Genomic DNA, 55,497 nt, shown 5'->3' on the forward strand with positions numbered 1-55,497 from the left:
CCCAAGCCCCCTCGAACGGAGTATGCGGAGCTGAGGAAAACTCTTGAAACGAGCTGGCCTGCTGGGCGCCTGCGAAGGCCGAGGACGAGCTAGGCTGCGCAAGGTCTTTTTGAATGAGGTCTCGCAGCTGGTTCCAAGACGGGTCGGCTGGAGGCAGGGGGAAAGGCGACAAGGAAGCGGTTTGCGCCGCCGCTTTGTGTGCGCGGCCTTCATCCTGGCGCCAACCCGCCTGCCCGTTGGCGGCCAAGTGCAGGACCTCGTTTGCTGCGGACATCTGTCGAAATCTCTGAAAGAAGCTCCACGCGCTGCGGAACCCACGTGATTCGTTCTTCTTGTACTCTTCAACCGCACGGTTCAGCACCGCAGGTTCAATCCGGGCAACACCCTTACCAAAGTTCTCAGTGAGCCAATCATTGAAACGCAGCAAAACAGGTCGATAATTCCTAATCGTTCTCCCGTAATATCCTTTACTGGCGGCTTCGTTACAGGCAGCCTCAATCACTCTGGTGTCTTCGGTGACAGGACGATGGTCTTTGGTGACAGGACGATGGTCTTTAACTGTCACCCGCTGTTCGGCCTTGGTCTGCCGGAGCCTTCTCAACGCTGGTGTTATACGCCAGGCCTCGCGGCCCGCATAGGCTTTCGCCAGCGCGTCCAACTCCGGACTTTCAAGCCGGTCGGCGATTTGCGTCCGGTGGTTCTGCGCAAGCCATTTGCTGAACTTACGCAGCGCCACGATGTCGGTCTTCACCGTGTGTGAGTTTATTTTGTCGGCGGTAGCTTTTGCCTCGTAGGTGGCAAAGAGTTCCTCATCGTCCCTGCTACTAGGTTTCCGAGCGACGGTCATCCGCTCTCCGGCAGATGCTTGCCGGATTCTAATCAACGCAAGGTTGATGTGACGGAGTAGTATGGGATCGCTGCCCGCGAAGTCCCTAGCCAGGCTGTCCAATTGCCGATCCTGAATCCTGCCACTGATTTGGCTCTGGTGGTTCTTTGCAAGCCATGCGCTGAACTTACGCAGCGCCGCTAAGTCGGTCTTCACCGCGGTTACGTTGCCGGCTGTGGCCTTTGTGTGGTAGTCGGCGAAGACCTCGTCATCCTGCGTGACCGGTCGAGCGCCCCGAGCAACGGTCACCCGCTTTCCGGCAGATGCTTGCCGGAGTCTGGTCAACGCAAAGTTGATTTGACGCAGTAGTAGGGGATCGCTGCCCGCGTAGTCCCTAGCCAGGCTGTCCAATTGCTGATCCTGAATCCTGCCGCGGATTTGGCTCTGGTGGTTCTTTGCAAGCCATGCGCTGAACTTACGCAGCGTCGCCAAGTCGGTCTTCACCGTGGTTTCGCTCACTTTGTCGGTTGTGGCTTTTGTGTGGTAGTCAGCGAAGACCTCGTCATCCTCCGTGCTAGGTCGATTCCGGCCAACTATCACCTGCCCTTCGGCCTGGGCCTGTCGGAGCCTGCCCAATGCTGAGTTGATTTGACCAAGTAATTTGGTATCGCCGGCCGCGCAGAGCTTCACTAGGCTGTCCAGTTGCCGATCGTGAATCCGGCCGGCGATTTGGCTCTGGTGGTCCTTGGCAAGGCGCACACTGAACTTCCGCAACGCCGCTATGTCTTTCGAAATCCTGTTCTGGCTGATTCGATTTCCCTTGGCCGTAGCCAGCCTGCGGTACGTGTTAAAAAGCAGCTCGTCTGGGTGGCGGCGTTCTCGCTTACGCAGCAGTGCAGTTCGCTGCAGCAGGACAGCTTGGTAGCGCGCCTCGGTCGGCTCTGTGGGAGGTGCGCTGATTGGACCGCCCGGTTGATTGGCCGGAGGCTGCCCTAAACCTGCCCGGGGAGCGCGAGGTAGGGGGCTGTGGGGAGCGCTTCTCAAAGGGACGCCTGGGAGGTTGACCTGCGGTGGCAGGGAAGCCAAATCTTGCAGGCAAACGCCTCCAATCGCTGGGTCGCTTGCAGACAACACAGCATGGCCGCCGAACTGCGGAAGCTCCTCCTGATCGACGTTTGGGGTAGGCGAGTTGGTCACGCCGTCAATTCCCTGCCAAAACTTCGCCGAAGCGAAACTTTCAGCCGGTAAGCGGGCACCGCGATCGGCGGCTGCAAGAATCTCGTCGTGGTAGACACTTGGCGCAGGCGAGTGGGGCGGTGGACCCGGGGTTGGATTGACCGGCCGAGGCACGCTTCCTTGTAGCTCGTTCAGTCGCTGCTCAAAACTCCTCTGCTCGACCTGGCGCTGTTGCAACCCTGGTTCATCTCTTCGGGCGGGATCTGAGGCGGGGGACGCACCGATATTGTCGAAGAGATCCATCCTACTTCCTTTGCAAGTTCCGGGCACTTCAAGCGGTTCTATCTCTACGGTGCTTGGCTTTCGACAATCTGACGGAGGCTGCAATGCAGTGGAAGCCATCGTCATTCGGGCGCACGAGTTTTGAGATGGACCGTGGTGGGATTTTTCATGAAACGAGAGGAGTCAATTTCTCATTTCGCCCGACACCTCCGGTTCGATCGGAGACATTTGCGCATGTTGGTTTTGGAGACAATTGCAAGATGCGCCGGCTGTCGCTGGCCCACGGAGGTCGATCGGTCGATCATGGCGACCTGCCGACGGCAGCTACGCCAGGAACCAGCGCTGTGCAATTTGTACCGCAACTGTCTCGGCCTCTGCCCAGAGTACCGCGTTCCGTAACGGCTCGCCATCTCTGCATAGGTTCTGTTGAGACCGGGGTCGCAGTGCCCTGAGAGGCATAATATAACCAGGGACCAGGAACTTCGGCACGCCACCCAGAAGAGGTTCGTGTGCACGCCGATCCGGTCGGGCAGGCTCTCGCTCGGGCAACGGTTCGGAAGACAGTGTAGTTTGAGGCGTCCATCGCTGCCACGAGCAGCGAGAGGCGGTGGCGCGGTGGATCTTGAGGTGACCGAGCATGCGCTCGATCCGGTTACACTGTTTGGCCGGATCGATTTTTCCGCAGGTAGACAGGTGATCAGAAAGCAGCGAATGGCGCCTATCAACACACACGCAAGGCATTGCGATAATTCTCCAAAACATGCGAGGTCGTCCGGACACATAGACGATTGGATTGCCCATGGTCCATAGCGGCACAGTAGCCTGCGCAATAACAGAAAACCGATTTTGTATACTCGTCTAGACTAACCCAGCGGCATGGAGTGCTCTAGCAACCGGCTCGAAATACTGCATAGGAACAGGTTTTCCTAACTTGGTTGTTTGGATGAGCTGACGCGCCAGGCCATCATCGTCGACAATACTTAGACGTAGCGCCTGCGCCGCTCCGAAGATAGGTGAAACGGCCTCGCCCTCGCCGCGGCAAACCAAGACCGGCACCCCAGTCTCGCCCCTCACGTAACGCAGACCGACCAATATCGCCCGCCCTCTCAAGATCAATGTGGCGTGATGCACGCCAAGCGGAGGTTCGCTAGCCATCTCTTGACGTAGGCGACGTTGTTCATGCTTCAACTCTGGCGTACCTTCTTGTTCCTTCCTTTCGCGCTTGACCTCGGTCTCAGTCATTCGCATGTCGCGCAAAAACAACCAGCGTTGGAGCAGGAGATCGATCAAGCCGCCGACCAGAAGTGCACCGGCACCAATCCCGACCAGCAGTTTCACCTCCGTAAAGACGAAGCCGAGGCACGAAATGCCGCAGACCGGCAGATAGACCATCGTTTTCCACATGCCCAGAATAGAAAAAAGAAAGATAGCGCCGAGGACTAATAGCTTCACCAGCGCCTTGCCAAGGTCGGTTAAGGAGCGCACCGTCACGATGCGCTTCAGTCCCTGAAAAGGATTGATTTTTTCAAACTTGGGCGCCATCGGCTCGAACGAGAAGAGTAGTCCACCGTTAGAGATGAATGCGGCCGAGACCGCCGCGGCGGCTACAGTTCCAAGCAGCGGGCCGACTGTCGTCACGGTGAGTTCGGTCAAGAGAATTAGCGCTTGCCCGACAGCGATATTGAAAGGCAGATCCTGCAGCTTGTCGGTCAATAATACCGCTTCGATGCATTTGTCTTCGATCGCGCTAGCTCTTAACCACAGATAGCCGAGACCGGCGCAGGTGCCGACGGCGCGGACGAAATCGGTGTTGCGCGCAATCTGCCCCTTCTTGCGTGCTTCGCTTAGCTTCTTGTGAGTGCCCGGGTGTTTCTTCTCTTCGCTCGTGCTCATTTCAGCATCTTTTCGAACGCCTCGAGCCCGCCTTTGGCCTGTGCGATATCTGACGCCATGGCGTCGATGAGATACGCAGTGTACGTGACCATAATGATCGGAAAGCCGATATTTTTGATTGTCGGGGAGAGACGGTTCGACTTGAGTTGCGGGGCAAAGCGGGTAAGGATCATTATCGAAATGTCAACTAGCAACAGAAAGGCCACGACAGGCCCGGAGACTAGTAAACTCGTCACCATAATCCGGTCGAGGAGGGCGATTAATTCCATTGCCCCTTGTGAGGTCAGCGTGGGGTAAAATTGATATACGGGCCAGATCGAGTAGCTGCCATAAAGGCCGCCGATCATGATCTCCAGACCTTCCGATGCGACGAAGATCGTGATCGCTGTGATTCCGAGAAAAAGTCCCATCGCGGATGCCTGAGTGTTCGTCGCGGGGTCTACCGGACCGACTTGGCTGGTGATGCCGCGCTGGGTGTCGACAAGCTCACCGGCCGCCTGGAGGCTCCATATCGGGATTCCGAGCGGAATCCCAAGTAGCAGCCCGACAAAAATCTCCTTCAAACCGAGCAGTGTCACTTGGACGAAACGGGTATCAGTATCGAGCAGCTGTAACCCGTCTCTGATGGGTGCCAAGCACGGTAGCCCGAACGCGACAGCAAGGCATGTTCTGATCAGCCCGCCAATTTGAGACCGCGTAAATACTGGCAGGACCAGCATAATGCCGACAGCGCGAGCCGCAGCAAGACCGGCGGCGATGATGAGTTCGATGGCCGCATGGATGAGCATCTGGGCGTCGGTGGGTGACCAACCAGACATCATGAAGGCTAGTAACTCGGTATAATCGCGGGAAACTGGGAGAACACGTAATCGGCTTGCTCGATGAGCGGAGCGCTTAGCACAGGAGCAAACAGAACAATGATCGCAACAACGACCAATAGTTTCACTGTCAGGTGCAAGGTTTCGTCCTGAATCTGTGTTGCCGCCTGGATAATGCCGATGCCCAGGCCGACAACCACAGCGGCAATGAGTGGCGGCAGAACCCAAATCATGAAAACGATTAAGGTTTGGCTCATTTGGGCTACAATGCTGGCCTCATCCATGCTCAACCTCCCGGTGTTGTATAACTCAACACAAGCCCGTGCATTAGTCGGGACCAACCATCAATAGTAACAAATAGAAATAGTTTGAAAGGGACAGCTATCATTGTGGGTGATACCATTGACATGCCCATCGCCATCAAAATCGTGGTTACGATGAGATCGATGCAGATAAACGGAAGATAAAGAAGAAAGCCAATTTCGAAGGCACGCTTGAGTTCTGAAATTAGAAAGGATGGTACGAGAATGGCGAAATCATCAGGTGTCGTCCTGGCGCGCATTTCCTCTGGCCAGACTTGTTTGGTCGACGATAGGAAAAATCGACGCTGCTCTTCGCTTGTGAACTTCTTGAGATAGCCACGCAAAGGCTCTCGTCCCTCTTCAGCAGCGGTAACCCAATCGTCGAAGGTCTGATAGTGGAGTTTCGGGTCCGTGACGCGCGCATAGGTCTGCTCGATAACAGGCGCGCTAACGAAAACGGTGAGAATTAATGCCGTCGCGTAAAGAACTATATTGGGGGGTATCGTCTGCGTCCCGAGCGCGTTGCGGACGAGGAAGAGAACCACAGATATCTTTATAAAGGCCGTGGTTGTGACGACTGTGAGCAGCAGCAGACCCAGCCCAGCCGTAACCGCAAGAAGCGCCAGAATCCCGGGTTGGATCTCACTCATTGCATGCCAACCCGCCACGTAGCCTGATGCCAAGCTCGTCGCCGATGCGCACGATGTCGCCACGGCCGATACGCCGGCCATTGGCAACTATATCGATCGGACCGTCGACCGGCCGACCAAGTTCGAAGATATGCCCTTCGCCGGCACTCCTCAGTTCCCCTAGCGGCATCAGCCAGCGGCCGCATTCAAAAACCAGAGTGATTTCGATATCGTCGAGCTCGGCATCCGATGGCCCTTGCTGCAATTCCGGTTCTGTCATGATGTGCGCACTCTCCAAGGGGCATGGTTGCGGGCGGAAAGGCCCCCGCTGGATCAGGCGGTCGTCCGCAACATCTGCCACGGCCCAGAGCCGGCCCGCAGAGAGGATGATCTGATCGCGGTGGAACGGTAATACGTCTGGTATCAAAGCATCACCGGCAGATGTTTTGCGAATAAGCGCCGCCGGAACGCAAAGCGAGCCGATCTTTCCTGCAACCAGGACCGGGAGCTCTGCGGGTAATTCGCACGGTTGTCGCGGCAACTGTCGAAGCAGATCTCCCAGGGCGTGGAACGCGAACGGCACCGGGCCATCGAGAGGCGAGAATAGGCACAGACGAGCTTTGCCGTTGATCGGGCCGCAGGCGACGTCATATTCGAGATAGGGAGGTGGCATGGTGGTTTCGCGCAGCTGAGCCAGTTGCACGTCCTGCCGTGTCTGAGCCTCGAGTCGAGCGAGAAGCGGCTCAAGTGCGAGTTCGAGAACCATTGAACCGGTTGGCTCGGAAGGCAAGCCAATGCCGCTCTGCACGGTCGAGATGAGCCTCTCTATCAGTGCACGGGAGATCGACAAGACGATCGTCTCATCTCCGAGCCGCCAAATGCACTCGAGCATCGGAATGGGAAGCGATTCCGGCTGCCAGACAAGCCGTCCTATTCGCACCGATAGCGGCTCGTCGCCAAGTCGGCACTGAAAAGGCGTGCGGGGGTGTGCGCACTCGTTGAGCCACGAGACGACGTCGTGGGACAGACTTAGCTTTGGCTTCAGTGAATCGTGTGTGCTCAAAGTGTTTTCGGCTCTACAAGACGGCACCATTGCGACACGACAAGAATGCTAGCGGTCATCAGATTGACTTGCCCGCCACATCGGTGAGCGAGACACTCGCGTACCGAAGCAGGATCTCATCCTCGGCCTCCGTCTCGGCTGCGGTCTGAGAGTGGATATCGACGCCGCGCCGGACGTCGTCCTCAATTTGTTGCCACTTGTGCCTTGCCGCCGAACAGCTGATCCAGTGCGACCTTGCCTCAGACGCCGCTGTCTCGGTCTGTTCCTGAGCGATGCAGGCGTTATCAAGCGTCTTGCGCCTCGAGGCGACCTCAGCCTCAAGGCGCTCTATGTGGAGATGGCCTTGGTCGAGCGTCTGGATGGACAAGGCATCAAGCGATGCAAACCGTTGGTAAAGCTCCATTTCCGCCCTTGCGCAGTGTTGTTGTGCGATTGCAAGCTCGCGGGAAGCATGCTGTGCGGCCTCGGCCGCTAGGTGGGCCTTAGCTTCCTTTTTGGACAGCTCACGAAGGGCGCTACGCTCTCGCATATCCTTCAAAAGCCGCAAGCTCGTAGCGTGGAGACAATTCATGCGGTCAGCTGCAACATCCATGCGAAGGTTTCCTCAAAGTCGCTCGCCTCGTCTTCTCCCTGACGCAAAAATTCCTGCAGGTCGCCGATCGAGTCGATAGCCCTGTCAGTAAGCGGATCGTTGCCTTGCTTGTATTCGCCGACCTTGACCAAAAACTCGGACTCGGCATAGCGCGAGAGGAGATCACGGAACGTCGATGCCGCCTTGCGATGTGCCATAGACACGACCGCATCCATTACGCGGCTGCGACTTTGCAGCACATCGATCGCGGGGAAATGGGATCGCGCAGCGATCGTGCGTGAGAGGACGACATGGCCATCGAGAATGCCGCGCGATTCTTCTGCGATGGGATCCCCCACGCCGTCACCTTCGACAAGCACTGTATAGAAGGCCGTAATTGAGCCACGCTCGCCCATGCCCGCGCGCTCCAGCAGGCCTGGCAGCATGGCAAACACGGAAGGCGGAAAGCCTCGCCGGGTTGGCGGCTCGCCCGCAGCAAGTCCGATTTCGCGCATGGCCCGGCAAAAGCGCGTCAAGGAATCCATCATCAGAACGACGCGTTGTCCTTGTTCGCGAAAATGTTCGGCAAGTGCGCTTGCCATGTGAGCACATTGCGCCCGCTCCATTGCCGAGCGGTCGGATGTTTCGACCACAACGATCGTACGACGAAGAGCCGCTTCCCCAAGGTGTCGCTCAACGAATTCGCGCACTTCCCGCCCGCGCTCGCCAATGAGGGCAACTATGTTAACGTCCGCGGCCGCGCCCTTTATGATCTGCGATAGTAACGTTGACTTGCCGCAACCAGGCTCTCCATAGATCCCGATCCGCTGGCCTTCGCCGCATGTCAGGAGACCATCCAAGGCGCGGATGCCAAGTGGGAATGGTCGCTCGATCATGCGCCTTGTCATGGGGTTGGGCGCCTTGCCCCGAAGCGGGCGCGTTTGGCCGGCTTTGAGAGCGCCTTTGCCGTCGAGGGGACGGCCAAAGCTGTCGATCACGCGGCCAAGCAAATCGGGGCCGACTGGCACTTCATGCATTCGACCGCTAGCAACCACTTCTGCGCGACTGGACAGGCCCACCATGTCACCGATCGGGGTGAGCAGCACGCCATTTTGAAGGAAACCGATCACCTCGGCTTCGAGAGAGCGTCCGGTGCGCGGATCCTGCAACAGACAAAGTTCCCCAATTCGAGCATCCGGCAACACGGCATGGAGCACCGTACCGACGGCCCTAGTTAGGCGTCCGCGCACGACACGCGTGTCGATATGCTTTGCGGTCGATCTCAGAGACGAGAGCGCCGCATCCATTGTCCTGTCTACAGCCGGACTGCCGCGTTGTGGTAGCAGTTCGGTCATAGCTCGCCTTGTTCAGCATGCAATCCAAAGCCGAGGCGCAGCGCCCGCAATTGCGCATCAAGTCCAAGATCGACATTGCCATAGTCGCTCCACAGCACGCATTGCTGCGGCGACAGCGCCGGATCCGGATCAACTCGAACTTTCGGCCGGCCTTCCCGTCCATCGTACGCAGCGAACTCGCCTGCGACGGCATCGGCTTGCGTGGGACACACTTTAAGGCGGACTTCCGCGCCGCCTTTCCGTTCGATCGCGTGGCGAACGGCGCTCACCAACAGCTCACCGGGGTCAAAAGCGCCCAGCAGGTCGCTTACGATCTGCATGACGAGTTGTGGCAATTGCTGCTCCAGGGCTGCCCTTTGGCGTGCCGCTTCAGAGACGGACTGCGCAATTAGCCGTGCCATTTCCTCAGCGCCACGATTCATCCCCTCACTACGTCCGCGCTCCCGTTCCCGCTGATAAGCTATGCGGGCCCAGCGGCGAACCCGCAGCAGATACCGTTCCGCCGCCGCGCGCGCCTCAAAGGCATTGTGCCAGATTTCGAGCTCACTGGCCGGGACCAGCGGCCCGACGGGGCGCATCCGCGGAGCGACCGGCGCTACGATATCGTCGAGCGTCATATCGCCGGGACCTCCGTCCTCAGATACGACAGCACAAGCGAAAACAATTGGTCTGCGGCATCGCGGTGTTCGGTCGCAGGATTCTCGGCCGCGGTCCCGACGGGCAAGCGTAGGAACACCCGGTGGCGGTCGAGCAAAGAATGCTCATCGAGCCAAACCCCAAGACAGGCTAATCCATCGTGTTCAATCCGTTGGGCGAGTTTTTCCGGATCCGCGATCAAGCTGGTTGAGATCGCCTGCGCCTGGTGTCGGATGCCAAACGTATGCGCTTCAGCGCCGATACGTTCGATCAGAACGGCAAGTTCAGACTTGGAAACCAGCTTCAGCAGCGAACGGGCATGCCAGATACTACCGGCAAACACAGCAGCTTGGCGCGGATCATGCCCATGCAGAAGGTCCGGCCCCCAGCCGCTTCCATTCAGGTCCATTCCATCGTCGAGGAGTAATTTTGCCAGTCTTGGCTGCAGTCTTTGGTTGTTCTGCAACCGCACCAACGTCGCAGCCGACAAAGCCGGGTCAAGGCGTGCAGCAAGGCGGGTCGGATGAGTTGAAGCGGCAAGCTCGCCCAGGACCGTAAAAGGCAATTTGAAGGAGTCATCGTGTTTGAAGGTTTGCATCCGTATTTGCACTGGGAATACCTCCTATGTGGCATCGCCGATGGTGTTTTTACGAGCGGCCCCGATTGCTGAAACACCCGAGCGCCCCTCGATCCTGGCTCGTTGCGATGGCTGCCTCCGCCCATAGACAAGAGAACTGGCCAAGTAGGACAGCACCGCGAATACTGCCACGGCGAGACCCACAATGACCGCCAGAAGTGGCACCGGAATTGATTTAGCTGCCTGGGTCAAGGCAGGCCGTTGCTCAACTGCCGGCCGTTCCGCCGGCACGAATACGACCTCTACCTTGTCGTAGGATAAGCCTTGGATGCTGTTTGCAACGAGCATCTTTATCTGCGGCAGCAGAGCCGAGACATTTATGTTGGCATCGTGGCGGACGAATACCGAGGCCGAGGATGGTGTGGCGCGCTCCCGCAACAGGTCGTTGTCAGGCAAAACAACATGGACACGTGCTGAGAAAACGCCATCGATTTCGCTAATGGTATGCGACAATTCTTCGTTTAACGCATAGACGTAACGGGCGCGCTCCTCGGTCGGCGAGGCAATCAGGCCCGATCCTTGGAATATTTCGCCGAGATTCTTGAAAACCTGACGCGGCAGCCCCTTCGCATTCAACAGGTTGATTGAGAAGGCAACCTGCTCATTTTCGACCTGGATCGTGCTGGTCCCATCCTTGGCGGCGACGCGGACCGCATCCACGCCGTTGTCAAGCAAAAGCGCGAGCATCTCATTGGCATCGCGTTCCTGCAATTTTGTGTAGAGATCGTCCTTGCAACCGCTCAGAACCAAGAGCAGCGGCAAAACATAATGACACGATCGCCGACCAGCCGGGCGGCGATCAATGCCTTCGCCGTGCGGTGACGCGATCATGCGCCTCGTTCATCCTTGTTTTATTAGCGTATTCACGGATGACGTAGCGCCGCTGATACTCTTGGTGACAAGGGAAACCTCAGTGACGGCGCTGTATACTTCCCGCAGACCGGCAATCATCGCTTCGAAATTCTCCCTTCCTGGCGGAGCGCCTGACATGCGCATTCCCGACCCTGCTTGGGAAGGAGACTGCTCCACCGGCCCGAGTAGGACGTCCTTCACAAGGGGTACCTCTTGGTCGGGCGTGGCAGGTGCCACGGCGTTGTCCCTATACAGCGATGAAAGGGTCTGGAGCACGCGGTCGCCCAATGGGCTCGTCTCGCTTGTCGCGCGCGGAACCTCCAGGACTGGAGCAACAGGCCCCGCCCCCGCCGTCGCCGACGGGCCATCGTTTTTAATCGAGGCGACCGCCTCTACAAGTGCGCACTCAAACTGGGCCTGCTCGCCGCATGCTGACGTTGGCCCTACCCTAGACAGGTTGTCCGCAAAATTGGCAGAGATGGACGTAACACCAATTGTCATGCAAAGACTCAGTTGTTCTGTTTGAAGTGTGATGAGTTGATCGCTCATCACCCGCTATCGAGCTTCTCTCCTAGGGAGGCGAACTGACGACAAGCTGACGAACTGGCCACGAAGCGTCATTTAAAGGCCACGTTCGGCGTCCAGGTCAGCACGAATTTCAGCCTTCGATTGGGGACAAGATGCCGGGAAAGTTAATCCAGTCTACCATTCTCCACATTGGGATGAGAGTTCTCTTTCTCGGTGTTCTTCTCTCCACCGGCATTCATGCGACGCTGGCGGCCCCGCTGTCGCTGCCGTCAACGCCTTATAGGTATACAGTTCTGGATCAGGACCTGTCTGCCGCTTTGCGAGAATTCGGCAACAACCTCAATGTCGACGTCGACGTCAGCTCCGAGGTAAAGGGGCGCATCCGCGGGCGTATGCCCAGTATGTCGCCGCGCGCGTTTCTGGACCGCTTGACCGATCTCTACGATCTCCAATGGTATTATGATGGGCTTGTGCTCCACGTAACTGCTGCGAAAGAAGCGCAGACTCGTATGCTGGTTTTGACTTCGGTCCGCTTCGAGGTGTTCAAGGCGGCCCTTGATGAGCTTGGAATTTCCGACGAGCGCTACGTTGTGAGACCGGCACCGGGAAAGGGCCTGGTCATGGTTTCCGGCCCACCCCGCTTCATTGTGCTTGTGGAGCAGACATACAACGGTCTCGTAGCCGAGGCACAGGCTCGACCTCACGACACCGGGACGCCTCCAAAGGAGACGGAACTGATGTTGTTTCGTGGCTCCTCGACCGTGGTCGTTCGCGATGGGCGACCGGAAGGCCCGTTCTCTTCCGAAGTGCCGCATCAGGACAGCGTCGTCCGTGAGCCTGCACAGAGCCAGAGATGACAATTGAGGATACACCGCAGCTTCCCGCACGAAGCAACACGGCCGCCATACCCTAGCAATCGCGCTTCCTTCCGCACTCGTCAGCTGTTCGACAGCTGAACCTTGTAACCGGTGTTGTCGCTGACGAGGAACTAAGAATCGGCAGCATTGATAGCCGCGCGTTAGTCATGCGGCCGTCGTTCGTCGGGAACGACAGTGGCACCAGGTGACGCAATTGTGGCGGCTTTTAATCTCAACTGTGAGGATGCACGATGTCGCTTAACCTTTTGACAGCAAATAGCTCCACCCCCGCCCCCTCCCCCCAGGCCTGGTCGGGCCCGGAACCTTCTCCACAAATTGTCGCCCAGACCGGGCAAGGCGCGTTTCTGCCCTTCCAGGCGATGCTGTCCAGTTGCTCGCCGCAGGAAAACGCTCCCGATTCCTTCGCGCAACTGGGCCTGCCGCCAGCGAATTTGAAGTCGGCCATGGACGAACTCCAGCAGCACCCGCTTGACGAACTGTCGCCAGATGTGAAGTCATCGCTGCAAGCCTTGCGACAGCACCCGCTCGAGCTCATGCCACCCGCTCTGAGGGAGGCATTGAAATCAATGGATCAAGCCCTCCCTGCAGTCGCTTCGCCTCCCATCGCGCCACCTCCCATCGCGCCGGCGCCGATAGCGGGCACGCGGATCACGTGGTGTGGCGGCAAGCTGACTGAGCCAGAGCTGCAGATTGTAGCGGTGCTGAACCGCCATAAGGACAAATGCCCGCTCAGTTGGGATTCGCTGAGCGAGCTAGCCAATGATCCGTCCACGCCGCCGGATCTTAAGGCTGCAATCGAAAGCTTGCAGCAGGACCCGGAGCTCTTTTATGCCATCGGCTCGCAGGGTGATGGCCGCTGCGGCGGCAAGATCAAGGCAAAGGATTTGTCCGGGTTCTCAGACCTTCACCCACAAGTCGCCGCCTTCCAGGACCAGCAGGCACGAAGCTACGAGCAGAACTACATCCCATCCGACGGATCTGGAAATGGTCAGCCGACGGTCATGACCTTGAACGATGCAGTGCGCGAGCTTTACCGGTACTCCGACAACCTACCCGAGAACCTGAGCTTGGCTGATTTCCGGCAGATCGTTGACGGCACAGCAAAAACCGGCAAATGCCCGCCCCAAGTCACTGCGGCCGCCCAATACTTCCTCACCCACCCGGATTCCTGGAAGCAGTTATACGGTGGCTCGATCGATAAGGTCCACAAATACGACTTCCTGCAAGTCGCTTCATCGTCGATGAGCCTCACGCAACCCGAGCTGAACACGCTCGATATGATTAACCGCAATCAGCAAGCCTTTTTTGGTAGCGGTGTCCTGACCCGGGACAAACTGGCGAAGATGGCGGACGACAAGAGTCTCAGTCCAAAGGTACGACAAGCGGCGTCGCAGCTACTGTCAGATCCCTTATTGTTCGGTTTGCTGAACAATTCAATTACGGGCTATAAGACCCATCATCGGTTCTTCGATTTTGGCGGCGGACATACTGTCGATTCTGGCAACATCAGCAACCGGGACTTCGCCAAATTTTATAACGATATGACCGTTGCGAACCGCACGGTTCAGCAGGCGAAGGCCCATGTTCCCAAGACCGCGGCAGATCAGGACGCGGTCGCGGATATGAAGATGGGTGTGGCGGACCAGCCCGACACCAAGTCTGCCAAGAAGAATGGCGGGGCTTTTATGCACACCATCGACGGCGTGCTCAAGGTGGGTTCCAAAGTTTTTGATTGGGCCGCGACGGCTGTAGGCCTCCTCAGCTTCGTTCCGGGCCTGGGCCAAATCGCCGATGCCGTTTCAATGGCGCTCGAGGGGGCGTCGCAAGCAGGGAAACTCATTCATACCGCTATTAGTGGAGGCAACATTAAGAAGGCATTGGCCGAGGCAGGGCTGGATCTCGCTGCTCAGGCTGTAGGCCTTGTCGCTGGCCCCGAGGTCAAACTCGCGATTCGCAACGGGCTCGCGAAGGCGGCGCTGGAAGAGGCCTTTACGGCCGGCGTCAACCTACCGGTCGAAGCCGCCAAATCCTACGCGGAGAATTATCTAGCCGATCTGAAGGCAAGCCTTGAGGCTGGCCCCATGCAAGCGGCAGGCGTTCCCGACTTTGTAGGTATGGCGACGCTGGCTCAACGCGTGGCCTGACAAAGCAATCCGCGTCTCCTTCGGCGCGGATTGGCCTATCCTGCCAATCAGCGGCTGTACAAACTTTGTCGCTTGATTGGTGGGCTAGGTGTGGAGCCTCAACAGGTTGTCCTGGTTAGAGCGAGGCGACTGATAGGTGTTTTGGACTTTAGGCTGCCATGTGGGCGATGCCAATTGTATCTGTGCAGCCAGACAGGCAGCTCGGCGGAACGGTGATCTGAAGTCGGATAGGCGATGGCATAGGCCCATTCGCGCAGCGCGGTCTGGATGAAGCGCCCGGCCTTGCCGTTGGTCTTGGGCGTGTAGGGTTTGGTGCGAATGTGCTTGAGGCCAAGCTTGCGGCAGCCTTGGCGAAGGCTTTCGACCTGTAGCAGGACCCGTTGTCGATCATGACGCGCTCGACCACGATGCCCAAGCTGGCGTAGTAGGCGACCGCCGCCTTCAGGAAGGCGATAGCGCTCTCCTTCCTCTGGTACGGCAAGACCTGCGAGAAGGCGACGCGCGAGGCGTCGTCGATGCAGACATGGACGAACTCCCAGCCGACGCCGCGGCTGTTGGACTGGCCGACGCGATCGCCGGTGATGCGGTGGCCGACGCGCTCGAAGCGCCCGAGTTTCTTGATGTCGATGTGGATCATCTCGCCGGGCTTCTCGCGCTCGTAGCGGCGCACCGGTTCGGCCGGTTCGACATCCCTCAACCGCGACAGTCCGGCCCGCTTGAGAACCCGGCTGACGGTAGCGGGCGAGACGCCGACCTCATGGGCGATGTGCTTGCCGGTCCAACGTTGCCGCCGCAGCGCCATGATGCGCTCGGCGATCGACGCAGTGGTGGCCTGTGGCATATGGGCGGGCCGCGAAGAACGGTCGATCATGCCGGCCCGTCCTTCGGCCTTGTAGCGCCCGACCCAGCGCGCCACGATCTTGGCTGACACGCCATAGATGCGCGCCGCATGGGCTTTGGAAAAACCGCCCTCTATCACCGACAGCGCCATCTCCTCTCGACGCAGCGGCGTGAGACGGGCATTCTTGTGAATGTTCATTCGGACCCTCCGGTGAGTTCTGAAGCCTGGTAACTCCAGTCTCCTCGGTCCGGTCCGAATGGACAACCTCCTGAAAGCTCACAGCTAGGTGGCGACAGGGTGAACCCTTGGACGTGACAGATCGTGCATTGCATCGTCGGCGCGCCATCCAAAAACGATTTTCGTGAATCCTTCGGACAACAGTTCCGCGGGTCGATCGCCGACGCAGAGCGTAGCTCTACTCGATCCGGTGCCTGAGAGTAGCCTGGCAGGAAGGCGAAGTCTGTCCGACTGCGATAGCGCCCCCCAATGAATGCGCGGCTGTCTTTAGACTGATCTTCCCACGACCATTGCCATTTGCAGGCGTGGGTGACGAGGAGGAGTTGTCGAACAACGCGCGAACTCCTCGAGCGTCAGAGCCGGAGCACCATAGTTATCCCGATCACCTTCTGCACGTGGTACAGGCGGATCGAAAATGTGAAACAGGACAGGAGGTATTTCACGGCGGCGGCGTGAGAAGTCGATCAGTAATTCCAACGAATGCTTCATCCCAGGGCAACCCAGGCAACATTCTGACAACGCTCTGAAGGGCTTTTGGGGAGAGGTTCCTCAAGTCCGATCGCCTAAATTTAATCGCCGCCCGGCATAGCCCGTTGCGTAATGCCTCCATCGATACCCGCGGCACCCAGCGACCATTCCTGCCCTTGCGCAACCGCCGTCATGCGTTGCCTGGCGGCGTATGTGCCATGGCCCCAATTGCTGCTACTTTCCCTGTTCTGCGCTGCTGGTCTTGCCCGTCTCGAAGGTCCTGTATTTGGCAACCGGGATAGCCGCGCGATCACCGAGACTTGGCCTGACAGCGTTGTTGTCGATCAAGTCGCGCGGATCGTTGACCATGACCGCCAAATTGCGGCGAGTCGAACAGCCAAGCGTCCGGTCGAAGGAACTGTCATTGGCTAAAGGGCCGGAAAATGGCGGACAGTCAGGAGGGAGGCTGTCGTAGACAATCGCCTCTATTCGCGCTGCAGAACGGTGGTGCTGTTCAAAGAGGCGGATGTTGTAGCCGTCAACTCCCATCTCCATCACCTGACTGGCGATCTGTGCGCCGAGCCAGGGCGGGCCGCTGATAAAAAGATGGACGGCATCGCTCCGGCCACGGCTGGCACTCGCAATGAAATTACGCAAACGCTGCCGTTCGACAGCGCGAAGGCTCTGCAAGAACAAGACCTTGTTCTCCTGCCGGACAATGATTTCGGTCGATGACTCAACCGGCGAGGAGCTTGTGCAGCCACTCACGCTTGCGCTCAGAGCGACCAGGAGGCTTGTGATCCGCATCATCATGGGCGTTACTATTCGATGATGAAGCCGTCCAAGGCGCCTGAGCCGCCGGTAGCGTGGTCTTGCGGCGGATTTTCCGATGAATTCATCGGAGTGGCCTCCACGTCGGAAGCTGAGCCGAGGCGATCGGTGGGTGCGCTCATCTGCTTGGGATTTGATCCAGGCCTCACGATGTAAGGTGTGACTATGATAACCAGTTCCGTCTCCTCCTTTTGAAATGATGACGAACGGAACAGCGCGCCGAGGATCGGCAAGTCGCCCAGCCAAGGGAAGGCGCGAATATCAGTATTGACGCTACGCCTGATCAGCCCACCGATTGCAAAACTTTGACCGCTGCCGAGCTCAACAGCGGTCTCGGCACGCCGCGTGGAGATGGCAGGCACGGAAATACCGTTGATTTGGACGGCACCTTGCGTCGATAGTTCACTGGCTTCCGACTTCACGCGAATATTGATCTGCTCGTTGTTGAGAACGGTTGGCACGAACTCCAGGCCGACGCCGAAGTGACGGAATTCAACCGAGACTTGCCCACTCCCCTGCACGACCGGAATGGGAAATTCACCGCCCGCCAGGAAGTTGGCGGATTCACCGGACATCGCGGTGAGATTCGGCTCAGCTAAGACAGAAGCGACATGCTCCTTTGCAAGCGCGTCGAGAACCGCGCCAAGGCTGACATTGCCATCATTGTACGCGACGCCGGCCGTACCGCCGCCGCTCGCCGCACCAGAACCGGCACCTTTGCCGCTGGCCAAACCCACTGTCAGATTGCCGATCTTGCCGAAAGCGGACAGGTTGATACCGAGTTCCTTCATGGCGCTACGGGAGACCTCAGCTACGCGCACACTCAGATTGACCTGCAACGACCCAGCGACTTGAATCTCATTGACGACCTGCGCACCGTCACCGAGAAATTGCTCAGTGACTTTCGTTGCGGTGTCGACGACTTGGGCATTGGGCGCTGTCCCGCTAAGGATCGCGCCGCGCGGCGTATAGCTGACGTGGATTGGATAGTCGCCGACCCGAGTCCTCAACATGGCGCGCAGATCCTCGATCGGTTCAGTGACAACAATATGCAATTGCGCGAGAGCCTCCCCGTTGGCGTCCAAAGCGAATAGGCTGGTCCGCCCGGATTTCTTGCCAAAAACGAAGACAGTCTTATTCGAGGGTGCCTGAAAATCTGCGATCGTCGGATCGGCAATAAAGATGCTGGCGGCTGGCGCGGACAAATGAATTGTCTTGCCAAGCGAAGAGGAAAGCTTCAGCGTGCCGTTGATGCTATTGGCAGCGGCACGCGGTTCGCCTTCGTACCGCTTGTTTTGGGCCGTAGCAGAAAATGGGAAGAACAGAATGAGCGCGCAAAAAAGATAGGCCGAGCAAGGAGAAACCATACTTCTCAAACCGCCAACGACGGTCGACCGACGATTGGTGGCAGGATGGTCATTAGGAACGACTTTCAAGGCAACCTTCGCTTTCAAATGCGACCAGCTTAGGCAGATGGCGCGTCAGTCAATTCAAGGATGTAGCCAATGCCACGCGCTGTGTTGATTCGCAGCGTAGCCCCTGACTGACTCAGATTTTTGCGCAAACGATAGATGCCGACTTCGAGTGCGTTGGCCGAAACTTCATCGTCGAACGCATAGAGGCTATCTTCTAGCTGCGCGCGTGGAACAGTGCGACCTGCGCGGTTGAGTAGATGCTCGAGAATACACAGTTCGCGGCGTGCTATCTTTATTGGCTGGCCCTCAACGAAAACTTGTCGGCCGATCGGATCGAATTGCAGGTTGCCAAATGCAACGGTGGGGTCGGTAATTTGTGTTGAACGCCGCAGAATGGCTCGCATTCTGGCGATGAGCTCTTCGGTGCAGAAGGGCTTACGCAGGAAATCATCCGCACCACCGTTGAAAATCGCGATACGTTTTTCGAGATCGTCGACACTGCTCATGATGAGGGCAGGAACCGAATGCCCGTTGCTCCTTAACTGTGCCAGCCAGGGCAAGCTATCACCGTCCGGCATGACCAACTCCAACAGGAGAATGTGATAGCTCGCGCAACAAAATGCAGTGGATGCCTCGTCCAGGGAACGAGCCACGTCAACGGCGAAACCGCAATCCTCGAGCGCCCCCTGTATCGTGCGTGTAAGGTGGGCATGATGGTCAATGAGCAGCGTTCGCATTTCATCACCAATCAAGCACGTCAAAACATGGGTCCCGAATAGTGCGCGGTTTGTCGTGGCCGTCGGGTAGAGGGTAGTCAACGCCCTCTTGTCCGAAGATCTGGTCTCTCCTTGCGCCGTAAATGACCTCACCGGACGGGATAGACTCGTGGCCGCCGCGACCGTCGATCCAGTCAACGCCCTGAGGCTGCTCGATCAGATCGTCGCTCTCACTGCTGAAGAAGGTATCGGGTCCGGTCATGCCGCGAAGAGCGTTTGCCATCGGACATACTCCTGATGATGGTCCCCATCGCTCCCTTAACACTTTACTTTGGGTTCTTGAAAATCGATTGCTTGGATATTGTTCATCCACGTGGCGGATGGATCACATTTCGCCCGTCTACTTTGAGACCTCGCCGACGGGGGGCGCCAAGTGCGGCCCGCCTGACAGTCCTCCGGTATGGCCTCCCTACCCCTAGGCTGTCTCGCGCCTCACTTACCGCTGCTACGCCAGTTAGCTGCCGTAGTTCTTCGTGACTGAGCGCAGTCCAATTTGCGCCAGGTATTCGTCGAGCCGGATGTGACTCAGCAGGTTTAGTCGCAATTTCCCTGGAGCCCGCTAAGAACGCTGTGTTGTCGGAACCGACAAGTCCTTCTGCGGTCTCCAAGCTGCCTTTTCGTCTCCAACGCCACATGAAGGCCGGCCGCACCGCGGCTGAGGGCCTGATGGGCGTCGATTCCGGTGACGGTGAACCCACCATCGTCGAGGTCGATTCCGCGACCAACTCCCAAGCGGGCAATGATGCCTTCCAGGAATTCGTTGGGCGTTATCGTGAAGCCCTGTTCGATGGTGACCGGTCACTGCGGAGCTTCGCCCTTGGATCGTCCTCATTATGAAGGAGCTGGCGCGCGTTCTTTGCCGACAGCGCTGTTGAGCAGGCGCTGCACCTCGGCTTCGACGCGGTTGAGCGAGAGGCCGGCCACGCCGAACCTGTCATAAAGGGATGCGAGCAATGGCGTCAGGAATTCGGCCAGCCGCTCCTCGATGGCATCTACGGGGAGTCTTGTCTCCAGGACCGCTTCATCGCTTCGCGCGGAGCGGCCCTGGACAAGGAGGTCATTCAGCGGGTTTGCCCATGAGCGCAGGACGCGGCCGGCAAGCCCCGCAAACATGGCGCGGAAATGGACCACCACGGAATCATCCGGATCCTTGCGCAGCAGCAACCCAAGACTCTTCGCATGCAAGAAGACCTCGCTCATGCGCCACAAGGGCAGCGTCGTGTCGAGGATGGTTCCGGCGGGAAAGGTTCCTCATCACGACCACTTCGTTCGAATTGAGGTCGGCGGTCGTCAGGTGCTCTTCGAGAAGGTCAAATACGAGTCAAGCCGGGCTTGCGGGATTGAGCGCGACGCAGGCTACATCTACTTCATGGATCGCATAATTGTCGCGTAGCTGGTTAGTCACGCTCAGGGCTTACGCTGCTTGGCAACTTGACGTCTAAATTCGCTGTTATCGACGACTGCGGTAGTCAGCCGACTGCCGCCTACGACGGCATAAACCATGCATGATCCCCGTTCACTGCAAGGGATCCGGGCGGAGCATGGGCGCCTTCTGCTCCTTCGGAGCAAGAGTCTCCGTGATCGGGCTTCTGGGATCGAACTCCTCCTGCTCGTGCACAAGACCACTCGCGGTGAGGAAATCCGCCAAGGCGGCGACCGCGCTCGCGTGCCTGTAGGATGGGACAGGCAGTCGAAGCCGGCGGCCGCTTCAGACGGTCACGCCGCTTGCGCAACGCCTGTTAATCGAGCCGGATACACGCAACTCAAAGGGGCAGGAGAGCGAGGCAGCTGAGGATATCATCAAGCAGTCTGCCCCCGTTCTTGTCTGCTGGCAGCACGAATCGATACCTGCCCTAGCGCGCTCGATCGTCGGGTACGCTCAAATCACACCGGATGGCTGGGATGACGAAGACTACTCCAGCATATGGTTGCTCAGTCTGTCGGACGAGAGCCAGAAGTGGTCCTTTGAAGCGGCCCAAGAGTTTTTTCTTCCGGGAGATCATCCATGACGAAGGAAGCTCACCCAAAGCCGGCGGAGCCAGATTCCGCAGGCACGAAAAGCTGTCCCAAGTGCGGCAGCACAATTCCCCAGCTTGCCGTGGTTTGTCCTGTCTGCAGATCCGACATCGGCGAGAAGACGGCCGGAGAAATGCGCCGGGATCGACTTCTAAAGGTCGCCGCGTTTTTGAAAGACTGGATCAGTTTCCCAGCTGCAGCCTTCACGGCAATCGCGGCTTTCATACTGGCCGCTGAAACCAATGTTTTGCAGATACTTAGGCTGGATACAGCCAGCGTAACCATGCAATTTTTGCGACAGGATTTGATCAACGTGGGGGCTGACGACACGTCGGCATCGCGCCAAGGCGACGAGATCTTCGTTCCTGTGCCGTTTCTGCGTTCCGTTCTTGTGAACGAAGGAGCATCCGTCGCCACCGTGCGACCTGAGTTTATGTGCTCCCAGATGGACAGCAATTCCAAGACAATTACCGGACATTTCTATTTCATAGACATCCAGACTCAGAAGAAGGTTCTGGACGACATTGAGGTCGATCCGAAGAAGCCTTCGTTTGTAAACGTGGCGCTGCGGGATATGGGGTCGAAGGATGACGGTTACGGCGCCACGAAAGAGCCAAATACTTGCATGCTGAATTACTCAGACAAGTACGGAGCCAAGATCGCAACGATAGCGTACACTGCTGGCGACACCTCTCCGATGGAGATAGGCGGGGTCGACGACACTAGAGTGGCCAGAAGGGATATGTACTGTGCCGGCATGGCGAAAGGTTTGAGCCTGGGAGGAGAGCCCATAGACTGCCTCAGCGACAGAAACCTGATCGCAATCGAACCGGTCTACCTGTGGGAGCATGCACTGGAACGTGCTCTTAAGCAGTCGGGTGAGTTCCGGCAGTTTACGCAAGGAACTGCGACGCGCATTCCTGGGCTCATTCTACAGGACTGCGCTGAGGGAAGTTGCGAGCAGAATGTCCAGGAGATGACGAATGCGCTCCGTCATTTCACGCCGAATGTGACGGTTTGGCTGTGCCCACCAGCAAAGACGGAATTGAGCAAATGTACGAAAACCGAATTTCCCGTTGCTGCGCCCTAACGAGATGCGCGTAGCGAAGCGTGCGAATTTCATCGGGTCAACTGGAGGCTGACCATTAACCTAAAGGTTGGAAAAAAGGTTGATGTACGGCGCATAGAAGTAGCGCCTGTTACGGGCCTGCCCAGTGATCTCCACTAGCATGCCGGCCTCAACAAATTTGTCAATTAAAGCGCTTGCATTTGGAAAACTGATTCCGAGCACGTCGCGAACGTTATTTATGCTAACAGTCGGGCGACGGTATAAGTGCTCCAAGACCTTGTTCGCTTTGCCAGCAGAATTTCCGAATTGATCAGATATTATTGACCTATGGCCCTCTCGGAGGCTTACTATTTCGCGGGCCGTTTCCGTAGCCTGTTCTGCGACGTCCCCCACACCTTTCAGAAAGAATTTTATCCACCCCTCCCAATCTCCTTCAATGCGCGTCTTTTGGAGGCGATCATAATACTCCTGCCGATTCTGCTTGAAGTAGTGGGAAAGGTAGAGGACCGGCCGCATCAATAGCCGTCGTTCGAAAAGGAAAAACGCTATGAGCAATCGGCCGACCCTTCCATTCCCGTCGAGAAATGGATGTATCGTTTCAAATTGGGCGTGGCTTAAACCGATTTTGATGAGCGGCGGAATGTGATCTTCAGCGTGAAGGAATTTCTCGAGGTCGCTTAACGCCTCAGCAGCAACCTCATGGGGCGGCGGAATGAAACTAGCAGAATTCAAATTGCTTCCGCCGGGTCCGATCCAGTTCTGGCTTTGCCGAAGCTCCCCTGGCTGGAGCTTGTGACCGCGGACCCCATGCAAGAGCTTCTCGTGGATTTCCTTAATCAAGCGAACCGACAAAGGCAGTTCGTCAAGGCGAGCAATGCCATGGTTCATCGCGGAAAGGTAGTTGACTACTTCGTCAACATCCTTTGGCATCTGTTGGTCATAAATGTCGGCTTCGGCCTTCAGGAGATCATTGATAGAAGCTTGGGTGCCTTCTATCTGACTGGATAGGACCGCCTCCTTTCTGACGTACATCATCACGAACAGATCAGGGTTCGGAAGCGTTTGTATGGAGCCGTCCAGTCGGCCCAAAGCTCGATCGGCCCTGGAGAGGAGATTCTGAAGCTCGGCGTCGATGGTGAGTTGGGGATTGGGCGGCAACGGAGAAGGTATGAAAGCTCGGTAGCCTGGGGGCTGTCTCACATACCGTCCGCTTCTTCCCTCCGCAGCCATCCCGGCGCTCCTTATTAATGATAAACGTTAACAAGGAGCATAATATGCATCTTGCCAACGTCAACCGTTAATATGAGCTGCAAAATTTCCACTTACTAATGCCCGCCAACAATGTGAGGCTGGTTGCGCGACCTTGTTATCGCGTGGGGATGATACCGCGGCTGCCAATTTCCATATTAACGTCTAACGAGAGCAGGACGTGAAAGCGGAGGCTCCAAAGCCGCCAAATTGTCATTGGAGCCGCCTCCGAAATGTTGTCTGGAGCTTCGCGCAACTGGAGACTTTTCGGCTCTAGAAATCCTGACGCCCGTCCGCGCCCGGTTCCGGCTCGCTCCTTGTCGTCTGTCCGCTTGAGGTCTGGCCACAGTGGTCGAGGCGGGCGGTTGTTTGTGACAGTCTTATGACGCACGATGGGGTGGGTCGCCTCGATTGCCGTGAGCGACGCCGAGAGCATCATGCAGGAAACGGAACTGAAGCTCGAGCTTTTGCAATCGGGTGCGCGGTCGCTCCTGAAGAAGAATCCGTTCGGATCCCCGCCCATCATTCTTCAGCAGACATCCATCTATTTCGACACTCCCGGATGGGATCTGTCCAAGCGCGGCCTGTCGCTTCGCATCCGGCAATCGGGAAATGAACGCATACAAACCGTCAAAGCCGGTGATGGTGTCGCAGCCGGATCGTTCACACGCGAGGAGTGGGAACGGCCGGTCGCCGGCGACACACCGATACTTGATGATCCGCAGATCCGAGATCTGCTCGCAGATGCTGGCCCAAAGCTCGCCGCGTTGTTCGAGGTCCATGTCAAACGGCATCGTTGGAATGTGTCGGATCAGGACGCCACGATCGAAGTTGCGTTGGATCTTGGCAAGGTCGTTGCAGCCGATCGCGAGGCGCCACTCTGCGAGATCGAGTTCGAAAAGAAGGCGGGCTCGCCGAAAGCGCTGTTCGCGCTCGCCAGGAAAGTCGACCTCATCACACCGACACATGTCGGAGTGCTGAGCAAAGCTGAACGGGGCTATCATCTGCTGGGCACAGCTCCCGGCGCTGTGAAAGCGGCTTCGACCCCGCTCACGTCCGAGATGAGCGCGGCAACGGCTTTCGCGCACATCGCGGCGGCCTGTCTCAAACAGTTTCGTCTCAATGAAACGGTGCTGGGCTGGTCCCGCGATGCCGAGGCCCTGCATCAGGCTCGCGTGTCGCTGCGCCGGCTGCGCTCGCTTTGCTCGATCTGCAAGTCGCTGTTCCATGACAGCCGTTTTGACCACCTGCGGGAAGAATTGAAATGGCTCGCCTCGGAATTTGGCGATGCTCGCAATATCGACGTGATGATCGACCGTGCTTCGAGCGAGGCTCTTTCAAGCCGTCTTCACAATGCGCGCGACGATGCCTATGCGGCAGTCGAAACATCGCTTTCCTCGGTGCGCGCCCGCTCCTTGATGATCGATGCCACCGAGTGGATCTCCATCAGGGACTGGCGGACCGACCAATCGAGCGACACGCTGCACGAGCAGTCGGCAAGGGATTTCGCCTCCGGTGTATTTGATAAATTTTGGAAAAAGGTGGTAAAGGGCGGCAACAATCTCATCGATGCCGATGACGAGACCCGCCATAAATTGCGCATCGCCGCAAAGAAGCTACGCTATGCGGCTGAGTTCTTCGAGCCGCTCTACAAGAGCAAGGCGGAAGCCAAACGCCATCGACGGTTCATAGAGGCGATGGAAGACCTGCAGGACCAGCTCGGCAGTCTCAACGATCTCGCCACCGCCCCTGATATGCTGGCAGCGCTGTGGCTTTCGGACGTTGCTAGTGCAAAGGACCTCTATAGCGCCGAGGACAAGTCCAAGCTTCTCAAGGACGCCGCGGAGGCACACGACGCCTTGGTCAACACAAGACGCTTCTGGCGCTGAGGCATGCAGAAGGAGCGACGAGGCTGTCTCCAAGCGGCCGGTCTTCGTCAGCTAGGAGGGATTAGCTGCCGAACTCTGAAGCAGCGACTTTGATCGCGACTCGTCACATAGCTGTGACAAACTGCGTAACAGGCGCCGGGACGAGTTCGACCGAAGGCGTGGTTGGCCGGGCTGGGAGGTCTTTGGACCAGGAGCAGAACCCTCTCTAGACCGCGATGCAGTGGATATAACCGGGCTTGATCGGCCCCGACTGCGCGGTGAGAACGACCTACGACATGCATCTTTGCACGACTTCCGGGAGGAAGGAACCTAATGGCAACAGCCAGCTTGACTTGAATGAGCAAACGCGGCGCCGATTTCCTTCGGAAATGGTTGGCGAACAACATTCCTACGGCCAGGGGTTCGGACATTTTGTCGGTCGCCGAGCTAACGCAGCAGCTATTTGCTGACGCAAAGTCTCTCAAGATATCCAGTACGCAAATCGACGAAGAGGTTGGCAGCGTTTATGAGGCGATACTCATTGCGATTAAAAAATAGAACGCCCCTAGTGGGGACGCTGCTTCACCGTGAGAGACGCTTTCTGTTCGCCCTGATTTTCCCGCCGTAAAATTGATCGAGCTTGTCGGGGCGGATGTTCCCATGGTGAGCATCGTTCCGGCGCGGCCGGCTGCCTCGATTTTTTCACTGACCATCAGCAGGGACTCGCGTTCCGCTGTCTTGCCGCCTTGCGCGATCCGCAGACCCCGGAGCCATTGACTTGTTGCGCCTCCATCATCGTAAGGCACAGATCCACCCAAGGGTTGAACATTGCAGCACTCCTGATCGGCGCAGGAGAACGGCAGCCTTAGTTGTCCGGTTCCCTGGTAAGCGGGAGGACGGAGTAGGAATTTGCCTAAACAAGGATTGTTGGCGCGTAGCCGTCGGCTTCCGGCGACGATCGTCTGGCTCGCCTGGCGGGCCAGGTAGCTGTGTAACAAACTGTGTAACATGCGGCGCGAAAAGCTCAATGTTTTCAATGCTATAGGCGCCAAATCGAAAGACGCTCTCTCCGCCACTACAAACGCTAATATTCATTTGATTTCAATGACTTATTTAAGTTTATTAATGTAAATGACAATTATATATTTCGTTTTGTGTAACAAACTGCGAAACCTCTCTATCGGCGGAAATTCACGACCCCTGATGTGCTAGGGCCAAAATCCTAGTCTGCTTGGCATGGGAGGATCCTTTTGGCGAAGAATTCTCTCTTCAATCACCTCAAGCCGTCCTCACCTTGCGTCGTGTACCGTGGAGGCTCTCGGACGCTCTCACGAATTCGCTCGGCGATCCGGTCTTGTGGTCTGCAGAGGCGCGGCGACAATCGGGGAAGCGTCTGTCAGGAAAGACAGCACAGCCGCGGGCAGCGCTGCGGAATTGGGCGGATAGATGCCGCACTTGGCCCGTAATGAAACGCGCCTCGTCGGATGCCAGGAACGCCGCCGCCTCGCCGACATCCCAGCCCTCACCCTGCCAGGGCATCGGCACGCGTCGTCGCGCGAGCTCATCATCTCTTCGAGGTCGTCGTGATTATCCTGGTGGGCGGATTGGGCCATCGGCGTGGAAAGCATCCCCGGTGCAATGGCCTTGCAACGTATGCCTTTCGCGGCGCATTGCGCCGCAACAGCCATGGTTAGTGAATTCACCGCTCCATGGAGGCGCTGTAGGCGCTCCAGGGAACGGTGAACCTCACCGCCGCAAAGACGAAATATTGACGATCGCCCCTTTTGCCTGGCGCTCCATGATCGGCAGTGTCCACTTGCACGTGAGATGCCAGGTTCTGCAGGGAGGTCGGCATTCCGCCGATGGAGTCTCTGCTATTGTGGCTGATGGCCCTCGCCCGGAACATGCTGCGGCGTGGCAGTGGCTTGGTGAAGGAGGTTGCGGAAACCGTCGGCTATGGCTCGGCGCGCTCGCCAGATTTGTCGGCATCCCGCCGACGCAGTTCGCGCGCCAGCAGGGTTAGCAGCAGTCGACGTCCATGACCTAGGCAGCGATCTGGCTCCTGCCAAAGTTGTTTCGAACATCCCTCGCGGGTGATGCTCCAAACAACCGGCCATATTCCCGCGTGAACTGGGGGACGCTTTCGTAACCAACAGCGTATGCCGCATTGCTGATCGGTGCGCCCTCAGAGATCATCATTCGCCGAGCCTCTATCAGGCGCAGTTGCTTCTGAAACTGGAGTGGAGACAGCGATGTGACGACGCGGAAGTGGTGGTGGAAGGATGAGAGACTCATGCCGGCAGCTTCGGCCAGCTTCTCCACCGTCAGCGCCTCCGCATAGGCGGCTCTGATAAGCGCGACGGCCCGCGCGATGCGGTTTGCATGGCTGTCGGTGATCCCTAGCGCTCGGATGCCTGCACTGTGGCGACCTGTCAGCAGCCAGTAGTGCATCTCACGAATAAGCTGGTTCTGCAGGATCGGGATTGAAGCTGGACGATCGAGTAGCTTCATCAAACGCAGTGCCGCTTCAGCGACTTCCGCTTCGGTTGGATCCACGCGAACGGAAGCACCCGCCTCGGCCTCGGCAATGCCGATTTCCATCACGAGGGACTGCGTCACTGCCGGGTCGATATCGAGAACGAGGGAGTAGTATGGCACTCCTACACTGGCTCGCGTGATCTGGCTGACATTCGGAACGTCGGCAGCGATCAGCAGAGAGTCACCAGGCCCGAATTCAAAACTCCTGTTCCCCATCGTAACACGCTTGGCCCCCTGAAGAACGAGCGCCACCAGTGGTTTTGAAATCGCATATTGAAGCTCGCTCGGAGCCGTCGCACGCATTGCGAACAGGCCGGGGAACGGCGTGCGGGCAACGCCGAATTTGTCGGCATTGCTATCTGCGAAGCGGCGGACGCATTCGAGCAAAGTGCGGTTCATCGCTTTTGACTCCGATCGACAAAAACATCGGCATCCTGAGCGCGGACGGTCGTTCACGCAAGCCGCTTTGGCGGATTAGGCAAGGAATCTGAATTCCACGACAATTCTGCTCAGGGGGGGCAGCGATACATTTCTCCGCGCTGAAGCAGGCAGATCGCACATCGAGAGCAAGGAGACAGCCCATGACGAAGCTGACGAACCGAAACATTCTGATGCTGGCAACCGACGGATTTGAAGACGCCGAACTCTACAGCCCACGGCGGTTGCTCATGGACGCTGGCGCAAGGGTCACGCTTGCTGCGCCGAAAGCCGACCCGATCCGCGGCTGCATCTACAATTCCGAGACCGGCAACTCGGATCAGTCGCCCGAGACGATCACGCCGGACAAGTTGATCTCCGACATCGACGCGGGAGACTTCGATGCGCTCGTTCTACCGGGCGGCGTCGTCAATCCCGACAAGCTGCGGATGGATTCAAAGGCAATAGCCCTGGTGAAGGACTTCGCCAATGCCGGCAAGTTGATTGCCTCGATTTGCCACGGACCGTGGCTCCTCGTGGAAGCCGATGTCCTGCGCGGGCGCCGTGCGACTGCCTGGTACTCGATCCGGACCGACCTCAAGAACGCCGGCTCAACCGTGGTGGACGAGGAAGTGGTGGTGGACGGCAACCTTGTCACAAGCCGCATGCCCTCCGACATCCCCGCCTTCACGATGGCGATCGTCACCGCCTTGCAGGACTGATCGGAGCCGTGCGCGGCTTTCAACGACCAGAAAAGGATAACATTCAGATGAGCAGCACGTTTCAGCTTCTGGTAAATGGTGAACGCCGCGAGGGTTCTGAAGGCGTCGCCGTCGACGTAATCAATCCCGCGACGGGCGACTGTCTCGGTCAGGTGGCCTACGGGTCGCCGGCCGACATCGAAAACGCGATCAGCACCGCGCAGGGCGGACTGCAATCGTGGCAGGCGGTACCTGCCTGGGAGCGCGGCGGCATCCTGAAGGATGCCGCGAGCATCATCCGGCGCGACACCGATCGGATTGCCCGCATCTTGACGCTGGAACAGGGCAAGGTTCTGTCCCAGGCGCGCGATGAGGTTCTTCGCGCCGCCGACTTCATCGAATGGGGCGGAGAGCAAGCCAGGCGAATCGCAGGCCTCATCGTGCCGGGACGGCAAACCGGCCAGCGCATCGAGGTGCAGCCGCATGCGATAGGCGTCGTCGCGGCACTCACGCCCTGGAACTTTCCGATGGCGCTCGCCGCCAAGAAGTTCGCCGGCGCGCTCGCCGCCGGGTGCGCGATTATCTGCAAGCCCTCGCAGGAAACGCCCGGTTGCGTCCTCGCAGTGGGAGAAGCCTTACTTGAGGCCGGCGTCCACCCGGCGGCGCTCGCCGTCGTCTTCGGTGATGCCAACGCGGTGTCGACCCAACTCATCGAGTCGCCGGTGATCGCGAAGGTCACCTTTACGGGCTCGATCCCGATAGGAAAACGAATCGCGGCGATGGCAGGACTTCACATGAAGTCCGTGACGATGGAACTCGGCGGCCATGCACCGGTTGTCGTTTGCGACGATATGGACCCGGAGGCGACCGCGGAACTGCTGGCGCAGGCCAAGTTCACCAATGCCGGCCAGATTTGCCTCTCTCCATCACGTTTTTTCGTCGAGGAAAGCATTGCCGAGCGCTTCGCAAGACGCTTTGCCGAGGTTGCCACCGGATTGACGGTCGGAGATGGCCTGGACCCGGCCACGGATGTGGGTCCTCTTGCAAATGAGCGGCGTGTCGAAGCCATTGCCCGCTTGGTCGATGATGCCCGGCAGCGAGGTGCGGAGGTCGCTGCCGGTGGAGATCGCCTTGACAGGCGCGGTTTCTTTTATGCTCCGACGGTTCTGGTAGATGTGCCTGCCGAAGCCGCTATTCTTCACGAGGAGCCGTTTGGACCCGTCGCGCCGATCCTGCCCTTCACCGATGAGGAGGCGATGCTCAAAGCTGCCAACGGGCTCGAATTCGGGCTGTCGGCTTACGTTTTTACGAATGACGGCAAGAGGCAGCGTCGTCTCGTCGATGCGCTCCAGTGCGGCGCTGTCTCTGTAAACGCTGGTCTGACGCACCTGCCCGAGGCACCGCTCGGCGGCTGGAAGGATAGCGGGATCGGCACTGAGGGCGGGATCGAAATCCTAGAGCCCTATACCGTCACCAAGCATGTCCACATTGCCTGACGAATACAGAATTGAGGGGTTGTCAGACGTGCCGGCGCCCGGCTTCAGCGGAGCAAGACCAATGATCCCAATCGATATTCTTGCCATTCCCTCTTCTTTGGTTGTCGGATCGACCGTCCTGGCGGATGCGTGCACCATTCTGAGGAACGGAGACCGGCGGTGAGCGCGCTTTCCCTCCTTGACTCGCCGCTGTTTGGGCGCAGCTTCGTAGCTGACGAGATGCGCTCGGTGTTGAACAGTGACGCCTTCGTCGACCGGTGTGTCGAGACCGAAGTTGCACTCGCCACGGCCGAAGCGCGTCTTGGTCTCATCCCTGAGGCGGCTGCCGCGTCGATCGCCTCCGCAGCCCGGACGATCCGTTTCGATATGGTCCGCCTCGCACGCGAGACTGAACTTGTCGGCTATCCCATCCTGCCGATCGTCGAGCAGCTGGGCGATGCCTGTGGCGAGGCCGGCGGCTATCTGCACTGGGGTGCGACGACGCAGGACATCATGGACACGGCCACGGTCTTGCAGGTCCGGCATGCGCTGGATCTCGTCGAAGCGCAGCTCGACGATACGATCGCCGCGTTGCGCAGGCTTGCCGCCGATCACCGCGACACGCCAATGGCGGGGCGAACCCATCTGCAGCAGGCGCTGCCGATCACATTCGGCTATAAGGCCGCCGTCTGGCTCTCGGCTCTCGAACGACATCGCGAACGCCTCATGCAATTGCGTCCGCGTGTTCTCGTGGTGCAGTTCTCAGGGGCATCCGGAACTCTGGCTTCCCTTGGCGGCGAAGGGTTGGCCGTGCAGTCGGAGCTCGCCATGATCCTCGGTCTCGCAACGCCCACGATCACTTGGCACGCGGCCCGAGACGGCATGGTGGAAGTCGTGCAGGTGTTGGCGTTGATCAGCGGCAGCCTCGCCAAAGTCGCCTTCGACGTCTCCGTGATGATGGCGACGGAGATCGGAGAGGTCTCGGAACCGTTCGCCCGACATCGCGGCGCTTCCAGCACGATGCCGCAGAAGCGAAATCCCATCTCATGCGAGATCATCATCGCTGCATCAAAAATGGTCAGACAGCATTCGGGATTGATGCTTGACGCGATGGTGCATGATTTCGAGCGCGCCACAGGATCGTGGCATCTCGAATGGTCCGCCCTTCCCGAAAGCTTTGCCCTCGCGTCCGGGGCCCTTTTGCAAGCCAGTTTCATGCTTTCCGGCCTCGCCGTTCACCCAGACCGGATGCTGGCGAACCTGGCGATCTCGAAAGGCCTCATCGTGGCGGAAGCGGTGATGATGGCGCTGGCTCCTCTGACCGGTCGCCAGACCGCCCACGACCTCGTCTATGCCGCCTGCCGGCGTGCGGTCGAGGCCGGAAAACCGCTCTTCGACGTTCTCGTGGACACACAAGACGTAGCGGTCCCGCTTGGGCGCGAGCGTCTGCGTTACCTCACAGATCCGGAAAACTATCTCGGCTCTGCTTCGCAGATGGTCGATCGCATTCTGCAGCCTGCATCAGGCGTTGGCTTGGAGAAATAGGCAAGGCTCACCGCGGATTCGACAACCGTCGGGTCGCAGCCCCTGTCATAAGATCTCCTGTCACCAACAAACAGGATTTATGGAGAACGGATATGAGCACAGTTTCCATTATTACAGGCGGTAGCCGTGGTCTCGGCCGCAACACTGCGATCAGCATCGCGCGTCAAGGCGGTGACGTCATCCTCACCTATCGGAGTGGCGTTGCCGATGCGCAAGCCGTTGTCGCCGAGATCGAGGCACTTGGCCGCAAGGCTGTCGCCCTCCAACTCGACGTGACCGATTTCGCTTCGTTCAAGGCCTTTGAAGACCGTGTCCGGCACGCCCTGTCGGCGACCTGGGGCCGCAACACCTTCGACCACTTGGTGAACAACGCGGGCCAGGGCGAAATGGCGAGTTTTGCCGAGACGACCGAGATACAATTCGATGCCCTCTTCAACACCCACGTAAAAGGCGTCTTCTTTCTTACCCAGACCCTGTTGCCGCTGCTGGCCGATGGTGGCCGTATCGTGAATTTCTCCTCGGGTCTCACCCGTGTCTCGGCAGCCGGCTTCTCGGCCTATTCGGCCGCCAAAGGCGCGGTCGAGATTCTGACCATCTATATGGCCAAGGAACTCGCCGCACGCGGGATCACTGCCAACACGGTGGCTCCGGGTGCCATCGAGACCGACTTCCTCGGCGGCGCCGTTCGTGACATGCCCGACCTGAACAAGCAGTTCGCGGGCATGATTGCGCTCGGTCGTGTGGGCGTACCGGACGACATCGGGCCGATGGTTACAAGCCTGCTCAGCCCAAGCAACCGCTGGATCACCGCCCAGCGTATCGAAGTATCCGGTGGCCAAGTGATCTGACGCGCCATGGGTCGAGAGGCCGCCACGCGGCGGCCCTCAATTATCCGGCGATGTTCATTCGGAGCAGAGGACTAAGCCACCCACTGTTCTTTCCTGATAATCGTGTTGGCGAGACCTCGCGCCACGAGCCGCCCAGGCCACTTTCGAGTATCCTGAGACTTAACCTGCTAATGCCAGCTTGCTGTATCGGCTGACTTCGGCCTGAACCTCGGATACAAAACTCTCCAGCGCGGGATTTCTCGCCTTCTTTGCCCGCCGCGCGACATAGGCGAGGGGAGCCGGCAGACGCTCGCCAATGATTTCCATCTCCGGACGCAGGTGACGATCGCTGAGAAGCGCGAGGCCGAGGCCAGCCTGCACAGCCGCGACGATGCCAGCAGCGCTGGAACATTCGAACACGGTTTCCAGATGCGCGCCGCCGTCCTGGCCAAATCTAGCGGCAGGGGGATATATTTGGGGCCGGCGGTGGGCCGTCCGGCACTGGGAATAAAGACGACTTAGCTGCCATTTCGCTTCCTGCCTACTTGAGTGCGCTGAGTGTGCTTAACGCCTCGAACCACATCGGCTGCAACACGTGTCGGCCGTACGTGATCGGCTACCGCGCCGCCGCTCAGGAGAGGAGCATCTTGCTCAAACATGGAGCGAGCCGGAGGACTACGGCTGTTGGAATACACCCCCGTCGCAGTCTAAGCTGGACAAACAAGGTGCCGCAAAGCGGCCATCCCTGGCTGTGTAACAAACTGGGTAACAAGCGAGGAGAAAATATCAATGATTTCAATGGCTTAATCCCTTATTCGAAAGACGCTCTCTCCGCCAGTTAATTGATTCTAATGCGCTTTGGACCTGCTTGGCGTTCAATGACGAGATCCACGCTCGACCAGATGATATCTGAAACGATCGCGCACGAATTCGTTGAAGAACTGCCCTTTTGAGAAAGCCGCCTTGAAAGCCGCGTAGACCTCGGGTCCTACGTCCTCGTAGTCATAGCGCTTGCCAGTCGGGACGAACCAAACCGAAAGGACACGCCTCGACGGATCGTAACGGATGTTCCGGATGGCTGTGGAAGGCATGTTCGCAATCCTGCTTTCCACCCCTAATCCCCGGCAAAACGCGAGGTTCCGCCAAGCAGGGGCTGGACTTGCACAAGCGCTCCGGTTGCCTATCTGAGCCGCATGCCATCACCAAAAAGCCGAACCGCCGACGGCGCTTTCCAGGGCGATCTCTTCGACGCGCCCGCGGATCTGCGGCCCGCACCCGAAGGCTTCTCCTACCGGCCGGACCTCATTTCCCGCGACGAAGAGCACGAGCTGGTCGGTCGCATCCAGGGCCTGAATTTCAAGCCGTTCGATTTTCACGGCCATCTTGCCAACAGGCAGGTCGTCGGCTTTGGCCTGCGTTATGATTATGAGCGTCGCCTTGTGCTCGAAGCGCCGCCGATTCCGGACTTCCTGCTGCCGCTGCGCGCCAAGGTCGCCGCTTTCGCGGGCGTCCCGGCCAGCGAATTCGCGCAGGTGCTGATCAACGAGTACTGTCCGGGCGCCGGCATAGGCTGGCACCGGGACAAGCCGCATTTCGAACTGGTCGCCGGTGTTTCCCTGCTGGCGCCCTGCAGTTTCCGGCTGCGCCGCAAGAACGGCGCGGCATGGGACCGCGAGACGATCGAGGTCGAGCCCAGGTCGGTTTATCTCATGGCGGGACCGGCGCGGAACGAGTGGGAACACTCTATCCCGCCGGTCGCGCAACACCGGTATTCAGTCACATTCCGAACGCTGCGCGCCGACTGAACGCCTGAACGCCCAGATGATCCGCGATCGCCTTGGGGCCAGGCAGTGCCTCTACTTCTTGATCGGAAACGTCAGTTCCTGCTGGCCCGTATCGACCACGAAAACGGCGAGCAGCTTTGCCGGTTTCGTCTTGCTGGCGTTTTCGCTGACGCCGTGGCGGTCGCCGGGCATCTCCGAAAAGCTCTGGCCAGCCTTGTAGACCGTGACGGGGCCGTCATTGACCTGGCTGCGGATCTCGCCTTCCAGGACAGTGGCATAGATGAAGGCGGACTGAGGGTGTGTGTGACCCTCCGAGAAGCCTCCAGGAGCATACTCGACGAGAACGCCTTTGATGCTCTTGCCGGGCACATTCGGCAGTTCATGGTCGTAGACCAAGGCGACCTTCGCGCCTTTGCCTCCGCCTGGCGTGCCATCGGCGAACGCCGCACCGGGCAGAGACGCCGCGAGAGCCGTGGCAACAACAACTGATTTGATCATCTCGATTTTCCTTTCACGGGTTGGACCCCCGCCGGACGAAGGCGACAGGCGCGATCATTTCTTGGGCTGGGCGGCGAACCATTCGTCGAAGCCGATTCGGCCGATGCGGGGATGGTTGTCGGAAACCAGCGAACCGTCTTGCAATTTGGTCCCGAAATACCGCGCCTCCGGATCGGCTATGACGGTGCGCTTGTCGCCGACCGCCTTGAGGTAGCGGGCGACGAAATCGCACAGACGCAAGCGCTCGGGACCGGAGATCTCGACGATGCCGTTGACCGGAGCGGCAAGGGCGGCGTCCGTCACGAAATCCGCGACGTCGTCCGAAGCAATCGGCTGAAGGTAGCCCGTCGACAGGCGTGACGTATCGCCGGCCGTGCCCTCCTGGGCGATGCCGCGGAGAAATTCGAAGAACTGCGTGGAGCGCACGATCGTATAGGGGATGCCGCTTTCCCTGATGATCTTCTCCTGCGCGACCTTGGCGCGAAGATAGCCGCTGTCGGGCAATCGATCTGTCCCGATGATCGAAAGCGCGACATGGTGTTTGACGCCGGCGGCCCTCTCCGCGGCAATCAGGTTGCGGCCCGAAGTCTGGAAAAATTCGAGCACAGCCTTGTCCACGAATGAAGGAGAGTTTGCCAGGTCGACGACCACCTCTGCCTCCGTCAGCACATCCGCCAGGCCTTCGCCGGTGATGGTGTTGACGCCGGTGTTGGGCGAGGCCGCAATCACTTCGTGACCGTGCTTGCGAAGGCGTTCGGCGGTTTTCGAACCGATCAGGCCGGTGCCGCCGATGATGACGATTTTCATGTGATGTCTCCCTTCGCGCCTGCTCTTGCAGCGCGCTCTTTGTTCGATGGGCGTCAGGCAAGCGGCTTGATCGCACGATCACAAACCGGCCTTGCCTTATTAAGGATATTTGGTATCCTTATGGATATATAATATCCTTAATTATCGGCTGTAAAGCCCCTTTCGCCCCGGATGCGGCCTGAACAGTTCCATCAAGAGGTTTGTTTGATGCCGCTCATCCTGATCAACATCCTCGGCATCGCCGGTATCGTCGTCTGGCATTTCCAGGGCAGCAACCGTCCGACGGGCCGATTGATCGTCCAGATCCTGTTCTTTGCCGGGATGAGTTCCGTGCTCTATCTGGGCGGTATCTCGCCGCAGCATGTCGACGACACCAATCTGCAGGGTTTCGCCGCCCTGCTCGCCAAATCGGCCCTGGTCCTGTGGTGGACGCATCTCGCATGGACCATCATCGGCCTGGTGCGCATCTGGCTCATGCTCAACCGTGGCCCGCGCGAAGCGCATCTTGTCCGGGATATGACCGTCGGCGTCATTTATCCCGGCGTGGCGCTGTCGATCATTGGCTTCGTTTTCGGCATGCCGGTCGGCACGCTGATCGCAACCTCGGGCATTGTCGCCATCGTGTTCGGCCTGGCCCTGCAGAACACGCTGGGTGACGTGTTTTCGGGCATCGCGCTGACACTTGGCAGGACTTATGCGATAGGCGACTGGATCCGGATGAAGGACGGCCCTGAAGGCCGCGTTGTCGAAACCAACTGGCGCTCCGCCAACCTGCTCACCGCGGAGTACAATATCGTGGTGGTGCCGAACAGCGTTCTGGCCAGGCAAGCGCTGACCAATCTCAGCCGTCCCGATGACACGCGCCAGATCACGTTGACCGTGCGCGTCGCCCCCACACAACCGAGCTTCGTCGAGCAGGTCATGCGTTCCGCGTTGCAAGGCAGCACGCGGATCGTTCAGGATCCGTTACCGATTGTCGCTTTGAAGACCATCGATGCGGTCGCGATCGAGGTCGACCTGCTGTTCCGCATCGCAAGCCCCGCCGACTGGGCAGCGGCCCGCAACGAGGTCATCGACCTCATCTACAGCCAATGCAATGCGGATGGCCTTTCGTTGGCCGCGCCGGCCGAAAGCCTTGTCTTCGCGTCGGCCGGGACCAGCGGGGCAAAGATCGTCGGGCGTATCGACGCGCGTTCATCCGGCGCGGTCTAACACCCAATCGAATGTGTCCTTCCAGAGAGCAGCGGGGGTTTCCTGCACGAGCATTCGCCCCAGATCCGACAGCGTGACGCTGCGCAGCTTGTCGCGCCAGGCTTCATCGGCCTCCCACATGATGCGTGCGACAGCGCACGGTCCGCTATAGCAATAATTCTCGGGCAGACAGGGATTGTTCTCGCGGATGTTGTTGCAGACGAAGGTGCGCCCCTTGCCCTCCACGGCCTCGACGATATCCAGAAAGGTCACTTGCTCCGGCGGCTTTGCCAGGCGATATCCGCCCGACGGACCGAGCGTCGTATCGACAAGACCCGCCTGCGACAGGCTCTGCAGCGCCTTGGAGAGATATTCCTTCGGCAGTCCGTGGAGTTCCGCCAGTGCCTTGGTCGACAAATAGCGTCCCTCGGGAACACCGGAGAGAATGGCGCAGCAGTGCAGCGCCCATTCGACTTGGCTTTTCAAAATCATCGATCTTTTCCGGGAACAAATCGGTCACCGCATATTAAGGATACATAATATCCCTATTATAGCATCATGTAAATATTGAGGTTTTGGACGCCTTCGCAGTCATCGGCCGGAACCATTGCCGGGCCCCCGGGGTTGTGTCGTCAGGCTTCCAGATGGAAAGGAAAGACGATGCGCATGTTGACGATGGTCCTGACGCTGTCGGCAATGGCATTGGCGCAGCCCGCTTCGGCCCAACGCGCCGATCCGCAGCCGCCGCAAGCCCTGCCTCCCGCCCAGGAGCCCATCCCCGGCCAGCCCCAATCCGACCAGAACCCCGGTCAGGACGATGCCGCCCAGAACGTCACCAACATCGTCGTGGTGGCGATCGAGGACCTGCCTTCGGAAGTGAAGGCGCAGGCCGAGGCCATCGTCACCAGGACGACCGCCAAGGAACTGGCCAAGCTGCAGGACTCGGTCGACGCCTCGCCCGAGGCGACGTCGGTCCTGCATGCGAACGGACTGAATTCCTCGCAGGTCGTCGCCGCCAACATCGACGGTGACGGCACGCTGACGCTGATCATCCAGACGACGGCCTGACCCGACCGGACGGCGGACGTCGCCGGCTGGACATCGTCTTCGGCGAGATCGATCGCTGGAAAGGCAGGAGAGGCAGGCGCCCCTCCACCTCTTCCCATCAATCACTACGCCCGGCGCGATCCCGCGACGGAACCCGCGTCAATGCATGAACACCGCTCTCAGCCAGGCGAGAATGCCCGCACCCGGCGAGATCGCCGCCCGCACGCGCGATGCCGCCCAGCGGGCCGGCATATTGGCGCCGACATGGCAATGGCAGACGACTTCATGCAGCTGCCAGTCGCTCATCTCGAAGAAGCGTTTGGCTTCGCCGTAAGTGTCGTCCCGCAGACCTTGCGCGCGGAAGATCGTATCCTCGAAAGCGACGGTGATCGCCGATCCGTCGGCGCGCATTCTTTCACGCACGTCGGGTGGAGCGTATTCGGTGCCCGCCAACGCCGTGAGGCGACGGCTCGGGCCTTCCTCCAGAAGTTGCGCCCAGCGCTCGAGGCGCTGGCCGCGATTGGCGATGAGAGCCGGTGCTTCAGCTTGAACGTCGGCAACGGCGTTGATTTGGTCAAGGGTTTGATGCTTCACGGCCGCCTCCTGTGTCGGCAGATGGCCCCACCCATTATGAGAATTAAGGCGCCGACCGACGCCGGCAAGAGCCGAAACAGGCCCGCGGAATGATTTGATCGTTACTTGTTGCCGTCGCGCGGCCCGATCGTGTTGGAACCATCCGCGGGCGCGACCGTTCCGCAGCTTGCGCCGCCGATCGCTCCAGAGCGAAGCGTCTGAATGCGGCGATCACCTCCATCAGTTCAAGTCGGGCAGGACATCCCGCTTGTTGGGATCGCAGCAGGCCCTACCGAGGCATCGAGCAGAAGGATACGCGATGGCCATTCTCCCCAATCCCGACCCGTCCCCCACGCCGGTACCCACGCCGCCGCCCATCCCGGAACCGAAGCCGATGCGCGAGCCGGATCCGGACCGGCTGCCCGATGAGGCTCCGATCCCCAATCCCGACGAGAATGACGCGCCGCCCAAACATTCCAGGCGGCGCCGGATTTGAACGGTTCATGGGAGGCGCCTGATGCGCCTCCCGCCGCCTGGTTATTCCCCGCGCATGGTCGCCTGGAAGGCCGGCAGATGCTTCTTCTGCGCCTCGATCATGCGTTCGCGGTAGACGCCGTAGATAACGTCGGTGTCGTGCAGCGTCACGCCGGCAATGGTCGGCGAAGCAAAGACCGGCAGCTCGATGCCGCGCTTCGACAATTGCTCGGCCGTGCGCGCCAAGAGTTCATGCGCCATGATCATCGCCAGCACGGTCGAGGAACCCGCCACCGGGCGGCTCCAGCCTTCGACCGGCACCACGGCGTCCTCGATCGGCGAGCAGGTGTCGATGACGAGGTCTGCGGCGTCCGCCAGCCGCTTGCCGGAGGAATGCGTGGCCGGCTTGTCGAGATTGTTCTTGCTGGTGACCGCGACGACGAAGATGCCGCGCTTCTTGGCGTAGAGCGCGGTGTCGATGCCCGACGAATTGCGGCCGCTATGGCCGAAGATGATGATGGAATCGCCCTTGTTCAGCGGCTGGTGGTCGAGGAACTTCTCGGCGTATTTCTCGGTCCGCTCCAGCCACAAAAGCTCGCGCACGCCGCCGGCGCCGAGCACGTTGTGCCACATCACGCGCGGATCGGTCAGCGGATTGAAGCCGACGAAGCTGCCATAGCGCGGAAACATCTCCTGCGCCGGCAGCACCGAATGGCCTGAGCCGTAGAGATGGACCAGCCCGCCATTCTCGAGCGTGTCGGCGAAGCGGCTCGCCGCCTGGCCGAAGGCTTCCGCATTGGCCTTCGATGCCTGTTCGATGAGGGCGACGAGACGGGGAATGTAGAGATCGGACACTTCGGTACTCCTGTTGATCGTGTCAGCTTCTGGTGTTTGAGAGGCGGCCGGCGCGCAGCGTCGAGCGGATCTCGTAGCGATCGCCGCGCATGACCGAGACGGTGAATTCGAACGGGCCGCGTTCGTCGATGGTGATGCGCTCGACGACGAAGGCGGGACTGCCCGCGGGCAGGTCGAGCAATTCGGCGTCCGCCGCGCCGACGGCGCCGACGCGGTAGTTCTCGCGCGCCTCGACCGGCACGATGCCGTACTGGCGCTCCAGCGCTTCGTAGAGCGAGCCCTTGAGCAGGCCGGCATCGAGGAAGCCCGGCACGCGCGCGGCCGAAAGCTGCGCCGTCTGGATACCGATCGGCTCGTTGTTGCCGAGCCGCAGCCGCCTGATCCGCACCACCGGGTCGCCTTCCTCGATCTCCAGCGCGCCGGCCGCCGCCGCGTTGGCCGTCGTCAGGCTGCAGTCGAGCAGGCGTGAGCCGGCGACCACGCCGATATTGCCCATTTCCTGGGTGAAGGAGGTGAGCTCGCGCGTGCCGGCGACCAGCGTGGTCGAGCGCACGAACGTACCCCTTCCATGCTCGCGCCTGAGCAGCCCGCTTTCCTCCAGATTGCGCAACGCATGGCGCAGCGTGATGCGGCTGACGCCGAACAGCGCGCAGAGCCGGTCCTCGGCCGGGATCTGGTCGCCGGTCGCCCATTCGCCGCTCTTGACGATGGCGCGGATCGCCTCCTCGACCTGATACCAGAGCGGCTCGGGCCGCCTGCGGTCCGGCTGCTGAAAGCTCGCTTCGCTCATCGGATCTGCCTCCATCCGCTTCCCGCCTGCCCGGCAAGGGCGGCACCCACCAGGCCGGCGCGGGAGCCGAACAATCCCGGCTTGAGTTCGATGCCACGCAGATGCGGCGGCAGTTGCCGCCGCATCGCCGCAAGCAGCGGCGGCGCGATCACGTCCAGCACATCGGCGAGGCCACCCGAGACCAGTATGACGCCCGGATCGAGCAACCCGACCGCGCCGGCCAGCGCCGTGCCGAGCTGGCGCGCGGGCACCTCGAGCAGGGTCTGCGCGGCAAGCTGGCCCGCCTTGGCGGCTGCGATCAGCTGGCGGCCGTCGGCCAGTCCTATCTCTCCGGCAAGGGCGTCCAGAGCACGGCCGGAGGCGACACGTTCCAGCCAACCGCTGCGCTCCTCGCCATGGTCCTTGATGTCGGCGCTGGCCCAACCGAAAGAGCAGGCGCCGCCATGCGCGCCGGCGACGATGCGGCCATTGGCCAGAACCGCCGAGCCGATGCCGGTGCCGATCGCAAGCAGGATCGCGTCGGAGACGTCCTTGGCCGCGCCTTCGGCTGCTTCCGCCAGCAGCGCGATCTGCGCGTCATTGCCGACCGCCACGCGAAGGTTGGGAAACAGCGCCGCGATGTCGACGCCGTGGAGCCAGGGCAGGTTCGGGATCCAGCGGCAGACGGATCCTTCGGCCAGGCCCGGCACGGCAAGCCCGACCGCTTCGGCTTCGCCTTCGGCCGCGAGCGCGCGGACGCGCGCCACGAACGCGTCGAGGTTCCCCGGCGCCGGCTCGCGAACCAGCTGTGTCAGTCCAGCGATATCGCCGGTATGGACAGCGGCGCGCAGATTGGTGCCGCCGAGATCGATGGCGAGGACCCGCGTCATGTGTCATGGCTCCGGTCGGCGGGCGGCGCGAACAAGCCGCTGCCGGCATTCCAGGAATGCGAGGCCGCCGCGAAGGCCTGCGCATGGCGCGTGCCGCGCAGGCAGCCTCGCAGCCGGTAGAGCGCGCTGTAATAGTCGACATAGGGAAAGCTGCTTAAGCCCCGCGCCAGCTCATACTCCATCACGGCTTTCTGCCAGGCGTCGAAGCCGGCGCTGACATCGACGAGGTGCTCGGGCCGAAAACCCTCGTCGTCCTCCCAGTTCTCGCCGAAGAGGAGCAACTGCGGCGTATGCGCGGGATGGGCGCGCTTCAGTGTCGGCAGGGCGGAAAAGAATATGCCGGTCTGGGTAAGTTGCGCCGCCGCGCGATGGTCCTTGTGCCAGCTGCCGTGCCAGTGGGTGATGACGACCTCCGGCCGCATTTCACGGATGACGTCGCAGACCTGCAGCGCGGTCGCGTTGTCGTTGGGCAGGAAGGCGTCCCGCAGCTTCATGTTGCGCATTCCGACACCGAGCCGCGCCGCCGCCTTCGCCGCCTCGTCCTCCTTCTGCGCCGAATAGTGCTCCGGGATCAGGCAGGGATGGCCCTGCTCGCCCATCGACAGATGCAGGAAGGTGACCTGGGCTCCATTCTTGGCAGCGGCTGCCGCCAGCGGCCCGGCGATGACCTCGGCGTCGAAGGCATGCGCCCCGACGACCAGGATCGAGCGAGCGGCATAGACCTTGTCCTCGATCATTTCATGCCTCCCCCGGCGCCGACGCCCTCGCGAATCTGGCGCGCCAGCAAACAATACATGATCAGGATCGGCGCCATGGAGATCGCCAGCGACGCGAACACCAGGCCCCAATCGGTGCGGAACTGCCCGACGAACACGCTGATCGCCAGCGGCACCGTCTTGTAGCGGTCGTCGAAGATGAAGATCAGTGGGAAGAAGAAGTCGTTCCACACCGCGATTGCCGTGAAGATGGCGACGATCGACACCGCCGGCTTCACCATCGGCAGCACGATCTGGAACAGGATGCGGGTCTCGCCTGCCCCGTCCATGCGCGCCGCCTCGTCGAGCTCGGACGGCAGCACGCGCATGAAATTGGCAAAGATGAAGACGGCGAACGGAATGCGGATCGCCGAATAGACGAGGATCAGCCCGGTGAGCGAATCGAGCAGGCCGAGGTTGCGCATCAGCGTGAACAGCTCGACCGAGGCCAGCCTGATCGGCAGCATGATGCCGGACAGGAACAGGCCGAGCATGATGCCGTTCCAGCCGAGCTTGTAGCGGCTGAGCGGATAGGCCGCCATCGCCGAGACGACGATGGTGAGGACCACCGCGCCGCCGGTGACGATCAGGCTGTTGATGAAATTGTGGCCGAGATCGGCGCGCGTCCAGGCGCGCACGAAATTGTCGAAGGCAAAGCTCTGCGGCAGGCCGAGCCGGTTGTCGTAGATCTCGGCCGTCGTCTTGAAGCAGGAGACGACGAGGATGTAGAGCGGCAGCAGCACCGCCGCCGTCCAGATCAGCAATATGATCCAGCCCGGCAGCCGCGCCAGTTTCTGCGGGATGGCTATTCCTTGCTGGAGTGACGCGGCGCTCATAGCTCGACCGTCCGCTTGTCGAAGAAGCGCAGCATCAGCAGCGTGCCGATGCTGAGGATCAGGAACAACATTGTGCCGAGCGCCAGCGCCAGGCCGATATCGGTGATGCCGACCGCGCCTTCCGCGCCGAAGGCCAGACGGTAGAAATAAGTCACCAGCGTGTCGGTCGCGTAGCTCGGATTGCCCTGCACGCCCTGCATCACATAGACGATGTCGAACTGGTTGAAGGTGTTGATGAAGGAGAGCGTCGTCAGCGTGCCGAGCGCCGGCATCAGCAATGGCAGCGCTATCGCATAGAGCATGCGCGCATTGCCGGCGCCGTCGAGCTTCGCCGCTTCGAACACCTGCGGCGAGATCTGCCGCAGGCCCGCCGTATAGATCAGCACCGGCAGGCCCATCCAGTTCCAGGCGTCGACCGCGATCAGCATGCCGAGCGCGGTATGGCTGTTCCCGAGCACGGTCAGGCTGCCCTGATGCAGGCCAAGCCCGTTCAGCGCCCATTCGACGATGCCGCCGGGCGCCAGCAGCAGCCGCCACAGCGCGCCGACGATGACGGGGCTGAGCACGGCGGGAAAGAAGAACACCGACTGGAAGAAGGCAGCGCCCCTGCCGCGCAGGAAAAGCAGCCAGGCGAACAGCAGGCCAAGCCCGTTCTGCAGCACCATGATGCCGAAGAACCACGCGATGTTGTGCCAGAGCGCGCCGTAGAGCCGCGCGCCGCTCGGGAACACGAACAGGCGCGAGAAGTTCGCCAGCCCAGCGAACTCCTGCATGCGCAGCCCCTTCCAGATAAAGAAGCTGCCCCACAGCGACAACAAGAGCGGATAGAGCACGAACAGCCCGTAGACGGCCAGGGCCGGCAGAATGAACAGCACCGCCATGCGCTGCTGCGTGCGCTGAAGGCTGGTCGTGCGGCGGAGCTTGATCATGCGCTGCGTTTCTGTGGGACAGAGATGCCGGCCCTCTGACGGCCGGCGCAATGCCCTACTGCTTCGGCTTGAACCAGGTGGCGACGGCGGCCTGCATGTCGGCCGCGAGCTTCTCCGGCGCGACATTGCCTTCGACCATGTCGATGATCCCGGACTGCAGCACCGACGACGCGGTCGGCGTCTGCCAGCGGAAACCGACCAGCGTCAGATAGGGCGTCGAGTTCTTCGCCATCTCCATCATCTTGGAAAGCACCGGGTCCTTGACCGTGACGTCGGTGCGCGCCGGCGGCCAGCCGAGCTCGTCGGCGAAGGCCTGCGCGAACTCCGCCGAGGCCATGTAGTTCAGCACCTTGGTCGCCGCCTCCTTGTTCTGGCTCTCCGAGACGAGACCATAGGAGCCGTCGGAGAAAGCCGAGGTATAGAGCTTGGTCGAGGCGTCGTCGGCCGGGAACGGAAAGATCGAGAATTTCAGCTTCGGGTTCTGCGACTTGAAGCTGCCGTTCTCGAACGAGCCACCGAAGAACATCGCCGCCTTGCCGCCGATGAACTGCTGCGTCGCGGTGGTGTAGTCGATGCCGGCAAAGCCGTCGGAATAATAGGGCTTCAGCTCGGCGAAGCGCTTCAGCGCCGCAATGTAGCGCGGATCCTCGAAGGTCGCCTTGCCGCTCATCATCTCGTCATAGAAGCCCGGGCCGTAGAGCGTCGGCCCGATGACGCCGACGCCGATCTCCAGCTCCCAGGCCGAGCCGTTGGCGCCGCCATTGGCGATCGGCGTGATGCCCGCCGCCTTGAGCTTCTCGCAGGCGGCGACGAAGTCCTTGTAGGTCTTGGGGATCTCGATGCCTTGCGCCGCAAAAATCTCCTCATTGTAGAACACCCCCATCATCGGCACCGAATAGGGCACGCCGTAGAGCTTGCCGTCCGTGCGGCCGCGCGCCCCGCCAAGCGCTGCGTCCGGCATGTTCTTCAGTTCCGCCACGCTGTCGTCGAGCGCGTCGAGATAGCCGCCTTCGACGAAGGGCTGCAGTTCGCCATAGGCCTTGAGCTGCGCGATATCGGGTCCGCGGCCGCCGCGCAGCGCCGTGCTCAGGCGGTTCTGGTAGTCGGCGTCTGGCGTGAACTGGATCTCGACCTTGATGTCGGGATTCTTCTTCTCGAAGGCCTCGAAGATGCGGTGCATCGCGGCTTCGTCCTCGGTGCGCCAGCTCCACAGCGTCACCGTCGAGTCGGCGCGAGCCGGCAGCGTCGTAAAGATCGCCGCGCCGGCGGCGGCGAGGCCGCCGATCAGGCCGAGCGCGGCGCGCCGGTGTATGGAAAGCATGCTCATTACCAGTTCTCCCATTGTTTCGGTTTTGAGGTCCGCACGGCAGCAGCCCGAAGGCGATTGTCTGAATTTTCTCAAAGTCATTATAACGACATTATGCCACCTGCAAGTGCCATAAGGGCGTTAACGACCGCTGGTCAATCGGGGACCAGACGGGAAATAAGATCATAATATGCTGATTTATATACAGTATTTAATGAGAACGATGCCATCGGGATTTTTTGGACCACAAACGTGATCCGAGCGTGCGCACGCAAGGGGCTTGCGCCTTTGCCTGAACTTGTCATAACGTCATTCACTCTTGTCACGGCTTAAGTGGAGGACGCCGATGTCGCTTGCCTGGATCTCGAAGCTCGCTCTCGCCGCGGGGCTCGCTGCGCTGCCCGCGACCGGCTGGGCGCAATCGGTGAACATCTCCTACCTCACGCATTGGTCGCCGGAGACGGTGGCGCTGCTTGAGGCGGCGGCCAAGGATTTTTCCAAGGAGCATCCCGATGTCGCCGTCACCGTGCGCGCGGTTCCGTTCGGTGATCTTTTGACCACGCTGCGCTCGCAGGGCGGCAGCTCGGACGGCCCGACGATCGGTGGCATCTACGATCTGTGGCTGCCGGAACTGGCCAGGGACAAGCTCGTCGCGCCTGCCCCCGACGCGGTTGCCAGCGAGGTGAAGAGCGCCTGGCCGGCGGGCGTCGTCAGCGCTGCCTCGGTCGGCGGCACGCTCTACGGCATCCCGAACGAGATCGACGTCTACGCGCTGAATTACAACAAGGAACTGTTCAAGGAAGCGGGCATCGCCGCGCCTCCGAAAACATGGGCCGAATTCAAGGATGCCGCCGCGAAGCTGACCAACAAGGACAAGGGCCAGCAGGGCTTCGGCATGATCAACTCCTGGGCGGCGGGCGTAGTCCATCCCTTCGCCTCGCTGCTCGTCTCCAATGGTGGCAACCTGGTCAAGGACGGCAAGCCGGCGCTGGACAGTTCCCAGGCCGGCGAGACCTTCGCGCTCTACGAAGACTTGATAAAGTCCGGCGCGAGCAATCCGGCGATGGCGACGGCAGACGCCAACACCACCGGTCCGTTCCTCGACAATTTCGTCTCCGGCAAGACCGGCATGATCATCATGGCGAACTGGTGGGAGAGCGCGCTCAAGACCGGCATGGGCGACAAGTTCTCACAAGTCGCCACAGCGCCGATCCCGGTCGGTCCGAGCGGCGACAAGCCGCATTCGATCTCCTACTCCTGGATGACCGTCGTCAACGCCAAGGCCGGAGCGGCCGAGCAGAAGGCGGCCTGGGAGTTTCTCGCCTGGCTGAACAGCCCGAAGTCGGGCAAGAACGGCGCCTCGGCCATGTCCGACATTTTGATGTCTATGGGCATCCTGCCGTCACGCAGCTCCGACATCGAGGCGCACAAGGACAAGCTCGGCTCCGAATTCCTGTCCGGCTATGTCTCCGTGCTTGCCGATGCGCGCCCCTTCCCGGTCGTGCTCGGCGGCCAGGAATTCTCGGAATCCCTGCAGCAGACGCTCGAGGCGTTGCAGTATGGCCAGGTCTCGGCCAAGGATGCGCAGGCGAACGCTCAGGCCGACGCCACGTCGATCCTGGAGCGCGCTGCCAAGTAAGTTCGGGTCCCTGACCGGAAGCAGGTGAATGGCCAAAGCTTTTCGTGCCTCGGCGGGCGTCATGCTTGCGCCCGCCGTGACATTGATCGGCGTGTTCGTGCTGTTGCCCATGCTGCTGACCGTATGGCTGTCCTTCCAGGACTGGTCGACGCAGACGCCTTTTTCCGAGGCGAGCTTCGTCGGTCTCGGCAATTTCCAGGAGATCTTCGGCCCCACCTCGGTCGGCCGCGACTTCAAGACGGCGCTGCTCAACACCACGATCTACACCGCCCTGTCCGTCGTCCTCATCCTGCCGCTGTCGGTCGTCTTCGGCCTGCTGGTCTATCAGCGCGATGTCGCCGGCGGCACGGCGCTGCGAACGGTGCTGTTTTCCACCTACATGGTGCCGATGATCGCGGTGGCGCTGGTCTGGTCGAAGCTCTATTCGCCGAGCGAGGGCCCGCTCAACCAGTTGCTCGGCCTGGTCGGCATCGGCCCGCAGCCCTGGCTCTCCTCGCCGCGTTCGGCATTGATCTCGATCGTGCTTCTCAATGTCTGGCAGCAGGTCGGTTATTTCACGGTGCTCGCCATCGCCGGGTTGACGCAGATCCCCGGCAGCCTCTATGAAGCCGCCACGCTCGACGGCGCCAACGGCCGGGAGCAGTTCCGCTTCATCACCCTGCCTTTGCTTCGCCGCACGCTGCTGTTCAGCGCCGTCATCGCCATCATCAACGCGGTGCAGGTGTTCGAGCCGGTCGCGCTGATCACACAAGGCGGCCCGGTCGGCTCGACCAATGTGCTCACCTACCATATCCGCCGCGTCGGCATCGAACGCGCGCAGGGCGGGTTGGGCTCGGCGATGGCGGTGATGCTGATGGTCTCGCTGATCGTCTGCGTTTCGGCGCTGTTTGCCTTCGGCAACCGCAAGGACAGCGAATGAACGCGGCTGCCCGATCGCTTGCCCGCAAGCGCCCGTCGGGTCGCAAGGCGCTGCTTGCGACCGCAATGCTTCTGGTGGCCGTCGCCTCCGCCTTCCCGCTCGCCTGGATGGTGCTGTCCAGCCTGAAGACGCCGGCCGAGACCATGCAGGTGCCGCCGGTCTGGATCCCGCACACGCCGACCCTTGAGGCCTATGGCAAGGTCGCCGGCGTCATCAGTCTTGGACGCTCGATGTGGAATTCCTTTGTCATCGCCTCGATCACCACGGCCGGCATCCTGGTCACCAGCATGATGGCCGGCTATGCCTTTGCCAAATATTCCTTCCCTGGCCGCTCGCTGCTGTTCTCGCTGCTGATCGCCACCATGTTCCTGCCGCCGATCGTGACGCTGATCCCGCTCTACCGCATGGTCGGCTCGATAGGGCTGAGCGCCAGTCTCGCCGGCATCATCGTGCCCAACCTCGCCAACGCTTTCGGCATATTCCTGATGCGTCAGTTCATCGCCGGCGTGCCGGACGATTTGATCGACGCCGCCCGAATGGACGGCGCCTCCGAGCTGCTTATCCTCTACAAGATCGTGGCGCCGAGCGTCGCGCCGGCCATCGCGGCGCTGGCGCTGTTCGCCTTCGTCTATCACTGGAACAGCTATCTGTGGCCGCTCACCGTGCTGCAGGGCAATGCCGACGCCTATCCGATCGTCATCAGCCTGAGCCGGCTGCTCAGCTACAACAGAGGCGCGCTCAACACGGGCCTGGTCATGGCCGGCGCCACACTCGCCGTGCTGCCGCCACTGTTGCTCTTCGTCTTCCTGCAGCGTTTCTTCGTCGATTCGATCGTGGGCTCTGCGATCAAGGGCTAAGTCACAAGCCAGTCACGTGGTCTCTCGCAGGATCACGGTCGGCTCCATCAGGACAGTCCGGCGTGGACGCTCGGGGTCGTCGAGAAAATCGATCATCGCGCCGATGGCCAGAGAGCCGGCTTCCGAAATGCGCCGCTCGATCGTCGAAAGCGGCCGCACGAGAAGCGGGGCTATGTATATGTTGTCGAAGCCCATCACCGCGCAGTCGTCAGGAACGCTCAGGCCGTGTTCGCGCAGCCCCACCATCGCCCCCATCGCCAGCATGTCGCTCATGCAGCACATGGCGGTGAAGCGCGTGCGGTCGAGCAGCGTGCGCGTCGCCATCAGCCCGAAGCGGTGATTGAACGCGCCGCACTCGATGAGATCGGGATCGACCGGGAGGCCTGCTTCGCAATGGGCTCTCTCAAAACCAGCCCGCCTGATCCTGGTGTTCGAGGCCAAAGGGTTGCCGCTGACAAAGGCGATGCGCCGATGTCCGTTGCGGATCAGATGGCTGGCCGACAGATAGGCTCCTGTCTCGTAGTCCGTATCGATGCGCGCGGCGAGGCAATCGAGGTCAGGCACTTCGCGGTCCATCGATACCAAGGGGATCCTCAGCTTTTCCAGAAGCCGTGCATCCGGAATGAGATCGCTCGCGGCAAGCACGATGCCGTCGACGCCGTGACTGGCGAGGAAGGTCAGATGCGACGTCTCCTTCGCGGGGTCGCTGTCGGAATTGCACAGGATCGTCGAATAGCCGCGTTCGCGGGCGGCCTGATCGCAGGCGCGGACCAGTTCCGTGAAATAGGCGTTGAGGATGTCCGGCACGATGATGCCGATGACGCGCGAGCTGCGCGTGATCAGCGAGCGCGCGATGGAGTTGGGCGTGTAGTCGAGTTCCTTGACGAGCGACCAGATCTTTTCCCGGGTCTCCTCGCTTATGAACTGATCTTTCCGATTGAGAACCTTTGAAACCGTGGCAGCCGATACGCCGGCCTGCCTGGCGATATCCTTGATCGTCGTTGCCACATTCCCTCGCCGCCTCGACCGGCGACAGCCCGTCTCCAGCCGCCGTCGCATCATCGGCCGCACTTAACACATATCTCGATTTCGAGAAACGGGGACGCGTGATCGACAGCATTGGCCGTGGAATTGACAACCCTTCATTAGATGGATAGGTAAACGTTTACCTGCGTGAGCTATCCGCTATTTTTGCAGATCAGCGGCTCTGTCTGGTTGCCATCGACGTCCTCGGGATCTCTCGGGTTCGTGACGGTGAACTCATGCCATTTTTCGAGACGGACTCGCCTGCATCAAAAAGGAACTCTGAATGGGACAAACGAGTGTGCCAGGAATCGTTGGTGAAGGGGCTGCCGCCAGGCGTCAGGCATCGCCTTCGATCAAACTGTCCATCAAGAATCTCGGGGTCAAATTCGGCTCGGCGATCGCGCTGAACGATGTCAGCCTCGACGTAGCCGAAGGCGAATTTGTCTGCATCCTCGGCGCGTCCGGCTGCGGCAAGAGCACATTGTTCAACGTCGTTTCCGGGCTGCTCACGGCGACATCCGGAAAGATCGTGCTGGATGGGCAGGATGTCAGCGATCGGCCCGGCCAGGTCGGCTACATGCTGCAGAAGGATCTGATGCTGCCCTGGCGCACCGTGCTCGGCAACATCACGCTCGGCGCCTCGCTGACGCGCGGCGCCACTGCGCGGGACAAGGCCGAGGCAGCGGACCTCGCCCGCCGCTACGGCCTCGGCGATTTCCTCAACCACTATCCGCATGCGCTCTCGGGCGGGATGCGCCAGCGCGTCGCCATGATGCGCACCATCGCCGCCGGCCGTGAGATGATGCTGCTCGACGAGCCGTTCGGGGCGCTCGACGCGCAGACGCGGCTCGGTATGCAGCAATGGCTGCTGCAGCTCTGGCGCGACCTCAACCGCACCATCCTGTTCGTCACACACGACGTGGATGAGGCGATCTATCTCGCCGACCGCATCGTGGTCATGACCCCTCGCCCGGGCCGCATCGCCGAGATACTCACCGTGGACCTTCCGAGGCCACGGCCGCTCGAAGTGCTGACGACCGACACCTTCGTCGGCCTGAAGCGGCAGATCATGCAGCACCTCTACCACTGATCGCAGGAAGGTCACCGCAATGAACACACGGTTTGGAGCGGCCGCGGGGCCGTTCATGATCTGGGTCGTGGCCATGGTGCTGATCCTGGCCACCTGGCAGGCGCTGGTCTGGGTGACCGGGCTTCCGCCCTATGTCATCCCGCCGCCGACTCTGGCGTTCTCGACGCTTTTCGACAATTGGCCCAGGCTTTCGGTGCTGACCGGCCAGACCCTGCATGAAACCGCGATCGGATACCTGCTCGGCGCCCTCATCGGCTTCCTGCTTGCCCTGGCGATGGGCCAGATCCGCGTGGTGCAGCGGCTGGTGATGCCGGCGCTGATCATTTCGCAGGCCGTCCCGATCGTCGCCATCGCCGCTCCCCTGGTCATCATCTTCGGCTTCGGCATCACCCCAAAACTGATCATCGTCGCCTGGATCGTCTTCTTCCCCGTGGTCGTCAACGTGCTCGACGGGCTGGCTTCGGTCGACCGCGACATGCTGAACCTTGCTCGCCTGATGGGCGGCAGCGGCCTGCGCACCTTTGCCATCGTGAAGCTGCCTGCCTGCATCGGCCCGCTGTTTTCGGGGCTGAAGATCGGCGCGACTTACGCGGTGACAGGCGCCGTCATCGGCGAATGGACCGCCTCGTCCAAGCAGGGTCTCGGCACCTATCTGCTTACCGCCAACGCGCAGATGAACACGGCCGGTGTCTACGCCGCCATGCTTCTGCTGACCATCATCGGTGTCGGCTCCTTCCTGCTCGTGTTCGGCCTGGAAGTGCTGATGACGCCATGGCGCTCGCGTTCCACGGCTCCCGCATGGGCGCAATGGAAGCCCCCTCGGGGGAGCACCGCCAGGTGAGCCTGGCACCAGTCTTCGACAAACCCAAAACAAATCAGGAGGAATTTGAATGCACACGACCTTTTCCAGGATGCTGCTTGCCGGCGCGGGCCTGCTGGCGCTCAGCGCCGCATTCGGTACGACGCCCGCTGCCGCCGCCGATCTCACGACGGTCCGTTTCGTCTATGACTGGCCCAGCGCCGACTTCGAGCTGATCCCGACGCTCGTCGGCCAACAGAAGGGCTTCTATGAAGCCGAGGGCATCAAGGTCGATGTGATCTTCCCGCCGGACTCGCAGACCACCGCGCGACTGCTTGCCGTCGGCCAGGCCGAGATCGGCTTCGAGGCCACCACCGACGTCGTCTTCGGCGCCGCGCAAGGCATCCCGATCACCTCGATCGGCCTCTACACCAAGAGCAACAATTGGGGGCTGTTCGGCCGCCCCGGCGAGCCGCTCTCGCTCGACAACCTCAAAGGCAAGTCGATCGCCATCTACACCGACTCCTGGACCAAGGCGATGATGCCCTTCGTGCTCAAGGCGGCCAAGCTGACCGAGGACGACGTCAAGCTGATCATAGCGCAGGATTCCGACACCAACCTTCTGCTCGCCGGCAAGATCGACATCGCCACCAACACCGAGAACTATCTGGTGCCGCAGGTGCAGGAAACCTTGAAGAAGGACCCGACCAGCCTCGTCGGCAAGGCCGCTGGTGCGCCCGACGTGCCAGTCTGGACCTACACCGCCTCCACCGCCTATCTGGCCGAGCATGGCGATGTCGCCAAGAAGTGGATGCGCGCCACCATCAAGGCGACCGAATGGACCGCTGAGCATCCGGAAGAAGCGGCCGAGATGTTCACCAAGGCTTATCCGGAAGGCGGCAGCCTCGCCTACAACGTCTCCGGCTGGAAGCTGACCGCCGCGCTGATGAAGGGCGACACCGGCTACATGATGCAGGAAGACAAGAACTGGCTGCCGATCGCCCAGGCGCTGAAGGACACCGACCAGATCAAGGAAGTCCTTCCCGCCTCGAAATACTACACCAACGAACTGCTGAAGTAAGCGCCGCGGCGCCCTTCACGACGAGGGCCATCCCGACCGGATGGCCCTTGTTACTGCACAAACAGAATGGACTTGTCACACATGGCCAAGAGCAAAATCATCATCGATTGCGACCCCGGCGTGGACGACGCCATTGCACTGCTTCTGGCCTTCGCATCCCCCGACGAGATCGAACTCGTCGGCATCACGACAGTCATCGGTAACGTCTCGCTGCCGCTGACGACCCGCAACGCCTTGCGCGTTACCGCCATGGCCAACCGGCAGGACGTTCCGGTCTATGCCGGCTGCAGCCGGCCGATCGTCCTGCCGCGCGTGCAACGCGGCGCCTCGGTGCACGGCACTGACGGGCTTGGCGATCTCGGCGTGCCCGATGCCACGCATCCGATCCAGGGCCAGCACGCCGTCGACTTCATCATCGACACGATCTTACGCGAGCCGGGCGAGATCACGCTCTGCCCGATCGGCCCGATGACCAACATCGCGCTGGCGCTGATCAAGGAACCCTCCATCGCTGCCAAGATCAAGCAAATCGTGTTCATGGGCGGCGCCGCCTTTAGCCCGGGCAACACCGCCACCGATGCCGAATTCAACATCTGGATCGATCCGCATGCGGCGCAGGTGGTGCTGTCGTCCGGCATTCCGATGACCATGTTCGGCCTCGACGTGACGCGCCACGCGACGCTGACCAAGGCGCGCTTCGAAGAGCTTGAACGTGACGCCAGCCCGCTTATGAAAACAGCCATCGCCATGATGCGCTATTACGGCAGCGGCGACGCCAGCCTGCACGACCCCTGCGTGACCGCTTTCCTCATCGATCCGACTCTGTTCGAGGGCGTCGATGCCGTCATCGACGTCGACCTGGATCAGTCGGGCGCATACGGCCGCACGTGCGCTGTCGAAAACGGCAACGGCTCACCGATTCACGTCATCACCGAGGTCGACGATGAGCGTTTGTTCCGGCTCATCGACCGGCGGCTGCGGTTGCTATAGCTCCGCGAGCTAAGCGGCGAACCGCGCCAGCGTCCACGCACCGCCCGCCCCGCTCGACTCCACCGCCGCGGCGACAAGCTTCACGCCGCGCGCGCCGTCGACCACGTCCGGCACCTGCGCCGCGAGGGCCGCGTCGACTTCTCCACCAGAACGGTGCGCGCGAGGGTTAGCCTGCGCGGCATTCCCACGATGCGCAACTCCAAGCATGTCGCCGACTGCCTGGCACCGCGCCAGCTGCGATCCGGGATTGACGCTCACGCCCTCTCGCTGCAATGTCTATTAACCAGCTGTTAACCTTGCGGCGGCTGAGATCGGGGGCAATTTGGAACCGTTTCTGGATGCGAATCTCCTGAATTGGGACGATCGCGCCGAGTTGCACGCGACCGACCGAACCGGCAGCTATCGCATCGAGAATGTACTGGCTGGTGGATCCAACCTCTATGAATTGGAAACGCGCGAGGTTGGCGACATTTTCGGCAAGGACATCGTCCATCTGCAATGTCACATCGGGCTCGACACGATCAGCCTGAAAAATCTCGGCGCGGGCAGCGTGACAGGCCTGGACTTTTCACCACGGGCCATCGCGGCGGCGCGAGATTTCGCCTCCAAGGCGGGCAGCGACGTCCGCTTCGTGGAAGCGCCGCTGTACGAGGCCGTCGAAGCGCTCGACCGGACCTATGACATCGTCTACGTCACCTGGGGGTCGGTGAACTGGCTCGACGATGTCTTCCGTTGGGGCCGGGTGGTCGCCGGTCTTCTACGGCCCGGCGGCCGGCTCTATATGGCCGAGGGCCACCCCTTGATGTTCCAGTGCAATCGCAAGGCTGCTGCGCTCGAGTTGAAGGACGATTGGCGAACGCCTGTAGCACGGCCGCTGGTCTGGAACGAGAAGCTGACCTATACCGGCGATGAGCGCGCCTTGAAGCACCCTCGCTACTATGAGTGGATCCATCCAATCAGCGACGTGGTAAACGCCCTGATCGCAGCGGGGCTGACGCTCGATTTTCTCAACGAGCACGACACGGTTTCCTGGAAGCACTTTTCATTCGCGGTAAGGGCCGGCAAGGATATGTACGGCTTGCCTGAAAACGCTCCCAAGATTCCGATGGCTTATTCGATTGGAGCAACCAAGCGCGGCGTCGGGACGTACCGGATCGTCCAAAAGAAGGTCGACAGCCACTAGAGCAATTCCAGGAAAAGTGTGATCGGTTTTCCGTCCGGAATTGCACAAAAACAAGAAGATAGTGCGTTTTCGCCGTTTCCGTGAAACGGTGAAACGCACTAATGGTGGCGCGTTCTCCGGGAGACGGTGTCCGAAGGTGGAAAATTTTCAGAGACCGTGAAGGCCAAAATTAAGTTATTGCGAACTAATATTCCCTTGACGAGGCTCGCTTAGAGAGCCTGACAAGCAAAGGGAACCTCGCTTTATTGGCTTTTTTCGCCGATATGTTCGCCCGCGTGAAGGGGGGCGTCTTTTCACCGGCGAGGATTCCGGCGGCGATCGCGGTTGCGGTTATTGC

General features: G+C 60.3%; 57 protein-coding genes and 4 pseudogenes (1 of these 61 only partly in view). 23 read left to right on the forward strand and 38 right to left on the reverse strand.

Annotated features, from left to right (window positions below):
- The 13 genes and pseudogenes from RFM52_RS27335 to RFM52_RS27390 all read right to left on the reverse strand — a co-directional run.
- A partial coding sequence (locus tag RFM52_RS27335) for a hypothetical protein (RefSeq protein WP_320327886.1) occupies window positions 1–2,305 on the reverse strand: 2,305 nt, incomplete at its 3' end.
- Between the two features lie 306 nt (window positions 2,306–2,611).
- Window positions 2,612–2,888: pseudogene (locus RFM52_RS32890) on the reverse strand (IS21 family transposase); the annotation flags it as partial.
- Window positions 2,889–3,142: 254 nt separating this feature from the next.
- A complete protein-coding gene (locus tag RFM52_RS27340; RefSeq protein WP_320228529.1) occupies window positions 3,143–4,177 on the reverse strand; it encodes an EscU/YscU/HrcU family type III secretion system export apparatus switch protein in 1,035 nt (344 codons plus the stop codon).
- Window positions 4,174–4,995, reverse strand: coding sequence for a type III secretion system export apparatus subunit SctT (sctT, locus tag RFM52_RS27345; RefSeq protein ID WP_320297018.1), 822 nt, complete (start codon window positions 4,993–4,995; stop codon window positions 4,174–4,176). The genes RFM52_RS27340 and sctT overlap by 4 nt, the downstream gene beginning before the upstream one ends.
- Window positions 4,996–5,003: 8 nt before the next feature.
- Window positions 5,004–5,279 carry an EscS/YscS/HrcS family type III secretion system export apparatus protein gene (locus tag RFM52_RS27350; RefSeq protein ID WP_320216873.1) on the reverse strand — a complete coding sequence of 92 codons (276 nt, stop codon included), beginning with the start codon at window positions 5,277–5,279 and terminating at the stop codon, window positions 5,004–5,006.
- 2 nt (window positions 5,280–5,281) lie between these two features.
- The gene (gene sctR, locus RFM52_RS27355; RefSeq protein ID WP_320223464.1) at window positions 5,282–5,947 is read right to left on the reverse strand and encodes a type III secretion system export apparatus subunit SctR; all 666 of its coding nucleotides are present in this window, start codon (window positions 5,945–5,947) and stop codon (window positions 5,282–5,284) included.
- A complete protein-coding gene (gene sctQ / locus RFM52_RS27360; RefSeq protein WP_320236371.1) occupies window positions 5,940–6,989 on the reverse strand; it encodes a type III secretion system cytoplasmic ring protein SctQ in 1,050 nt (349 codons plus the stop codon). The genes sctR and sctQ overlap by 8 nt, the downstream gene beginning before the upstream one ends.
- Window positions 6,990–7,047: 58 nt before the next feature.
- Complete coding sequence (locus RFM52_RS27365) at window positions 7,048–7,581, reverse strand: hypothetical protein (protein ID WP_320216876.1); 534 nt, start codon at window positions 7,579–7,581, stop codon at window positions 7,048–7,050.
- A complete protein-coding gene (gene sctN, locus RFM52_RS27370) occupies window positions 7,557–8,915 on the reverse strand; it encodes a type III secretion system ATPase SctN (protein ID WP_320223462.1) in 1,359 nt (452 codons plus the stop codon). Before sctN ends, RFM52_RS27365 begins: the two co-directional genes overlap by 25 nt.
- Entirely contained in the window at window positions 8,912–9,532 is a 621-nt protein-coding gene (gene sctL, locus RFM52_RS27375; RefSeq protein ID WP_320223461.1) for a type III secretion system stator protein SctL, read from the reverse strand. The genes sctN and sctL overlap by 4 nt, the downstream gene beginning before the upstream one ends.
- Window positions 9,529–10,149 (reverse strand): nodulation protein NolU, encoded by a 621-nt coding sequence (locus RFM52_RS27380; RefSeq protein ID WP_320223460.1) that lies wholly within the window; start codon window positions 10,147–10,149, stop codon window positions 9,529–9,531. Before RFM52_RS27380 ends, sctL begins: the two co-directional genes overlap by 4 nt.
- Before the next feature lie 24 nt (window positions 10,150–10,173).
- Window positions 10,174–11,019, reverse strand: coding sequence for a type III secretion system inner membrane ring lipoprotein SctJ (gene sctJ, locus RFM52_RS27385; RefSeq protein WP_320223459.1), 846 nt, complete (start codon window positions 11,017–11,019; stop codon window positions 10,174–10,176).
- Window positions 11,020–11,028: 9 nt separating this feature from the next.
- Window positions 11,029–11,589 carry a nodulation protein NolB gene (locus RFM52_RS27390; protein WP_320261565.1) on the reverse strand — a complete coding sequence of 187 codons (561 nt, stop codon included), beginning with the start codon at window positions 11,587–11,589 and terminating at the stop codon, window positions 11,029–11,031.
- Between the two features lie 131 nt (window positions 11,590–11,720).
- On the opposite strand from RFM52_RS27390, the gene RFM52_RS27395 reads away from it, so the two are divergent.
- Window positions 11,721–12,425, forward strand: a complete 705-nt coding sequence (locus tag RFM52_RS27395) for a nodulation protein NolW (RefSeq protein WP_320296786.1) — start codon at window positions 11,721–11,723, stop codon at window positions 12,423–12,425.
- A 251-nt stretch (window positions 12,426–12,676) separates the two neighbouring features.
- A complete protein-coding gene (locus tag RFM52_RS27400) occupies window positions 12,677–14,590 on the forward strand; it encodes an HrpF/NolX family T3SS translocon protein (RefSeq protein WP_320296787.1) in 1,914 nt (637 codons plus the stop codon).
- Between the two features lie 84 nt (window positions 14,591–14,674).
- Here the strand turns inward: RFM52_RS27400 and RFM52_RS27405 are convergent.
- The 5 genes and pseudogenes from RFM52_RS27405 to RFM52_RS27425 all read right to left on the reverse strand — a co-directional run bounded on the left by RFM52_RS27405 (window position 14,675) and on the right by RFM52_RS27425 (window position 19,381).
- A pseudogene (locus RFM52_RS27405) lies at window positions 14,675–15,629 on the reverse strand (IS481 family transposase).
- A 741-nt stretch (window positions 15,630–16,370) separates the two neighbouring features.
- Complete coding sequence (locus tag RFM52_RS27410) at window positions 16,371–16,949, reverse strand: CpaD family pilus assembly lipoprotein (protein ID WP_320223456.1); 579 nt, start codon at window positions 16,947–16,949, stop codon at window positions 16,371–16,373.
- 8 nt (window positions 16,950–16,957) lie between these two features.
- Window positions 16,958–18,403, reverse strand: a complete 1,446-nt coding sequence (locus RFM52_RS27415) for a type II and III secretion system protein family protein (RefSeq protein ID WP_407046072.1) — start codon at window positions 18,401–18,403, stop codon at window positions 16,958–16,960.
- 29 nt (window positions 18,404–18,432) lie between these two features.
- Entirely contained in the window at window positions 18,433–19,119 is a 687-nt protein-coding gene (locus tag RFM52_RS27420) for a response regulator transcription factor (RefSeq protein ID WP_320223455.1), read from the reverse strand.
- Window positions 19,120–19,123: 4 nt separating this feature from the next.
- Window positions 19,124–19,381 (reverse strand): hypothetical protein, encoded by a 258-nt coding sequence (locus RFM52_RS27425; RefSeq protein WP_320223454.1) that lies wholly within the window; start codon window positions 19,379–19,381, stop codon window positions 19,124–19,126.
- A 443-nt stretch (window positions 19,382–19,824) separates the two neighbouring features.
- Here RFM52_RS27425 and RFM52_RS27430 point away from each other — a divergent pair, with 443 nt between their 5' ends.
- Window positions 19,825–19,995, forward strand: coding sequence for a hypothetical protein (locus RFM52_RS27430; RefSeq protein ID WP_320223453.1), 171 nt, complete (start codon window positions 19,825–19,827; stop codon window positions 19,993–19,995).
- Here RFM52_RS27430 and RFM52_RS27435 read toward each other — a convergent pair.
- Window positions 19,990–20,358: a hypothetical protein gene (locus tag RFM52_RS27435; protein WP_320223452.1), complete on the reverse strand. Its 369-nt coding sequence runs from the start codon at window positions 20,356–20,358 to the stop codon at window positions 19,990–19,992. The two genes, RFM52_RS27430 and RFM52_RS27435, sit on opposite strands and share 6 nt — an antisense overlap.
- On the opposite strand from RFM52_RS27435, the gene RFM52_RS27440 reads away from it, so the two are divergent.
- Both RFM52_RS27440 and RFM52_RS27445 read left to right on the forward strand, forming a co-directional pair.
- Window positions 20,357–20,551, forward strand: coding sequence for a hypothetical protein (locus RFM52_RS27440; RefSeq protein ID WP_320228522.1), 195 nt, complete (start codon window positions 20,357–20,359; stop codon window positions 20,549–20,551). The two genes, RFM52_RS27435 and RFM52_RS27440, sit on opposite strands and share 2 nt — an antisense overlap.
- A gap of 612 nt (window positions 20,552–21,163) precedes the next feature.
- On the forward strand, window positions 21,164–22,264 hold the full coding sequence (locus RFM52_RS27445; protein ID WP_320296788.1) for a hypothetical protein: 1,101 nt from the start codon (window positions 21,164–21,166) through the stop codon (window positions 22,262–22,264).
- A gap of 60 nt (window positions 22,265–22,324) precedes the next feature.
- Here the strand turns inward: RFM52_RS27445 and RFM52_RS27450 are convergent, their stop codons facing one another.
- A complete protein-coding gene (locus RFM52_RS27450) occupies window positions 22,325–23,473 on the reverse strand; it encodes a Fic family protein (RefSeq protein ID WP_320296789.1) in 1,149 nt (382 codons plus the stop codon).
- A gap of 455 nt (window positions 23,474–23,928) precedes the next feature.
- Between RFM52_RS27450 and RFM52_RS27455 the strand changes: the two genes are divergently transcribed.
- Entirely contained in the window at window positions 23,929–25,380 is a 1,452-nt protein-coding gene (locus tag RFM52_RS27455) for a CYTH and CHAD domain-containing protein (RefSeq protein ID WP_320223433.1), read from the forward strand.
- Window positions 25,381–26,637: 1,257 nt separating this feature from the next.
- Here the strand turns inward: RFM52_RS27455 and RFM52_RS32895 are convergent.
- The 3 genes and pseudogenes from RFM52_RS32895 to RFM52_RS27460 form a co-directional block, all read right to left on the reverse strand.
- Complete coding sequence (locus tag RFM52_RS32895) at window positions 26,638–26,898, reverse strand: hypothetical protein (protein ID WP_430699273.1); 261 nt, start codon at window positions 26,896–26,898, stop codon at window positions 26,638–26,640.
- A 35-nt stretch (window positions 26,899–26,933) separates the two neighbouring features.
- Window positions 26,934–27,062 (reverse strand): annotated as a pseudogene (locus tag RFM52_RS32900) (SDR family oxidoreductase); the annotation flags it as partial.
- Between the two features lie 340 nt (window positions 27,063–27,402).
- The gene (locus RFM52_RS27460; protein ID WP_320296790.1) at window positions 27,403–28,296 is read right to left on the reverse strand and encodes an AraC family transcriptional regulator; all 894 of its coding nucleotides are present in this window, start codon (window positions 28,294–28,296) and stop codon (window positions 27,403–27,405) included.
- A 182-nt stretch (window positions 28,297–28,478) separates the two neighbouring features.
- Between RFM52_RS27460 and RFM52_RS27465 the strand changes: the two genes are divergently transcribed.
- From RFM52_RS27465 to RFM52_RS27480, 4 genes are all read left to right on the forward strand, one after another.
- On the forward strand, window positions 28,479–29,036 hold the full coding sequence (locus RFM52_RS27465; protein ID WP_320296791.1) for a type 1 glutamine amidotransferase domain-containing protein: 558 nt from the start codon (window positions 28,479–28,481) through the stop codon (window positions 29,034–29,036).
- 47 nt (window positions 29,037–29,083) lie between these two features.
- A complete protein-coding gene (locus RFM52_RS27470) occupies window positions 29,084–30,511 on the forward strand; it encodes an NAD-dependent succinate-semialdehyde dehydrogenase (RefSeq protein ID WP_320296792.1) in 1,428 nt (475 codons plus the stop codon).
- A 219-nt stretch (window positions 30,512–30,730) separates the two neighbouring features.
- A complete protein-coding gene (locus RFM52_RS27475; RefSeq protein ID WP_320297019.1) occupies window positions 30,731–32,035 on the forward strand; it encodes a class-II fumarase/aspartase family protein in 1,305 nt (434 codons plus the stop codon).
- 92 nt (window positions 32,036–32,127) lie between these two features.
- Complete coding sequence (locus RFM52_RS27480; protein ID WP_320296793.1) at window positions 32,128–32,883, forward strand: SDR family NAD(P)-dependent oxidoreductase; 756 nt, start codon at window positions 32,128–32,130, stop codon at window positions 32,881–32,883.
- Window positions 32,884–33,042: 159 nt separating this feature from the next.
- On the opposite strand, the pseudogene RFM52_RS27485 reads toward RFM52_RS27480, so the two are convergent.
- Window positions 33,043–33,324: pseudogene (locus RFM52_RS27485) on the reverse strand (LysR substrate-binding domain-containing protein); the annotation flags it as partial.
- 413 nt (window positions 33,325–33,737) lie between these two features.
- The gene (locus tag RFM52_RS27490; RefSeq protein ID WP_320296794.1) at window positions 33,738–33,953 is read right to left on the reverse strand and encodes a KTSC domain-containing protein; all 216 of its coding nucleotides are present in this window, start codon (window positions 33,951–33,953) and stop codon (window positions 33,738–33,740) included.
- Between the two features lie 102 nt (window positions 33,954–34,055).
- On the opposite strand from RFM52_RS27490, the gene RFM52_RS27495 reads away from it, so the two are divergent.
- Window positions 34,056–34,667, forward strand: a complete 612-nt coding sequence (locus tag RFM52_RS27495; protein WP_320296795.1) for an alpha-ketoglutarate-dependent dioxygenase AlkB — start codon at window positions 34,056–34,058, stop codon at window positions 34,665–34,667.
- A gap of 51 nt (window positions 34,668–34,718) precedes the next feature.
- On the opposite strand, the gene RFM52_RS27500 is transcribed toward RFM52_RS27495, so the two are convergent.
- Window positions 34,719–35,144, reverse strand: coding sequence for a cupin domain-containing protein (locus tag RFM52_RS27500; RefSeq protein WP_320296796.1), 426 nt, complete (start codon window positions 35,142–35,144; stop codon window positions 34,719–34,721).
- Between the two features lie 54 nt (window positions 35,145–35,198).
- Window positions 35,199–35,951, reverse strand: coding sequence for an SDR family oxidoreductase (locus RFM52_RS27505; RefSeq protein ID WP_320296797.1), 753 nt, complete (start codon window positions 35,949–35,951; stop codon window positions 35,199–35,201).
- Between the two features lie 207 nt (window positions 35,952–36,158).
- On the opposite strand from RFM52_RS27505, the gene RFM52_RS27510 reads away from it, so the two are divergent.
- Window positions 36,159–37,163, forward strand: a complete 1,005-nt coding sequence (locus RFM52_RS27510) for a mechanosensitive ion channel family protein (RefSeq protein WP_320296798.1) — start codon at window positions 36,159–36,161, stop codon at window positions 37,161–37,163.
- Here RFM52_RS27510 and RFM52_RS27515 read toward each other — a convergent pair.
- Window positions 37,146–37,634: an RrF2 family transcriptional regulator gene (locus RFM52_RS27515; RefSeq protein WP_320296799.1), complete on the reverse strand. Its 489-nt coding sequence runs from the start codon at window positions 37,632–37,634 to the stop codon at window positions 37,146–37,148. The two genes, RFM52_RS27510 and RFM52_RS27515, sit on opposite strands and share 18 nt — an antisense overlap.
- A gap of 174 nt (window positions 37,635–37,808) precedes the next feature.
- Between RFM52_RS27515 and RFM52_RS27520 the strand changes: the two genes are divergently transcribed.
- Window positions 37,809–38,210, forward strand: coding sequence for a hypothetical protein (locus tag RFM52_RS27520; RefSeq protein WP_320327887.1), 402 nt, complete (start codon window positions 37,809–37,811; stop codon window positions 38,208–38,210).
- A 138-nt stretch (window positions 38,211–38,348) separates the two neighbouring features.
- Here the strand turns inward: RFM52_RS27520 and RFM52_RS27525 are convergent, their stop codons facing one another.
- Entirely contained in the window at window positions 38,349–38,783 is a 435-nt protein-coding gene (locus RFM52_RS27525; protein WP_320296801.1) for a hypothetical protein, read from the reverse strand.
- A 298-nt stretch (window positions 38,784–39,081) separates the two neighbouring features.
- Between RFM52_RS27525 and RFM52_RS27530 the strand changes: the two genes are divergently transcribed.
- The gene (locus RFM52_RS27530) at window positions 39,082–39,258 is read left to right on the forward strand and encodes a hypothetical protein (protein WP_320296802.1); all 177 of its coding nucleotides are present in this window, start codon (window positions 39,082–39,084) and stop codon (window positions 39,256–39,258) included.
- Between the two features lie 41 nt (window positions 39,259–39,299).
- Here RFM52_RS27530 and RFM52_RS27535 read toward each other — a convergent pair whose 3' ends face one another.
- Genes RFM52_RS27535 through RFM52_RS27565 form a run of 7 tightly spaced genes read right to left on the reverse strand, consistent with a single transcriptional unit; the run spans window position 39,300 to window position 45,597 of the window.
- Window positions 39,300–40,091 (reverse strand): SIS domain-containing protein, encoded by a 792-nt coding sequence (locus RFM52_RS27535; protein ID WP_320296803.1) that lies wholly within the window; start codon window positions 40,089–40,091, stop codon window positions 39,300–39,302.
- A 22-nt stretch (window positions 40,092–40,113) separates the two neighbouring features.
- Window positions 40,114–40,881, reverse strand: coding sequence for a GntR family transcriptional regulator (locus tag RFM52_RS27540; protein ID WP_320296804.1), 768 nt, complete (start codon window positions 40,879–40,881; stop codon window positions 40,114–40,116).
- Complete coding sequence (locus RFM52_RS27545; protein ID WP_320296805.1) at window positions 40,878–41,750, reverse strand: ROK family protein; 873 nt, start codon at window positions 41,748–41,750, stop codon at window positions 40,878–40,880. The genes RFM52_RS27540 and RFM52_RS27545 overlap by 4 nt, the downstream gene beginning before the upstream one ends.
- Window positions 41,747–42,487, reverse strand: a complete 741-nt coding sequence (locus tag RFM52_RS27550; protein ID WP_320296806.1) for a PIG-L deacetylase family protein — start codon at window positions 42,485–42,487, stop codon at window positions 41,747–41,749. The genes RFM52_RS27545 and RFM52_RS27550 overlap by 4 nt, the downstream gene beginning before the upstream one ends.
- The gene (locus tag RFM52_RS27555; RefSeq protein WP_320296807.1) at window positions 42,484–43,341 is read right to left on the reverse strand and encodes a carbohydrate ABC transporter permease; all 858 of its coding nucleotides are present in this window, start codon (window positions 43,339–43,341) and stop codon (window positions 42,484–42,486) included. Before RFM52_RS27555 ends, RFM52_RS27550 begins: the two co-directional genes overlap by 4 nt.
- Window positions 43,338–44,270 (reverse strand): carbohydrate ABC transporter permease, encoded by a 933-nt coding sequence (locus tag RFM52_RS27560; RefSeq protein WP_320296808.1) that lies wholly within the window; start codon window positions 44,268–44,270, stop codon window positions 43,338–43,340. The genes RFM52_RS27555 and RFM52_RS27560 overlap by 4 nt, the downstream gene beginning before the upstream one ends.
- Window positions 44,271–44,325: 55 nt before the next feature.
- The gene (locus RFM52_RS27565) at window positions 44,326–45,597 is read right to left on the reverse strand and encodes an extracellular solute-binding protein (protein WP_320296809.1); all 1,272 of its coding nucleotides are present in this window, start codon (window positions 45,595–45,597) and stop codon (window positions 44,326–44,328) included.
- Window positions 45,598–45,922: 325 nt separating this feature from the next.
- Here RFM52_RS27565 and RFM52_RS27570 point away from each other — a divergent pair, with 325 nt between their 5' ends.
- Genes RFM52_RS27570 through RFM52_RS27580 form a run of 3 tightly spaced genes read left to right on the forward strand, consistent with a single transcriptional unit; the run spans window position 45,923 to window position 48,991 of the window.
- Window positions 45,923–47,215, forward strand: a complete 1,293-nt coding sequence (locus RFM52_RS27570; protein ID WP_320296810.1) for an ABC transporter substrate-binding protein — start codon at window positions 45,923–45,925, stop codon at window positions 47,213–47,215.
- A 28-nt stretch (window positions 47,216–47,243) separates the two neighbouring features.
- The gene (locus RFM52_RS27575; protein ID WP_320296811.1) at window positions 47,244–48,134 is read left to right on the forward strand and encodes a carbohydrate ABC transporter permease; all 891 of its coding nucleotides are present in this window, start codon (window positions 47,244–47,246) and stop codon (window positions 48,132–48,134) included.
- The gene (locus RFM52_RS27580; RefSeq protein ID WP_320296812.1) at window positions 48,131–48,991 is read left to right on the forward strand and encodes a carbohydrate ABC transporter permease; all 861 of its coding nucleotides are present in this window, start codon (window positions 48,131–48,133) and stop codon (window positions 48,989–48,991) included. The genes RFM52_RS27575 and RFM52_RS27580 overlap by 4 nt, the downstream gene beginning before the upstream one ends.
- Before the next feature lie 12 nt (window positions 48,992–49,003).
- Here RFM52_RS27580 and RFM52_RS27585 read toward each other — a convergent pair whose 3' ends face one another.
- Complete coding sequence (locus tag RFM52_RS27585; RefSeq protein WP_320296813.1) at window positions 49,004–49,999, reverse strand: LacI family DNA-binding transcriptional regulator; 996 nt, start codon at window positions 49,997–49,999, stop codon at window positions 49,004–49,006.
- Window positions 50,000–50,315: 316 nt separating this feature from the next.
- On the opposite strand from RFM52_RS27585, the gene RFM52_RS27590 reads away from it, so the two are divergent.
- From RFM52_RS27590 to RFM52_RS27605, 4 genes are all read left to right on the forward strand, one after another.
- Entirely contained in the window at window positions 50,316–51,107 is a 792-nt protein-coding gene (locus RFM52_RS27590) for an ABC transporter ATP-binding protein (protein WP_320296814.1), read from the forward strand.
- Window positions 51,108–51,126: 19 nt separating this feature from the next.
- Window positions 51,127–51,948 (forward strand): ABC transporter permease, encoded by an 822-nt coding sequence (locus RFM52_RS27595; RefSeq protein WP_320296815.1) that lies wholly within the window; start codon window positions 51,127–51,129, stop codon window positions 51,946–51,948.
- A 49-nt stretch (window positions 51,949–51,997) separates the two neighbouring features.
- Complete coding sequence (locus RFM52_RS27600) at window positions 51,998–52,987, forward strand: ABC transporter substrate-binding protein (RefSeq protein ID WP_320296816.1); 990 nt, start codon at window positions 51,998–52,000, stop codon at window positions 52,985–52,987.
- A gap of 81 nt (window positions 52,988–53,068) precedes the next feature.
- Window positions 53,069–53,977 carry a nucleoside hydrolase gene (locus tag RFM52_RS27605; protein WP_320296817.1) on the forward strand — a complete coding sequence of 303 codons (909 nt, stop codon included), beginning with the start codon at window positions 53,069–53,071 and terminating at the stop codon, window positions 53,975–53,977.
- A 9-nt stretch (window positions 53,978–53,986) separates the two neighbouring features.
- Here RFM52_RS27605 and RFM52_RS27610 read toward each other — a convergent pair whose 3' ends face one another.
- A complete protein-coding gene (locus RFM52_RS27610) occupies window positions 53,987–54,235 on the reverse strand; it encodes a hypothetical protein (protein ID WP_320296818.1) in 249 nt (82 codons plus the stop codon).
- 64 nt (window positions 54,236–54,299) lie between these two features.
- Here RFM52_RS27610 and RFM52_RS27615 point away from each other — a divergent pair, with 64 nt between their 5' ends.
- Both RFM52_RS27615 and RFM52_RS27620 read left to right on the forward strand, forming a co-directional pair.
- A complete protein-coding gene (locus tag RFM52_RS27615; protein ID WP_320296819.1) occupies window positions 54,300–55,160 on the forward strand; it encodes a class I SAM-dependent methyltransferase in 861 nt (286 codons plus the stop codon).
- Between the two features lie 263 nt (window positions 55,161–55,423).
- Window positions 55,424–55,497, forward strand: the 5' end (the start) of a protein-coding gene (locus RFM52_RS27620) for a bifunctional diguanylate cyclase/phosphodiesterase (RefSeq protein WP_320297021.1). 2,563 nt of this gene lie beyond the right edge of the window; only the first 74 of its 2,637 coding nucleotides appear in the window; its start codon is at window positions 55,424–55,426; its stop codon lies beyond the right edge, outside the window.

Origin of the sequence: Mesorhizobium humile, assembly GCF_033977215.1 — a bacterium.
GTDB classification, from domain to species: Bacteria; Pseudomonadota; Alphaproteobacteria; order Rhizobiales; family Rhizobiaceae; genus Mesorhizobium; species Mesorhizobium humile.

Coding starts and splice junctions, on each gene's coding strand:
- RFM52_RS27340 (WP_320228529.1), bottom strand. CDS start 4,177: ATGAGCACGAGCGAAGAGAAGAAACACCCGGGCACTCACAAGAAGCTA.
- RFM52_RS27500 (WP_320296796.1), bottom strand. CDS start 35,144: ATGATCAAATCAGTTGTTGTTGCCACGGCTCTCGCGGCGTCTCTGCCC.
- RFM52_RS27440 (WP_320228522.1), top strand. CDS start 20,357: ATGCGCCACAAGGGCAGCGTCGTGTCGAGGATGGTTCCGGCGGGAAAG.
- RFM52_RS27445 (WP_320296788.1), top strand. CDS start 21,164: ATGACGAAGGAAGCTCACCCAAAGCCGGCGGAGCCAGATTCCGCAGGC.
- RFM52_RS27575 (WP_320296811.1), top strand. CDS start 47,244: ATGGCCAAAGCTTTTCGTGCCTCGGCGGGCGTCATGCTTGCGCCCGCC.
- sctJ (WP_320223459.1), bottom strand. CDS start 11,019: ATGATCGCGTCACCGCACGGCGAAGGCATTGATCGCCGCCCGGCTGGT.
- RFM52_RS27400 (WP_320296787.1), top strand. CDS start 12,677: ATGTCGCTTAACCTTTTGACAGCAAATAGCTCCACCCCCGCCCCCTCC.
- RFM52_RS27475 (WP_320297019.1), top strand. CDS start 30,731: ATGCGCTCGGTGTTGAACAGTGACGCCTTCGTCGACCGGTGTGTCGAG.
- RFM52_RS27545 (WP_320296805.1), bottom strand. CDS start 41,750: ATGACGCGGGTCCTCGCCATCGATCTCGGCGGCACCAATCTGCGCGCC.
- RFM52_RS27510 (WP_320296798.1), top strand. CDS start 36,159: ATGCCGCTCATCCTGATCAACATCCTCGGCATCGCCGGTATCGTCGTC.
- RFM52_RS27380 (WP_320223460.1), bottom strand. CDS start 10,149: ATGCAAACCTTCAAACACGATGACTCCTTCAAATTGCCTTTTACGGTC.
- RFM52_RS27595 (WP_320296815.1), top strand. CDS start 51,127: ATGAACACACGGTTTGGAGCGGCCGCGGGGCCGTTCATGATCTGGGTC.
- RFM52_RS27600 (WP_320296816.1), top strand. CDS start 51,998: ATGCACACGACCTTTTCCAGGATGCTGCTTGCCGGCGCGGGCCTGCTG.
- RFM52_RS27470 (WP_320296792.1), top strand. CDS start 29,084: ATGAGCAGCACGTTTCAGCTTCTGGTAAATGGTGAACGCCGCGAGGGT.
- RFM52_RS27435 (WP_320223452.1), bottom strand. CDS start 20,358: ATGAGCGAGGTCTTCTTGCATGCGAAGAGTCTTGGGTTGCTGCTGCGC.
- RFM52_RS27505 (WP_320296797.1), bottom strand. CDS start 35,951: ATGAAAATCGTCATCATCGGCGGCACCGGCCTGATCGGTTCGAAAACC.
- RFM52_RS27460 (WP_320296790.1), bottom strand. CDS start 28,296: ATGAACCGCACTTTGCTCGAATGCGTCCGCCGCTTCGCAGATAGCAAT.
- RFM52_RS27605 (WP_320296817.1), top strand. CDS start 53,069: ATGGCCAAGAGCAAAATCATCATCGATTGCGACCCCGGCGTGGACGAC.
- RFM52_RS27555 (WP_320296807.1), bottom strand. CDS start 43,341: ATGAGCGCCGCGTCACTCCAGCAAGGAATAGCCATCCCGCAGAAACTG.
- RFM52_RS27480 (WP_320296793.1), top strand. CDS start 32,128: ATGAGCACAGTTTCCATTATTACAGGCGGTAGCCGTGGTCTCGGCCGC.
- RFM52_RS27580 (WP_320296812.1), top strand. CDS start 48,131: ATGAACGCGGCTGCCCGATCGCTTGCCCGCAAGCGCCCGTCGGGTCGC.
- RFM52_RS27570 (WP_320296810.1), top strand. CDS start 45,923: ATGTCGCTTGCCTGGATCTCGAAGCTCGCTCTCGCCGCGGGGCTCGCT.
- RFM52_RS27350 (WP_320216873.1), bottom strand. CDS start 5,279: ATGGATGAGGCCAGCATTGTAGCCCAAATGAGCCAAACCTTAATCGTT.
- sctL (WP_320223461.1), bottom strand. CDS start 9,532: ATGACGCTCGACGATATCGTAGCGCCGGTCGCTCCGCGGATGCGCCCC.
- RFM52_RS27410 (WP_320223456.1), bottom strand. CDS start 16,949: ATGATGATGCGGATCACAAGCCTCCTGGTCGCTCTGAGCGCAAGCGTG.
- sctT (WP_320297018.1), bottom strand. CDS start 4,995: ATGTCTGGTTGGTCACCCACCGACGCCCAGATGCTCATCCATGCGGCC.
- RFM52_RS27430 (WP_320223453.1), top strand. CDS start 19,825: ATGGGCGTCGATTCCGGTGACGGTGAACCCACCATCGTCGAGGTCGAT.
- RFM52_RS27495 (WP_320296795.1), top strand. CDS start 34,056: ATGCCATCACCAAAAAGCCGAACCGCCGACGGCGCTTTCCAGGGCGAT.
- sctN (WP_320223462.1), bottom strand. CDS start 8,915: ATGACCGAACTGCTACCACAACGCGGCAGTCCGGCTGTAGACAGGACA.
- RFM52_RS27395 (WP_320296786.1), top strand. CDS start 11,721: ATGCCGGGAAAGTTAATCCAGTCTACCATTCTCCACATTGGGATGAGA.
- RFM52_RS27490 (WP_320296794.1), bottom strand. CDS start 33,953: ATGCCTTCCACAGCCATCCGGAACATCCGTTACGATCCGTCGAGGCGT.
- RFM52_RS27420 (WP_320223455.1), bottom strand. CDS start 19,119: ATGCGAACGCTGCTCATTGACCATCATGCCCACCTTACACGCACGATA.
- RFM52_RS27390 (WP_320261565.1), bottom strand. CDS start 11,589: ATGAGCGATCAACTCATCACACTTCAAACAGAACAACTGAGTCTTTGC.
- RFM52_RS27530 (WP_320296802.1), top strand. CDS start 39,082: ATGGCCATTCTCCCCAATCCCGACCCGTCCCCCACGCCGGTACCCACG.
- RFM52_RS32895 (WP_430699273.1), bottom strand. CDS start 26,898: ATGCCCTGGCAGGGTGAGGGCTGGGATGTCGGCGAGGCGGCGGCGTTC.
- RFM52_RS27455 (WP_320223433.1), top strand. CDS start 23,929: ATGCAGGAAACGGAACTGAAGCTCGAGCTTTTGCAATCGGGTGCGCGG.
- RFM52_RS27520 (WP_320327887.1), top strand. CDS start 37,809: ATGTTGACGATGGTCCTGACGCTGTCGGCAATGGCATTGGCGCAGCCC.
- RFM52_RS27565 (WP_320296809.1), bottom strand. CDS start 45,597: ATGAGCATGCTTTCCATACACCGGCGCGCCGCGCTCGGCCTGATCGGC.
- RFM52_RS27560 (WP_320296808.1), bottom strand. CDS start 44,270: ATGATCAAGCTCCGCCGCACGACCAGCCTTCAGCGCACGCAGCAGCGC.
- RFM52_RS27550 (WP_320296806.1), bottom strand. CDS start 42,487: ATGATCGAGGACAAGGTCTATGCCGCTCGCTCGATCCTGGTCGTCGGG.
- RFM52_RS27465 (WP_320296791.1), top strand. CDS start 28,479: ATGACGAAGCTGACGAACCGAAACATTCTGATGCTGGCAACCGACGGA.
- RFM52_RS27450 (WP_320296789.1), bottom strand. CDS start 23,473: ATGGCTGCGGAGGGAAGAAGCGGACGGTATGTGAGACAGCCCCCAGGC.
- RFM52_RS27540 (WP_320296804.1), bottom strand. CDS start 40,881: ATGAGCGAAGCGAGCTTTCAGCAGCCGGACCGCAGGCGGCCCGAGCCG.
- RFM52_RS27365 (WP_320216876.1), bottom strand. CDS start 7,581: ATGGATGTTGCAGCTGACCGCATGAATTGTCTCCACGCTACGAGCTTG.
- sctR (WP_320223464.1), bottom strand. CDS start 5,947: ATGAGTGAGATCCAACCCGGGATTCTGGCGCTTCTTGCGGTTACGGCT.
- RFM52_RS27425 (WP_320223454.1), bottom strand. CDS start 19,381: ATGGCAAACGCTCTTCGCGGCATGACCGGACCCGATACCTTCTTCAGC.
- RFM52_RS27515 (WP_320296799.1), bottom strand. CDS start 37,634: ATGATTTTGAAAAGCCAAGTCGAATGGGCGCTGCACTGCTGCGCCATT.